This window comes from Clostridium sp. UBA5712, from assembly GCF_002419845.1.
Lineage (GTDB): Bacteria > Bacillota > Clostridia > Clostridiales > Clostridiaceae > Clostridium_J > Clostridium_J sulfidigenes.
The window spans coordinates 57,672-115,342 of the sequence record NZ_DIGW01000010.1 but is presented as its reverse complement, the minus strand read 5'-3'; the positions used below and the strand labels follow the sequence as shown (position 1 = coordinate 115,342).

General features: G+C 28.9%; 55 protein-coding genes and 2 riboswitches. Of the genes, 41 read left to right on the top strand and 14 right to left on the bottom strand.

The features are described from left to right. The first annotated feature begins 295 nt into the window (after positions 1-295). The 6 genes from B3B03_RS04575 to B3B03_RS04550 all read left to right on the top strand — a co-directional run bounded on the left by B3B03_RS04575 (position 296) and on the right by B3B03_RS04550 (position 6,235). Positions 296-2,023: an ABC transporter substrate-binding protein gene (locus B3B03_RS04575; RefSeq protein ID WP_346847535.1), complete on the top strand. Its 1,728-nt coding sequence runs from the start codon at positions 296-298 to the stop codon at positions 2,021-2,023. A gap of 77 nt (positions 2,024-2,100) precedes the next feature. Beyond that, positions 2,101-3,084, top strand: a complete 984-nt coding sequence (locus B3B03_RS04570) for an ABC transporter permease (protein ID WP_346876575.1) — start codon at positions 2,101-2,103, stop codon at positions 3,082-3,084. A 14-nt stretch (positions 3,085-3,098) separates the two neighbouring features. Then, positions 3,099-4,016, top strand: a complete 918-nt coding sequence (gene opp4C, locus B3B03_RS04565; protein WP_150844738.1) for an oligopeptide ABC transporter permease — start codon at positions 3,099-3,101, stop codon at positions 4,014-4,016. A 9-nt stretch (positions 4,017-4,025) separates the two neighbouring features. Beyond that, positions 4,026-5,048 (top strand): oligopeptide/dipeptide ABC transporter ATP-binding protein, encoded by a 1,023-nt coding sequence (locus B3B03_RS04560; RefSeq protein WP_150844737.1) that lies wholly within the window; start codon positions 4,026-4,028, stop codon positions 5,046-5,048. Continuing rightward, the gene (locus tag B3B03_RS04555) at positions 5,026-6,015 is read left to right on the top strand and encodes a dipeptide ABC transporter ATP-binding protein (protein WP_346847533.1); all 990 of its coding nucleotides are present in this window, start codon (positions 5,026-5,028) and stop codon (positions 6,013-6,015) included. Before B3B03_RS04560 ends, B3B03_RS04555 begins: the two co-directional genes overlap by 23 nt. A 28-nt stretch (positions 6,016-6,043) precedes the next feature. Continuing rightward, positions 6,044-6,235, top strand: coding sequence for a hypothetical protein (locus B3B03_RS04550; RefSeq protein ID WP_035133786.1), 192 nt, complete (start codon positions 6,044-6,046; stop codon positions 6,233-6,235). Positions 6,236-6,371: 136 nt separating this feature from the next. Here the strand turns inward: B3B03_RS04550 and B3B03_RS04545 are convergent, their stop codons facing one another. Beyond that, positions 6,372-7,145, bottom strand: coding sequence for an ECF transporter S component (locus B3B03_RS04545; RefSeq protein WP_346847532.1), 774 nt, complete (start codon positions 7,143-7,145; stop codon positions 6,372-6,374). A gap of 204 nt (positions 7,146-7,349) precedes the next feature. Here B3B03_RS04545 and B3B03_RS04540 point away from each other — a divergent pair, with 204 nt between their 5' ends. Next, positions 7,350-8,738 carry a PLP-dependent aminotransferase family protein gene (locus B3B03_RS04540; RefSeq protein WP_346847531.1) on the top strand — a complete coding sequence of 463 codons (1,389 nt, stop codon included), beginning with the start codon at positions 7,350-7,352 and terminating at the stop codon, positions 8,736-8,738. Between the two features lie 118 nt (positions 8,739-8,856). Continuing rightward, positions 8,857-9,711: a DegV family protein gene (locus B3B03_RS04535; protein ID WP_346876574.1), complete on the top strand. Its 855-nt coding sequence runs from the start codon at positions 8,857-8,859 to the stop codon at positions 9,709-9,711. Positions 9,712-9,897: 186 nt separating this feature from the next. On the opposite strand, the gene B3B03_RS04530 is transcribed toward B3B03_RS04535, so the two are convergent. Next, complete coding sequence (locus tag B3B03_RS04530; protein WP_346876573.1) at positions 9,898-10,824, bottom strand: hypothetical protein; 927 nt, start codon at positions 10,822-10,824, stop codon at positions 9,898-9,900. Positions 10,825-11,021: 197 nt separating this feature from the next. Between B3B03_RS04530 and B3B03_RS04525 the strand changes: the two genes are divergently transcribed. Together B3B03_RS04525 and B3B03_RS04520 are read left to right on the top strand one after the other, a co-directional pair. Then, entirely contained in the window at positions 11,022-11,165 is a 144-nt protein-coding gene (locus tag B3B03_RS04525) for a hypothetical protein (protein WP_156964350.1), read from the top strand. Between the two features lie 131 nt (positions 11,166-11,296). Beyond that, a riboswitch (THF riboswitch) is annotated at positions 11,297-11,392 on the top strand. A gap of 57 nt (positions 11,393-11,449) precedes the next feature. After that, positions 11,450-12,016: a folate family ECF transporter S component gene (locus B3B03_RS04520; RefSeq protein ID WP_035133778.1), complete on the top strand. Its 567-nt coding sequence runs from the start codon at positions 11,450-11,452 to the stop codon at positions 12,014-12,016. Between the two features lie 150 nt (positions 12,017-12,166). Here B3B03_RS04520 and B3B03_RS04515 read toward each other — a convergent pair whose 3' ends face one another. Both B3B03_RS04515 and B3B03_RS04510 read right to left on the bottom strand, forming a co-directional pair. Continuing rightward, entirely contained in the window at positions 12,167-13,594 is a 1,428-nt protein-coding gene (locus B3B03_RS04515; protein ID WP_346876708.1) for an alanine/glycine:cation symporter family protein, read from the bottom strand. 305 nt (positions 13,595-13,899) lie between these two features. Further along, positions 13,900-14,322, bottom strand: coding sequence for a hypothetical protein (locus B3B03_RS04510; RefSeq protein WP_346876572.1), 423 nt, complete (start codon positions 14,320-14,322; stop codon positions 13,900-13,902). Positions 14,323-14,783: 461 nt separating this feature from the next. Here B3B03_RS04510 and B3B03_RS04505 point away from each other — a divergent pair, with 461 nt between their 5' ends. The 7 genes from B3B03_RS04505 (at position 14,784) to B3B03_RS04475 (ending at position 24,610) form a co-directional block, all read left to right on the top strand. After that, the gene (locus B3B03_RS04505; RefSeq protein ID WP_346847527.1) at positions 14,784-15,728 is read left to right on the top strand and encodes an ABC transporter ATP-binding protein; all 945 of its coding nucleotides are present in this window, start codon (positions 14,784-14,786) and stop codon (positions 15,726-15,728) included. 25 nt (positions 15,729-15,753) lie between these two features. Then, positions 15,754-17,421, top strand: a complete 1,668-nt coding sequence (locus B3B03_RS04500) for an ABC transporter permease subunit (RefSeq protein WP_346847526.1) — start codon at positions 15,754-15,756, stop codon at positions 17,419-17,421. Between the two features lie 167 nt (positions 17,422-17,588). Next, positions 17,589-17,765, top strand: a riboswitch (cobalamin riboswitch). A gap of 684 nt (positions 17,766-18,449) precedes the next feature. After that, positions 18,450-19,505 (top strand): HD-GYP domain-containing protein, encoded by a 1,056-nt coding sequence (locus B3B03_RS04495; RefSeq protein ID WP_346876571.1) that lies wholly within the window; start codon positions 18,450-18,452, stop codon positions 19,503-19,505. Between the two features lie 14 nt (positions 19,506-19,519). Further along, positions 19,520-20,818 (top strand): hypothetical protein, encoded by a 1,299-nt coding sequence (locus B3B03_RS04490; protein ID WP_346876570.1) that lies wholly within the window; start codon positions 19,520-19,522, stop codon positions 20,816-20,818. 292 nt (positions 20,819-21,110) lie between these two features. Continuing rightward, complete coding sequence (locus tag B3B03_RS04485; RefSeq protein WP_346847523.1) at positions 21,111-22,091, top strand: cation transporter; 981 nt, start codon at positions 21,111-21,113, stop codon at positions 22,089-22,091. Between the two features lie 240 nt (positions 22,092-22,331). Continuing rightward, the gene (locus tag B3B03_RS04480) at positions 22,332-23,039 is read left to right on the top strand and encodes an ABC transporter ATP-binding protein (RefSeq protein ID WP_346847522.1); all 708 of its coding nucleotides are present in this window, start codon (positions 22,332-22,334) and stop codon (positions 23,037-23,039) included. Beyond that, positions 23,039-24,610: a putative ABC exporter domain-containing protein gene (locus B3B03_RS04475; RefSeq protein WP_346847521.1), complete on the top strand. Its 1,572-nt coding sequence runs from the start codon at positions 23,039-23,041 to the stop codon at positions 24,608-24,610. The genes B3B03_RS04480 and B3B03_RS04475 overlap by 1 nt, the downstream gene beginning before the upstream one ends. 177 nt (positions 24,611-24,787) lie before the next feature. On the opposite strand, the gene B3B03_RS04470 is transcribed toward B3B03_RS04475, so the two are convergent. After that, entirely contained in the window at positions 24,788-25,771 is a 984-nt protein-coding gene (locus B3B03_RS04470; RefSeq protein ID WP_346876569.1) for a HAMP domain-containing sensor histidine kinase, read from the bottom strand. A 13-nt stretch (positions 25,772-25,784) separates the two neighbouring features. Between B3B03_RS04470 and B3B03_RS04465 the strand changes: the two genes are divergently transcribed. The 4 genes from B3B03_RS04465 to B3B03_RS04450 all read left to right on the top strand — a co-directional run bounded on the left by B3B03_RS04465 (position 25,785) and on the right by B3B03_RS04450 (position 28,616). Continuing rightward, the gene (locus B3B03_RS04465) at positions 25,785-25,982 is read left to right on the top strand and encodes a hypothetical protein (protein ID WP_346847519.1); all 198 of its coding nucleotides are present in this window, start codon (positions 25,785-25,787) and stop codon (positions 25,980-25,982) included. Between the two features lie 947 nt (positions 25,983-26,929). Continuing rightward, positions 26,930-27,331, top strand: a complete 402-nt coding sequence (locus tag B3B03_RS04460) for a DUF4430 domain-containing protein (RefSeq protein WP_346876568.1) — start codon at positions 26,930-26,932, stop codon at positions 27,329-27,331. 1 nt (position 27,332) lies between these two features. Next, a complete protein-coding gene (locus B3B03_RS04455; protein ID WP_346847517.1) occupies positions 27,333-27,848 on the top strand; it encodes a hypothetical protein in 516 nt (171 codons plus the stop codon). A 216-nt stretch (positions 27,849-28,064) separates the two neighbouring features. Beyond that, positions 28,065-28,616 (top strand): GNAT family protein, encoded by a 552-nt coding sequence (locus B3B03_RS04450; protein WP_346847516.1) that lies wholly within the window; start codon positions 28,065-28,067, stop codon positions 28,614-28,616. 82 nt (positions 28,617-28,698) lie between these two features. On the opposite strand, the gene B3B03_RS04445 is transcribed toward B3B03_RS04450, so the two are convergent. Beyond that, the gene (locus tag B3B03_RS04445; RefSeq protein WP_346876567.1) at positions 28,699-29,625 is read right to left on the bottom strand and encodes a DMT family transporter; all 927 of its coding nucleotides are present in this window, start codon (positions 29,623-29,625) and stop codon (positions 28,699-28,701) included. A 473-nt stretch (positions 29,626-30,098) separates the two neighbouring features. Between B3B03_RS04445 and B3B03_RS04440 the strand changes: the two genes are divergently transcribed. From B3B03_RS04440 to B3B03_RS04420, 5 genes are all read left to right on the top strand, one after another. Then, positions 30,099-31,052, top strand: a complete 954-nt coding sequence (locus B3B03_RS04440; protein ID WP_346876566.1) for an ABC transporter permease — start codon at positions 30,099-30,101, stop codon at positions 31,050-31,052. Continuing rightward, positions 31,042-32,001 (top strand): iron chelate uptake ABC transporter family permease subunit, encoded by a 960-nt coding sequence (locus B3B03_RS04435; RefSeq protein ID WP_346876565.1) that lies wholly within the window; start codon positions 31,042-31,044, stop codon positions 31,999-32,001. Before B3B03_RS04440 ends, B3B03_RS04435 begins: the two co-directional genes overlap by 11 nt. Further along, complete coding sequence (locus B3B03_RS04430; RefSeq protein ID WP_346847512.1) at positions 32,002-32,757, top strand: ABC transporter ATP-binding protein; 756 nt, start codon at positions 32,002-32,004, stop codon at positions 32,755-32,757. 290 nt (positions 32,758-33,047) lie between these two features. Then, the gene (locus tag B3B03_RS04425; protein ID WP_346847511.1) at positions 33,048-34,004 is read left to right on the top strand and encodes a siderophore ABC transporter substrate-binding protein; all 957 of its coding nucleotides are present in this window, start codon (positions 33,048-33,050) and stop codon (positions 34,002-34,004) included. Positions 34,005-34,183: 179 nt separating this feature from the next. Then, positions 34,184-35,329: a LysM peptidoglycan-binding domain-containing protein gene (locus B3B03_RS04420; protein WP_346847510.1), complete on the top strand. Its 1,146-nt coding sequence runs from the start codon at positions 34,184-34,186 to the stop codon at positions 35,327-35,329. Positions 35,330-35,446: 117 nt separating this feature from the next. Here the strand turns inward: B3B03_RS04420 and B3B03_RS04415 are convergent, their stop codons facing one another. The 3 genes from B3B03_RS04415 to B3B03_RS04405 form a co-directional block, all read right to left on the bottom strand. Then, positions 35,447-37,018 (bottom strand): glycine betaine ABC transporter substrate-binding protein, encoded by a 1,572-nt coding sequence (locus B3B03_RS04415; protein WP_346847509.1) that lies wholly within the window; start codon positions 37,016-37,018, stop codon positions 35,447-35,449. A gap of 4 nt (positions 37,019-37,022) precedes the next feature. Further along, the gene (locus B3B03_RS04410; protein ID WP_346847508.1) at positions 37,023-38,147 is read right to left on the bottom strand and encodes an ABC transporter ATP-binding protein; all 1,125 of its coding nucleotides are present in this window, start codon (positions 38,145-38,147) and stop codon (positions 37,023-37,025) included. Between the two features lie 182 nt (positions 38,148-38,329). After that, positions 38,330-38,956, bottom strand: coding sequence for a TrkA C-terminal domain-containing protein (locus B3B03_RS04405; RefSeq protein ID WP_035129977.1), 627 nt, complete (start codon positions 38,954-38,956; stop codon positions 38,330-38,332). 657 nt (positions 38,957-39,613) lie between these two features. On the opposite strand from B3B03_RS04405, the gene B3B03_RS04400 reads away from it, so the two are divergent. From B3B03_RS04400 to B3B03_RS04385, 4 genes are all read left to right on the top strand, one after another. Then, complete coding sequence (locus B3B03_RS04400) at positions 39,614-39,988, top strand: YbaN family protein (RefSeq protein WP_035129974.1); 375 nt, start codon at positions 39,614-39,616, stop codon at positions 39,986-39,988. Between the two features lie 472 nt (positions 39,989-40,460). Beyond that, on the top strand, positions 40,461-42,107 hold the full coding sequence (gene metG, locus B3B03_RS04395; RefSeq protein ID WP_346847507.1) for a methionine--tRNA ligase: 1,647 nt from the start codon (positions 40,461-40,463) through the stop codon (positions 42,105-42,107). A 144-nt stretch (positions 42,108-42,251) separates the two neighbouring features. Next, positions 42,252-42,578 carry a hypothetical protein gene (locus B3B03_RS04390; protein ID WP_346847506.1) on the top strand — a complete coding sequence of 109 codons (327 nt, stop codon included), beginning with the start codon at positions 42,252-42,254 and terminating at the stop codon, positions 42,576-42,578. Between the two features lie 35 nt (positions 42,579-42,613). Beyond that, positions 42,614-43,255 carry an HAD family hydrolase gene (locus B3B03_RS04385; RefSeq protein ID WP_346876564.1) on the top strand — a complete coding sequence of 214 codons (642 nt, stop codon included), beginning with the start codon at positions 42,614-42,616 and terminating at the stop codon, positions 43,253-43,255. Between the two features lie 66 nt (positions 43,256-43,321). Here the strand turns inward: B3B03_RS04385 and B3B03_RS04380 are convergent, their stop codons facing one another. Continuing rightward, complete coding sequence (locus tag B3B03_RS04380; RefSeq protein ID WP_346847504.1) at positions 43,322-43,576, bottom strand: hypothetical protein; 255 nt, start codon at positions 43,574-43,576, stop codon at positions 43,322-43,324. 141 nt (positions 43,577-43,717) lie between these two features. Here B3B03_RS04380 and B3B03_RS04375 point away from each other — a divergent pair, with 141 nt between their 5' ends. Further along, on the top strand, positions 43,718-44,308 hold the full coding sequence (locus tag B3B03_RS04375) for an MgtC/SapB family protein (RefSeq protein WP_346847503.1): 591 nt from the start codon (positions 43,718-43,720) through the stop codon (positions 44,306-44,308). A 30-nt stretch (positions 44,309-44,338) separates the two neighbouring features. Here B3B03_RS04375 and B3B03_RS04370 read toward each other — a convergent pair whose 3' ends face one another. Further along, positions 44,339-45,442, bottom strand: a complete 1,104-nt coding sequence (locus B3B03_RS04370) for a hypothetical protein (protein WP_346876563.1) — start codon at positions 45,440-45,442, stop codon at positions 44,339-44,341. A 326-nt stretch (positions 45,443-45,768) separates the two neighbouring features. Between B3B03_RS04370 and B3B03_RS04365 the strand changes: the two genes are divergently transcribed. The 5 genes from B3B03_RS04365 (at position 45,769) to B3B03_RS04345 (ending at position 48,757) form a co-directional block, all read left to right on the top strand. Then, positions 45,769-46,272, top strand: a complete 504-nt coding sequence (locus B3B03_RS04365) for a MogA/MoaB family molybdenum cofactor biosynthesis protein (RefSeq protein WP_346847501.1) — start codon at positions 45,769-45,771, stop codon at positions 46,270-46,272. A gap of 23 nt (positions 46,273-46,295) precedes the next feature. Next, on the top strand, positions 46,296-47,306 hold the full coding sequence (gene moaA, locus B3B03_RS04360; RefSeq protein WP_346847500.1) for a GTP 3',8-cyclase MoaA: 1,011 nt from the start codon (positions 46,296-46,298) through the stop codon (positions 47,304-47,306). Positions 47,307-47,327: 21 nt separating this feature from the next. Next, positions 47,328-47,807 (top strand): cyclic pyranopterin monophosphate synthase MoaC, encoded by a 480-nt coding sequence (moaC, locus tag B3B03_RS04355; RefSeq protein WP_346847807.1) that lies wholly within the window; start codon positions 47,328-47,330, stop codon positions 47,805-47,807. A gap of 18 nt (positions 47,808-47,825) precedes the next feature. Continuing rightward, positions 47,826-48,272, top strand: coding sequence for an MOSC domain-containing protein (locus tag B3B03_RS04350; RefSeq protein ID WP_346847499.1), 447 nt, complete (start codon positions 47,826-47,828; stop codon positions 48,270-48,272). A gap of 134 nt (positions 48,273-48,406) precedes the next feature. Next, positions 48,407-48,757, top strand: a complete 351-nt coding sequence (locus B3B03_RS04345) for a zinc ribbon domain-containing protein YjdM (RefSeq protein WP_346876562.1) — start codon at positions 48,407-48,409, stop codon at positions 48,755-48,757. Between the two features lie 145 nt (positions 48,758-48,902). Here B3B03_RS04345 and B3B03_RS04340 read toward each other — a convergent pair whose 3' ends face one another. Continuing rightward, positions 48,903-49,349: an Lrp/AsnC family transcriptional regulator gene (locus B3B03_RS04340; protein ID WP_346876561.1), complete on the bottom strand. Its 447-nt coding sequence runs from the start codon at positions 49,347-49,349 to the stop codon at positions 48,903-48,905. A 137-nt stretch (positions 49,350-49,486) separates the two neighbouring features. Between B3B03_RS04340 and B3B03_RS04335 the strand changes: the two genes are divergently transcribed. From B3B03_RS04335 to B3B03_RS04325, 3 genes are all read left to right on the top strand, one after another. Beyond that, positions 49,487-49,909: a carboxymuconolactone decarboxylase family protein gene (locus B3B03_RS04335; RefSeq protein ID WP_346847497.1), complete on the top strand. Its 423-nt coding sequence runs from the start codon at positions 49,487-49,489 to the stop codon at positions 49,907-49,909. 313 nt (positions 49,910-50,222) lie between these two features. After that, positions 50,223-52,427, top strand: a complete 2,205-nt coding sequence (locus B3B03_RS04330) for a type IA DNA topoisomerase (protein WP_346876560.1) — start codon at positions 50,223-50,225, stop codon at positions 52,425-52,427. Positions 52,428-52,662: 235 nt separating this feature from the next. Further along, positions 52,663-53,532 (top strand): cation diffusion facilitator family transporter, encoded by an 870-nt coding sequence (locus tag B3B03_RS04325; RefSeq protein WP_346876559.1) that lies wholly within the window; start codon positions 52,663-52,665, stop codon positions 53,530-53,532. Positions 53,533-53,671: 139 nt separating this feature from the next. On the opposite strand, the gene B3B03_RS04320 is transcribed toward B3B03_RS04325, so the two are convergent. Both B3B03_RS04320 and rbr read right to left on the bottom strand, forming a co-directional pair. Next, a complete protein-coding gene (locus tag B3B03_RS04320) occupies positions 53,672-53,830 on the bottom strand; it encodes a DUF1540 domain-containing protein (RefSeq protein WP_346847494.1) in 159 nt (52 codons plus the stop codon). A gap of 100 nt (positions 53,831-53,930) precedes the next feature. Then, a complete protein-coding gene (rbr, locus tag B3B03_RS04315) occupies positions 53,931-54,539 on the bottom strand; it encodes a rubrerythrin (RefSeq protein ID WP_346876558.1) in 609 nt (202 codons plus the stop codon). Positions 54,540-54,911: 372 nt separating this feature from the next. On the opposite strand from rbr, the gene nrdD reads away from it, so the two are divergent. Together nrdD and nrdG are read left to right on the top strand one after the other, a co-directional pair. Then, positions 54,912-57,155, top strand: a complete 2,244-nt coding sequence (gene nrdD / locus B3B03_RS04310; RefSeq protein WP_346847492.1) for an anaerobic ribonucleoside-triphosphate reductase — start codon at positions 54,912-54,914, stop codon at positions 57,153-57,155. A 14-nt stretch (positions 57,156-57,169) separates the two neighbouring features. After that, positions 57,170-57,664, top strand: a complete 495-nt coding sequence (nrdG, locus tag B3B03_RS04305; protein ID WP_346847491.1) for an anaerobic ribonucleoside-triphosphate reductase activating protein — start codon at positions 57,170-57,172, stop codon at positions 57,662-57,664. Positions 57,665-57,671 lie beyond the last annotated feature (7 nt).

Sequence of the window (57,671 nt, the reverse complement as noted above, 5' to 3'; positions counted from 1 at the left end):
AAACAATATAAAGAAAATTCTGAAAATTTCCAAAAAAGTATTTACAAAAGTAAAAAATATATGTATTATTATGATAATGAATTTACAAAACTGTAATATATATATTTAAAAGCAATAAATATACAATATATGAAATTAAATACATGAAATAAAAATGCAATGATAAGCCTAATTAAAAGCTAAATTAAATCTAAAATTGTATTAACTATGGGGATAGGAATTTATACAAGTATATATTTTTAAAATATATCTTTGTATTTATTTATAACTTAATTATTTTAAGGGGGAATAGATTTTGAAGAAAAGAAAATTAATGGCCTTGATGTTGTCAAGTATTTTAGCTTTTTCATTAGTTGGATGTGGTGATAAAGAGAAAAAAGAAGACACATCAAAGGATACACCAAAAACTGAAGAAGCAGAGAAGAAAATTGGGGGTACTTTAGTTGCTGGAATAACAGAGGCATCTGGTAACTTTAACCCAGGATATTATTCATCTGCCTATGATGCTACTATAATTGACATGATATTTGATTCACTTATTACAATGGATGTTAATGGAGATTATCAACCATCAGCAGCTGAAAGTTGGGAATTTTCAGACGATGCCAAGGAAATAACCTTCAAATTGAAGAAGGATATGACTTTCTCTGATGGTGAAAAGGTAACAGCAGATGACGTTGTTTTCACTTATCAATTTTTATCAGACAAATCTTATACTGGTAGATATGGATCTGTTGTTAAGGATTTAGCTGGATATAACGAATATTCAAAGGGTAAGACTGAAGAGTTCAAAGGGGTAGTTGCATTAGATGAATATACAGTTAAATTTAGTTTTGCTGAGCCACTAAGAACAAATCTTGCTAACTGTAATATGGCAATCATGCCAGAACATTATTATGGTGCAAATTGGAAGGTTGGAGATACATCATCTATAGAAGCTATAACAACAAAACCAATTGGTTCAGGTCCTTATACTTTAGAAAAATTCCAGGAAAAAGAATTTGTATCTCTAAAGAGAAATCCAAACTATTATGGTGAAGGATATTTTATTGAAAATATAGTATGTAAATTTGTTGATCAAACTACTGATATAGTTGAATTGACATCTCAAGAGGTAGATTTACTTCCAGGAGTTATTGAGCCAGAGAAAATAAATGAAGCTAAGTCTAAGGATTTCATGACTTTCAATAGTTATGATAGAAGTGGATATGGTTACACTAAATTTAACTGTGAATCAGGTCCAACAGCAGATAAAAAAGTACGTCAAGCATTATATTATGGTTTTAACATTAAAGAATTTGTAAATAGCTATTATAAAGACGAAGCAACTGGAGATGTACTTGCATCAGTTCAATACCATCCATTCTCTCAAGTTTCTTGGGGTATTGATGATAAATTGGTTAGTGAAATGACTGAGTATGATTTTGATTTAGATAAAGCTAAGTCTTTATTAGATGAAGCAGGCTGGAAGGTTGGTTCAAGTGGATATCGTGAAAAGGATGGAAAGGTTATGGAGCTTAATGTAGCTGCCATGCCAGAACATGATATTTTAAATACTCTTATTCCAATGTGGCAAAGAGACTGGGGCGAAGGTTTAAAAATTAAACTTAATATAGCATATCTTGAGTTTAATACATTATTAGATTACGTTATCTATAACTCTGATGAAAACGTAGATAAATGGAGTATATACTTCATGGCAACATCTATAACTACACCAGACCCACATAGTTTATATTCTGAAATCCACTCAGATTATATTGGTACTGGTAAAGATAATACAGCTAGATATAGTAATCCAGAAGTGGATAAATTGTTAGATGAAGCTAAGAGTATTGTAGATAAGGAAGAAGCAAAACCTTATTATAATAAAATAGCTAAAATCCTTAATGAGGATGCACCTATAGTTCCTGTATATGCAAATACTTATTTTGACATGTATAACAAGAAAATAAAAGGCCTAGAAACAAGCCCATTCTGTGATTGGGTAAAAGCATTAAAACATGCTTATATAGAAGAATAATTTTAAATTTCATATAGGCTATTGGCGCCCTGTATAAAATTGCAGGGCGTTATTAAAATAAGTTTAGGGGTGATGAAATGTTAAAGTTTTTAGGCAAAAGATTACTCAATTTAATCCCAGTTATGCTAATAATAACAATAATATTATTTATATTATTACAACTAATGCCTGGAGATCCAGTTAGTGCATATTTAGGACAAGGTTCTAAGACTACTCCAGAGCAGCAACAAATGATTAGAGAGCAATTAGGATTAGATAAAGGACCTGTTATACAATATTTTAATTGGTTGGGAAGAACTTTAAAAGGAGATTTTGGTTCTTCATTAAAATTTAGAAAACCTGTAAGTGATGTTATAGGAGATTACATTTGGAATACATTTATATTAAATATAGTATCTATGGTATTGGCCTTTGCAATTGCAATTCCAGTAGGAATAAAATCTGCAGTAAAGAAATATGGAGTATTTGATAATTTTTGGACTGTGTTTTCTTTAGTTGGAGTAGGAATGCCTTCATTTTTCTTTGCACTACTTATGATTTTCTTTATAGCAGTACCGAGTAATGGAGCAATACCACTTAATGGTATGAGAACTCCAGTAATGGCAGCTGTTGGTTATGATAGCTTCATGGCTGAAGTAATAGACGTAGCTAAACATATGATTTTACCAGTAATAATTTTAACTATTTTAAGTCTGGCTGGACTTATAAGATACGTTAGAAATAGTGTTATTGAAGTAATTAATCAAGATTATATTAGAACAGCACGTTCTAAAGGATTAAAAGAGAAGGTAGTTATTTATCGTCATGCCTTTAGAAATGCATTAATACCAATAGTAACTCTTGTAGGAATGTATATTCCATCTCTCTTTGGAGGAGCAATATTATTAGAAACAGTACTTCTTTGGCCAGGAATTGGAAATATACTATATACATCAGTTATGGGTAGAGATATTTGGGTTGTAATGGCAGCTAATACATTCTATGCAGTCCTAATGGTTTTAGGAAATCTGGTATCAGATATGTCCTATGCATTGGTAGATCCTAGAGTAAAAGTAGAATAGGAGGTTAGTTTATTATGTTAGAAGTAAAAAAGGCTAAGGCTGAAAAAAAGAAACAAGACCTTCAAGCTATGGGACCATGGAGGGTTGCATGGGAGCGATTTAGAAAGAATAAAATAGCTCTTGCAGGTGGTATAGTATTTGGGATTATAGTTTTACTAGTAATATTAGTTCCTATAATATCACCTTATAATTTAAATGAGTTTGAACTTGTTAATAAAGTTAAACCACCATCAGCAAAGCATTGGCTTGGAACTGATGAACAGGGTAGAGATGTACTTATGAGAGTATTTTATGGTGGAAGGATATCTATGTTTATTGGAGTTGTCACTGCAGGTATAACCGTACTCATTGGTGCTACTATAGGTGGAATTGCAGGATACTATGGTGGATGGGTAGATAACATTCTTATGCGTTTTACAGAAGTAGTTAGCTCACTTCCATTTATGCCATTAATGATATCCTTGTCCTTTGCATTGATGTGGAGGGTAAGTAGTACCCAAAAGATGTATGTGGTTATGTTTATTCTAGCCATAATATCTTGGCCAGGTCTTGCTAGAATGGTTAGGGGACAAATTTTATCTCTTAGAGAACAAGATTTTATAGTAGCTACAAAGGCATTAGGTATATCTAATAGATCTAAGATAGTAAGACATCTTTTACCTAATACCCTTGCATATATCATAGTTAATGCTACTCTTGGAATGGCAGGTGCAATTTTAACAGAGGCAGGACTTTCTTTCCTAGGATTAGGAGTAATTCCACCAACACCAACTTGGGGAAATATGATTGAAAGAGCTAGAGACTCATTTATATTTACGAATAATCCATGGCTTTGGATACCGCCTGGAATTTTAATCATATTAACCGTTGTTAGTATAAATCTTCTTGGTGAGGGCTTAAGAGATGCCTTTGATCCAAAAGAGATAAGGTAGGTGTGATATATGGAAAACTTATTAGAAGTAAGAGATTTAAAAACATATTTTTATACAGATAATGGTATTGTAAAAGCTGTAGATGGAGTTTCCTTTGATGTAGAACCAGGAAAAACTCTTGGTATAGTTGGAGAATCTGGTTGTGGTAAAAGTATAACATCAATGTCTATTTTAAAGCTTATAGATAAACCAGGTAAGATTGTAGATGGGACTATTAAATTTGATAGTAAAGATATAGTACCCATGGAGGATAAGGATATAAGAAAAGTTAGGGGAAATGATATATCTATGATATTCCAGGAGCCTATGACTTCTTTAAATCCTGTATTTAGAATAGAAGATCAGATAATGGAAGCAGTAATGCTTCACCAAGGGTTAGATAAAAAGGAAGCAAGGAAAATTGCTATTGATATGCTCGCCTTTGTTGGAATACCAAGGCCAGAGCAAGTGGCAAGAGATTATCCACATCAATTAAGTGGTGGAATGCGTCAAAGAGTTATGATAGCTATGGCTCTTGCATGTAGGCCCAAATTACTAATTGCTGATGAGCCTACTACTGCTCTTGATGTAACAATACAAGCTCAGATACTAACACTAATGAATGATTTAAAGGAAAAAACCAATACAGCTATAATGCTAATTACCCATGATTTAGGAGTAATAGCTCAAATGGCAGATCATGTAATTGTTATGTATTCTGGAAAAGTAGTTGAATCAGCTCCAATTAAAGAACTTTTTGATAATCCAAAGCATCCTTATACTAAGGGACTTTTAGCATCAATACCAAGTCTAGATCAAGATAAGGAAAGACTATACTCTATAGATGGAGTAGTACCAAATCCATTTCACCTTCCTGAGGGATGTTATTTTGAACCAAGATGTGAATTTGCAAAGGCTGAATGTAAATGCAAGATGCCTGCTATAACTAATATTTCAGATGAACATCAGGTAAGATGCTTCCTATATAATGAAGCAATAGATGAGAAACATCATAAAGAGGAGGGAATCCATGATGGAAAAGGAAAGAAATAAGATTATTGAAATAAGAAATCTTAAAAAATATTTCCCGGTTAAGGGTAAATCTGCCACTGGAGAGAAACTCTGTGTAAAAGCTGTGGACAATGTTTCCTTTGAAATATATGAAGGGGAAACTTTAGGGTTAGTTGGAGAATCAGGATGTGGAAAATCTACATTAGGTAGAACATTAATAAAGCTCTATGAACCAACTGGAGGAGAAATTCTATATAGAGATCAAAATATTGTAAAATATAATGAAAAAAAGATGAAACCTTTAAGACAGGATATGCAAATTATATTTCAAGATCCATATAGTTCTTTAAATCCAAGACTGAATGTACATTCAATTGTTAGTGAAGCTTTAGTAGAGCATAAGCTATATAAGAAAGGTGAAGAACTTAATAAAAGAGTATTAGAAATAGTTGAACAGTGTGGACTTTCTCCATACCATATATATAGATATCCTCACCAGTTTTCTGGTGGACAAAGACAACGTATAGGAATAGCAAGAGCCTTAGCATTACAACCCAAATTTGTAGTATGTGATGAACCAGTATCAGCTCTTGACGTTTCTATTCAATCACAGATACTTAATCTTATGATGGATTTACAAGAAAAAATGGGATTGGCATATTTATTTATATCCCATGACCTAAGTGTAGTAAAGCATATTAGCGATAGAGTTGGGGTAATGTATCTAGGTTCTATAGTAGAGTTAGCAGATAAGGAAGATTTATATAATAATCCAATACATCCATACACAAGAGCGTTACTAGCAGCTATACCTGTAGCAAATCCAGAGTATAAAAGTGATATGAGTATAATAAAAGGTGAAATTCCAAGTAATGTTAACCTACCTAAGGGTTGTAAATTTAATACTAGATGCCCTTTTGCTAAGGAGATATGTAAGGAACAGGTACCAGAAACTAGAGAAATAGAAAAGGGACACTTCTGTGCTTGTCATTTTGCAGGAGAGATATAGTAAAGGACATAAAAGGAGATGATATGCTATGAAGATGAAAGAGGCATATAAAGTAGTATTTAAGAAAAGAGAAGTAAATCCCGAGATGATTGGTAAAGTAGAGCTAGAGAAAAATGATTTACTAGCCCTAGTTTTAGCAACAGCATCGGTGATTGTCCCAGTTTTATTGATTGTATTTGCAGTAATTGCACTTATAATATTTATCATGTTTTATAGGTAGTATGAATAATCCCCATCTACTCTATAATATAGTCAAGGCTTAGTATAGGCCTTGACTTTTTTTGTTATTTATATAACAAAAAAGAACCCTGATAATCAAATACCAGAGTCCATATGTGAAATTATTGGTTAGCAAATTACAAATTAACTTTTTTATTTGATAGTGATTTAGATAATGGAACATATAGGGCAACAGCTACAAAGATTGAGAAGGATCCATTTATAAGTGTTGCAGGTAAACTCACAGCAGAACTTAATATTGCCGGTAGGAATCCACTTCCAACAAGAAGTAATTTAAATACTCCAAATAAAAACTCACCAACTAAATTAAAGGCTATACCAGCTACAGCACCTAATACTGCATATTGAATTTCAATAGATAATTTTTTTGCAAAAGTACATACCAAAGCTAAGCCTAACCCAAGAATAAGAGAAAAAATATATAATACTGGATTAATTACTAGTTTTTTCTCGATACCTGTTACTACAATTTCATTGCCTAAAGAAGTAGCAGTAAAGAATAGCACTATACCAATTAGGATTAAAATTCCAGAAGCAATGCTTATCCACTTTATAGGTGACTTTGCATTTTTATTTTTCCCTCTTGCAGCAACACATCCTACAATTGCTCCAATACCAAATTTCAAAATCACAGTTTTAGGAACGCTTGATGCATAACCATTCATTAAGTCAAATAAGCCCATACCTATAGAGCCAGAAAGACCACCAATGGTACCAGTGAACAATAATGCTGATAATATAACAAACATATTTCCCATATGCAAGAATGGATTTCCTACAGGAGAGGGAATAGGTATCTTAAAAAATAATGCCACGTAGCATAAAGCAGCAAAAAGTCCAATTAGAACCATGGTACGAGTAGAAATTTTAGAGTGTGTTTTAGTTTCCATTAATATACCTCCATACTATTGATTTAAATTATTATAAATAAGTTGCATAATAACAAATTTAGAAAATAAGTAATGTGAAGTTATTATCTTCTTTTAGAATTAATTGAATATTTTGGTGTCTTTATATATAATATACATTGGGTTTGTCATTGTTGAAATACACAAAATACATAATTTTAATAGGGACAGTTGGAGGAGAAGTTTATGAATGAAGTTAAAAGAGATATAATTAATCCAAAGGATTCACCAAATACACCATTATATATTCAGCTATATAATCATTATAGAAACCTGATTTCCTCAGGAACTCTAAAGGCTGAAAGTAAGCTTCCGTCTATACGTAGATGTGCAAAAGAGCGAATGATAAGTCGGACAACGGTTGAAGCTGCTTATTTGCAGTTAGTAGCTGAAGGGTATGTTACATCTCGGCCTGGAAGTGGCTTTTTTGTAAGTGAATTAAATTATAAAGATATCCAAAGGGTAGAAAAATTACAACATAATAAATACATAATACAAAGCCAACCATTATATGACTTTGCTACCTATGCAGTAGATTATAAGAGTTTTGATTTCGATTTGTGGAGTAGATACATAAAAAGTGCACTTCGTAATGAAGAAAGGCTTTTATCCTATGGTGATCCACAAGGAGAATATGATTTAAGAGTAGCGTTATCCAAGTACGTAGCTGATAGAAGGGGAGTGATTTGTACTCCGGAGCAGATAGTAGTTGGAGCAGGTGTGCAAAGTTTATTACAAATATTGTGTTCATTAACAGGAGTTAGATCGCCTATATCTTTTACAGGAGCTAGTTTTGAACAGGGACAGGCTGTATTTGAAGATAGAGGGTTTAAAATTTTAACCTATAAGAATATTAATAGAGATTTATCTAAATTTAAGGAGGATAAAATTAAAATGATTTATACATCACCTTCTCATATAACGCCTTGGGGTGATGTAATGCCAATACAAATTAGATTAGCATTATTAGCCTTTGCACAAAGAGAAGATTGTTTAATAATTGAAGATGATTATGATAGTGAGTTCAGATATTATACTCGTCCAGTACCGTCTTTACAAGGGTTAGATGGAGGAGATAAGGTAGTATATATGGGAACGTTTTCACGATTATTAATGCCGTCCTTAAGAATTAGTTTTATGGTACTATCTAAAGAATTAACAGAAGTATATGAAAGAAGAGGGCGAGTATACAATCAAACAGCATCAAAAACTGAACAAATTGCTTTAAGTAAATTTATTAGTGATGGTCATCTTGGAAGACAAATTAGGAAAGCTAGAAAGTTGTATATGGCTAAAAGTCAACAACTCTGTATAGCAATAAATAATGTATTTGAAGAGAAAGCAACAGCTATACCAGGTTCAGGGGGATTTTTAGTACAACTAGAAGTAAAAAGTAGCTTATCTTCAAAAGAACTAGCAAAACGAGGTGCAGATGTAGGTGTCTTACTACGTACCTTTGAAGCAGAAGAAGAGAATGATTATCCTAGATTATTGCTATCTTGCTCGGGAGTTGCTGAAGAAAATTTTCAAGACGCTTTAAGACTATTAAAAAAAGAATTCTTCAAGAAAAAATAGCCATAAATTACATGATAATTATGCTCATAATTTTTTGAGTTTTTGTTGTATTGAGAAGTAATAGATGATATAATCCGAATACACTTTTATTATTAAAGTGTATTCAGGAGGGTATATCATGAAAAATAATATAACAATAGTATGTGATAGTTCTGTAGATTTAACTGCAGAATTTATGAGAGAGAGAAGTATAGAATTTCTATCACTGTTAGTTGATTTAAATGGACATGTATATAAGGATAAGGTAGATTTATCAAATAAAGAATTTTATGAAGCTATAAAGCATAAAGAAACTACAGTTAAAACTTCACAAGTTACTCCTTATGAGTTTCAAGAATTTTTTAAGAAAGAATTAGAATGTGGGAATAAGGTTATTTGTCTTACTTGTTCTGGCAAATTATCTGGTACAAATAGCTCAGCCAATATAGCAAAGATGCATTTAGAAGAGGGGAGTGAAAATATTTTTGTTGTAGATACACTTGTAGCATCTGGGGGCTTTGGATATTTAGTTACTGTAGCAGCAGACATGAGAGATAAAGGATATACGGTAGATAAAATTTTAGATGAAATAAATGACTTAGTAGGAAGATTAGAAACTTTAATTGTAATGGAAACTGTAGACATGTTAAAACGGGGAGGAAGAATATCTACAGGAAAAGCTATAGTAAGTCATGTTCTTGGAATTAAGCCAATTATAACAGTGAAAGATGGGGCTCTTGAACCTTGTGGAAAGGCAAGAGGTATAAATAAGGCTTTAAAACATGCAATAGATATAATGAAAACTAGAGAGATAGATCCTCAATATGATATAGTTGTTTCTCATGCAAATGATTTAGAAGCTGCAAATCAAACAGTTAAGTTAATAGAAGCTGAACTAGGCATAAATAAAATACTTATCAATGAAATTGGTACAGCAGTTGGTACACATTCAGGGGCAGGTGCAATAGCTATATTTTATATAAAGAATAAATAACAAAAAAATCTCATGGGTATAAACTCATGAGATTTTATTTTAGTGAAGTTTATACAATTAGTGCCTATAGCGTGAAATACTATTATATTTATCATAAGGCATGATAATTTTTAAGGACTAAAAGTCTAAGAAATTTAATAATGCCATCAAAACATTAAGAACTCTACTTATAGTAATATGACGCTTTTACATGCAAATACTTAATGGAATGATTTCGAGAGCAGGCCCATTTATATTAGTTATAAATTCCCCAGGAATTAAAAACCCATTATTGTTTAAGAAGTGAAAATATGGAATGAAAGAATTGAGAAGTTTTGTATAGTAGGAATCTAAGCCTGTTTTTCTAAGCATTCCAATGCTTTCAGAAGGAGTGTAAGCCACCTTGGATACTTTACCAAGTATACAACAATCACAAGAGGCATCATCATATATATAAGAATGTTTCGATGTATATGTGGAATTTATAGGTAAAACACAGTTAATTCCTAAGCAGTTAATTATTATATCAAAAGTAGCTCCTTTATTTAATTCTTTCTGTATGGTTTTTAGTAATTCACATATCATTGTATAGGTTAATGGGCCGATATGTTTAGTATCAAATAGATTATCCAAATGTGAAGTTCCATAATTGTTTAATATAAATATGCAGTTATCTATGCAGTTAGAAATAGTATTAACTTCTAAACATCCTGTTAAATCTACGTAATCTCCAGAATAAATATTATTAATTGAAGGGCTTGAATTATTAATATATTTTATAACCCCCAAGGTATTCATTTTATTTCTTAAATTATTGTAATAGCTAAAAGAAGCATATACTCTTTTTAGAGTTACATCATTTCTATCAAAATTTCTACCCTCTAAATATCTAAAAATATCACCATAATTGTAACAGCTATTGCCTATGACTGTATTATCATCCTTATCACCTTTGGTGTTTTTATAGTCATTGGAGCATTGGCTTTTATTATTATGTTGATATCTTCCTGTAACAGTGTTATCGCTAATTTGCTTGATGGTTATACTTTCAAAATATCCATCAATTAGTATTGAGGATAGATTTTGAATTTCATCTTGATTTAGATATACTGGTGTATATAATTCAGCTGGCATTTTATATCTATCCTATTATTGATATATAGTTAATATATTATAAATTCATATTAATGTGAATATTAGAGAGGAAAATGTATGTTAAATAAATTCCATTAGAATTATCGATGGAACTTAGATTAATTATAGAAAATGTTAATTAAAGTACACATATTTCTTATACAAATGCTAATACTATCTGAACAGGAGGTGATATTATGCAATCATTCAATGAATATAAATTTGCAAATGTAACAGATGAAGAAAGAAGAAGGTTAACTGATCTTGAACAAAGTATGTCAAAGGATGAAAATAGTAAAATAGTTTTAATAGCCTATGAGAACAAAAGTGCCGAGAGTTAATCTCGGCTTTATTTAGGTTCAGTAATTAAATCTATATCTATATATTTGTGTGGATAATATTTGTATATTTGTATATATAATTTAAAAAAATATGTGAAAAAAAATTTAAGTATGATATACTATGATTATGAGGCAGATTAGAAGTTCGTGCGTTAAGTGCTGGGTGAACAGGGAATTGTCACCAGACGAAAAGGAAACTTGCGGTACTTACTTCGATTCCCACTGCTACATATTAATAGGAATTCTCCTTTTTTATGTAGCTATTATAAAAAGGAGGTTTTTTTATGATTTTTTCAGAAAAAAAAGATGACATGCTGAGTTTATTAAAGGAGTCCTCAGCACATTTAAAAAAGACTTCATCATTAACTGGACTAGCATTAATTGCAGCCATTAACATTATTCTTGGATCATTATCTATTCAATTAAGCCCTATTCTTAAGATTGGATTTTCCTTTATTGCAGTAGGAATAAGTGCTTTGTTTTATGGACCTGTTGCCACTGGATTTGTAGGAGTAGTTACAGATGTAATTAAGTATATGATACGCCCTAATGGTCCGTTTTTCATTGGATTTACTTTCAATGAATTCCTAGGTGGTTTTATAACAGGTTTAATATTATATAAAAAGCCTGTAAGTATAAAGCGAATTTTTATTACTAGATTAGTAATAATGATTGTAATAAACCTAGTACTTACACCAATATGGTTATCCATTATGTATGGAAAAGGAATATTTGTAGCTTACTCAGTACGTATAGTTAAAAGTCTTATTCTGTTACCTATAGAAACTATAGTTTTATATAGTGTATTAAAAACAGCTGAAAAGACAAGAAGAGTTCCAAGTTTTAAATAACATATAGAAATGTACCTTGATATTCTTTTAAATTCCCTTAAAAGAATATCAAGGTTTTAATTTTTTATAATTAAAGTACATATTAATTGTTAGATTTAAACCAAAAGACCCAATTAACTATTAAACAGTTAATTGAATCTTAAATTTATATTAACCTATTTCTTCGTCAGCTATATCATTGTTATCATTCCAAGCCTCAGTATTTTTAAGCCCTGGAATTGTTGATGACTTAAAAATAGGGTCTTTGCCAGCTTTTTTCTGACGAGAATAGTCATCAAGAGCAGCAAATGCATATTTTCCAAGGAATAATATAGCTATTAGATTTATAACTGCCATGAAAGCCATGAATAAATCTGCTAGATTCCATACCAAGTCTATAGAAGCTTGGGAACCAATAAATACAGTAAGAACGACAAAGGATCTAAATATATTAAGTATCCCTTTATTATTACTTATGAACTCAATGTTAGTTTGTCCGTAGTAATAGTTACCTACTATAGAGCTAAAAGCAAATAAGAAAGTACATATAGCCAAGAAATAAGTTCCAATAACGACTCCAATTTGTGAACTAAGTGCACTTTGAGTAAGTTCAATACCCGTTAAAGTAGTGCCTGAATAATTACCGGAAATTAACACAATGAAGGCTGTACATGAACAGATTACTATTGTATCAGTAAAAACACCTAGGGTTTGAGTAAGGCCTTGCTTTACAGGGTGAGAAACTGTTGCTGTAGCTGCTGCATTAGGTGCGCTACCCATACCGGCTTCATTAGAGAACAGTCCTCTTTTAATACCTTGCATTATTGTGAATCCAATGCTACCAGCTGCAAATTGTTCTATACCAAAAGCGTTTTCAAATATTAATACAAATATACTAGGAATAGTTTTGAAGTTAAGGACTATAACTATAATTGCAACTAAAATATAAGCAGTTGCAAAGATTGGAACTATAACCTCTGAAACCTTGGCAATTCTCTTAACCCCACCAAAGATTACTAGGGCCGTTAAAACTGATAAAAGTATACCCATTATTACAGGATTAATACCAAAGGCATTTGTAAATGCTAAAGTTGTTGTATTAGATTGAGCTGCATTAAATACTAGTCCAAAGCATAAAGTAGTTAAGATGGCAAAAATTGTACCAAGCCAGCGCTTACCTAGCCCTCTTTCAATGTAGTAGGCAGGTCCCCCTAAAAAGTTTCCATCCTTGTCTTTAGTTTTATAAATTTGAGCAAGGGTACTTTCTACAAAGCTTGAAGCACCTCCAATTAAAGCAATAAGCCACATCCAAAATACTGCACCAGGACCACCAGCTGCCACAGCCATGGCAACACCTGCAATATTACCAGTACCAACCCTAGAAGCTGTACTTATACAAAAGGCTTGGAAGGATGAAACTCCATCTTTATTATCTTGATCATTAGGCATTAAAAGTCTAAACATTTCTTTGAAAAATCTAAATTGAACAAACTTTGTTCTAAATGAGAAGTAGATTCCTACTCCAATAAGTAAAACAATAAGTACGTAAGACCACATAAAGGTGTTAACAGTGTTAACCTTGTCAGTTAAAAAATTCATAAAATTAATTAATACATCTTTTGTAGAAATTAAAAAATCCATAACTCATCTCCTTATCTAATTTTTTTATTTAATTATAAAAGTTTATGAAAAATTACAATAATTCTTAAAATACAAGAATTATAGGAAATAAAATTCCCGAATAATTTATCGTATTATTTATATATTATATGGAACTACAAAGAAAATCAATAATATTTGTTGAAAATTAAATTTAATTAAAGATAAATGTAAAAAAGTTAAATGTTAAGAAAAAACTACCAGTACATAATTCATACTGATAGTCTGTGGAATTGTATTAGGTTTTAGCTTTTCATTTTAAACTCATAGAAACATCGCTTACAAGTAACAGTAATTTTCCCTTTACCTCTAGGTAATCTAAGCTTTTGTCCACACTTTGGACATTTAACTATTTTATAATTTTTCTTTTCATTAAACCATCTTTTGAAATTACTAAAAATAGGAGCACAATCACCAAAATGGAACACAGGTAGGTTGCTAGGAATTGCTTTATTAAATTTACTTAAAAGTCTATTGGCATACATACAAAACTTTCTATGTTCTTGCTCACGTTTTTCAACATTTCTTGAGAAAACTCTGTATAATGCATAAAACAAAATAACTCCCGCTAAAAGACGAGTAATAGAAAATAAATTTAATATAGATGATACTAGAATAAGAAATAATGAAAATAAGTCAATTCCATAGGATTCGTTGAAAAAATTCATTTGATCACCTCTTAATATATTATAACTAATTGTTATTGAAACATTAAAATATCAAAATATGTTTTAAATATATAATTTCTACATATCTCTTGTACTATATTATAGTACAAGAGGACAACTTATTTAAAGTGATTTATGAGGAAATAATTTTAATATTTTATGAAATAGGATTTTTAAAAGGTTAAATATTTATTATATCTATGATATAGATTTGAAGATTAGTCAATTAAAGTATGGAACTTGGTTAAAATATCATGGATGAAAGAGTAAAGCTTTTAAAATAATTATTTGGATGTTATTTATAAATGTTACTTATATCAGAATTTAATTCTTAAGAAATTATTACTTTTGATAGAAAAATTAAAGTGATTATTACATCTTTCTTACAATTAGAGGAAACTTATTTTCAAAGTATTAAAGGTATTGTATGCTAACATCATCAAAGATTATGAGGTGAGGAAATGTCTAAAGTTCTAGAATTAAAAAATGTTACTAAAATTATGGGTAATCGTAAAATAGTTGACAATGTCAGTTTTGAAATAAACTCAGGAGAAATATTTGGATTTTTAGGACCAAATGGTGCAGGTAAAACTACTACTATTAAGATGATTACAGGACTTTTAAAAATTGATGAAGGAGATATTTTAATTAGCAATAATGATGTAAAGAAAAATTTTGAAAAAGCTCTTTCTCAAGTAGGGGGGATTATTGAAAATCCAGAGATGTATGGATATCTTACAGGACGTACAAATTTAGAGATATATGGTAGAATGCATGGTAATATTTCTAAAGAACGTATTAATGAAGTTATAAAATTAGTGAAACTTGAAAATCGTATTAATGATAAAGTGAAAAAATATTCTCTTGGAATGCGTCAAAGACTTGGTGTTGCTCAAGCATTATTACACAATCCTAAGCTTTTAATTTTAGATGAACCTACTAATGGATTAGACCCAATGGGAATTAAAGAGTTACGTGATACCCTAAGACATTTGGCAGAAAAAGAGGGACTAGCAGTTTTAGTGTCAAGTCACTTACTTAGTGAAATGGAGCTTATGTGTGATCGAGTTGGAATAATAGATAATGGAAAAATTATAGATATTAAAACATTAAAAGATATTAAAAAGCAAAATATCGAAAGCTTGATAACCTATGAATTAGAAGTAAGTAATTATAGTTTAGCGAGGAAAATTATAGAGAATGATTATAGCAAAATATCTGAAGAGATTACTGTAGACTTCAAAGAAAATAAAATATTAATTTCTTGTTCTCGTGATGAAATTGCCAATGTTAATAAAGCTTTAATTATGGAGAATATATTAGTTTACACTATTAAGCCTATTAATAACACTCTTGAAGATGAATTTATGAAGGTAACAACAGGATCAAAAATGCAAATAGTGTAATATAGTAGAAAAGGAGCAGAGTTTAATGAGTAAAGTATGTGGACTAATAAAAAATGAATTGATAAAACAATATAAAAAAACTAGTGTTAAAGTAATAGTGATTTTAATACTTTTAGCTAGCATAATGTTACCAGTAGCTTTAAAATTTTTACAGAATAGAGATGAGTCAAAGTGGTATATAAATAGCTATAATCAAGACATTCAATGGCAACAAACAGAAATAACTAATATTGATTCAAGTAAGAAAAATAAAGACATTCAGAAGAAAATTTTTGAAGAAAACATTAAAAAATCACAAACGCTAATAGATAGTAATGTTTCTTGGGATGATTGGAGAAATGAAGTAGCTGGAGAGGCTTCTAATAAATCAAAAGAGGCTATTATTCTATCAGGAATTTCAGAAGGGTTAGCAGGTGAAGAATTATTTTTTAATATACATGAATTTGATGTAAATATGTTTAATGAATATTTAGGAATGAGCAAGGATGAACTTCAAAAGATAATAACTTCTAAAAATAAAGAAAGTAAGGAATTATATGATTCTGTTATAAAAAATGATTACTTAGTTTACTTAGATAAGAATATTAAATCTTCTAAGGAGGAAATTAAAAATTTAAAGTCAACTATTAAAACATCAGAAGATGAAGTGAAGAAAAATCCTAATAATAAAAATTTTGTTACATCTCTAGAGAATTCTAAAATTCAGCTTGATGCTTTGGAGAAAAGACTTAAGGCAACCGAATATAGATATAATAATAAAATTCCTTATGACAATAAGAATTGGAAAAACAACACTATTAGGGATATTTCCTATAAGATTGATGAAAATGGTGAAAGACTGCTTAGTGAAACTGAATTTACACAATACAATAGCGAGAAAATAGCAAAAGGATATACTTATGAGGAGTACAAAAAAGACTATGAAAAGAAAACAAAGTCTATAGAACAGGCTATAGTTCTTGATTGGTATAGTCTTGAAAATAATATACCACAAGTTAAATTTGATAATGATATTAGAAATTCTGTAGATAGAACTTATTTAATGTATGTTAGTGTTGCCATTATACTATGCATAATAATTGGAGGAGGTATAGTTTCTTCAGAGTATTCTACAGGGACTGTTAGATTGCTTATGATTAGACCAGTATCTAGATGGAAAATTTTATTTTCTAAATTAGTATCAGTATTTATAATTGGGTATGGGGTACTGTTAACTACAGTTATATTAAATATTATATCAAGTGGAATTGTAAATGGTTTTGGAGGACTTGCTACAAAAGTAATTTCTTTCAGTGGAGAAAGTATAGTTCAGCAAAGCTTTGTAATTTCAATTATACCTAAGCTTTTATTCTCAAGCATTAGCTTAATATTTATAATAGCTTTAGTATTTGCAATATCAACTATTATAAAAAATACAGCTTTAGCAGTTGGTCTTACTACTGTAGCATATTTAGGTAGCTCAGTTGCTACAATGATTATGGCAAGCTTAGGTATGAGATGGGTAGGTAAAACTATATTACCCTATATGAATTTATCAACTTTCATTACAAATTCCCAATATGTTGAAATGTTTAAAAGTGAATATAGTATAGTTTTAAGTTCAACTATGGGGGCAATTCAATTGATTGTGTTTGCTACAATATTAATTATAGCTTCATTCTTAGTGTTCCAAAAGAGAGATGTAATGAATTAATTTATATAATGAAATTATAAGTGAAAATATTTCTATATTTATTTAAAAAAGTGGGGTTGACAATATTAATCTAGTTAAGTAGAATAATAATTGTAAGGGGAATGGAAAGTTAATTTTATAAAATAACTACAACTTACATTTTAAACTTATTAGATTAAAAATAAATTTAATATATAGAGTCCGATAGGTGTACTAAGTACTTAATAGGGAATTTGGTGAAAATCCAAAGCTATCCCAGTAACTGTAAGTGAGGACGACTTAGCAAAAGCCACTAATTTGTTTTGGGAAGGTGCTAAGAAGTATGATTCACAAGCCAGGAGACCTGCCATGGGATTATGAAATTTGATACTTTCTGAGGAAGAGTTAAAAGATTTATCCAGTGATGGTTTAGGTAAAATATAGTATTTATGTTTATAGGTTTAAACTATAAATTAAATTGCAAAAGCTTTCACTTATTTAAATTTAGTATATTCCAAGATAGGTATCAATGATATCTATCTTTTTTTATTGTATTTATATGGCTAGGAGAATCTACAAGGAAGTGGATTGTAGAATATATAAGCTATTTTACAGTTTAAATAAACTATGAAGCTACAAAGGCGTGGCTTTCTCCTATAAAAAATATACAAATAAAGTAACTATATTTTAATTGTTACTTTAGTTATTAACTTAAAGTTTTCAACCCAAAACTTTAGTCAATATAAATGTAAATTTTCTACTTATGTCCCTCTTAGTGGTTTGGATAAAACCAACTAATTTCACACAGGGATGTAACCACTATAATTTGTCGTGGTTACATCCTATAACCCTATAATTGGATAAATATATGATTAAATATAAAAGAAATTAAGACTATATCGAAAATTTATGATATAGTCTTAATTTTTTCTACCAACATTGGTTTATCAAGTTATTTTCATAATATACAGTATATGTATAAATAATCAAATTAAAGTATCATATAATTTATAGATATGATATGATAAAGTAATAAAATACAGATAATTATGTTTATGGAGAGGGATTATATGAAATTAACATTGCTTAAGGATTTGCAGGGAAATGAAATACTTGCTAAGGACATTATTACAGGCTCGGGTAAGACTTTGTTAAAAAAAGGTATTATAATTACTGATCAAGTAAAAAATAGTATTGAACAGCAAGGGATTTTTTTTCTGTATGTACAAGACGATGACTTAAAAGACATAAAAGATGATAGTAAACTTATAAATTTAAAAAAGAATATACTTCAAACCATACCTAATATGTTTAGTGACTTAATAAATTATGATAATAAATCTTTAAGTAAATCTCTAACTATGGTTGATGATTTAGTTGAATATATACAGAGTGAAAACTACATAAATCTAAATTTATATGAAGTAAAATTATATGATGATTATACATACATACACTCTGTGGATACTAGTATTATGGCAATTTTTCTAGGAGTAAATATGAATTTTTCGAAATCAAGATTACGTGATTTAGCCATATCATCTCTATTTCATGATATAGGAAAAACGAAAATATCTAGTAGAATCATAAATAAACCAGATAAATTAACTGAAGATGAGTTCAAGCAAATTAAGATGCACCCATTATACGGTAGAGATATACTACTTGGTAATCCTATAATAAATGAAGAGATAATAGGTGGAGTAATAGAACATCATGAAAAGTATAATGGTACAGGTTATCCTTATGGATTAAAAGATAATGAAATATCACAATTTGCAAAAATCATTTCTATATGTGATGTGTTTACGGCCATAACATCAGATAGATGCTATAGAAAAAAATTTGACCCTAGAGAAGCTTATGAATTAATTTTAGCAGAGACATATACAAGTTTTGATCCTGAAATAATTAAGTTGTTTAAAGATACATTTGCAGTTTATCCATTAGGATGTCCTGTATATCTATCAAATAATTTATTTGGGTATGTGGTAAGTCAAAATAATGGGTTCCCAGATAGACCAGTAGTAAGAATTGTGAAAGATGAATACAATAATAAAATTAGTCCTTATGAGATTGATTTAAAGAATATTATAAATTTAACAATCATAAGCACTATAGTGTAGTATTTGTAAAGTAAATGGTATCTAAGGAGATGATTATCATAAATAGTGATGTAGGTGAAAGCTATATGGGAAATATTAAGGTTTTAAAAAATTTATATAAAGAAATATGGTGGAGTATGCCTACATGTGTAGATATTCCCTTAGAAGCTAATGGATATATTAAGAAGAAGAAAAATGAGAAAAAGTTTGAGAAATTTATTGATGAATTTATTAAAATTATTGAAAGGTTTCCTTTGGAAGAAGAGAATAGAGAATTATGGAAGAAAAATAGTAACTCTTATCTTGAAAATATGATATTGGGAGAAGAATTATTTAAGCTAGGAACCATAGATAAAAAAATGAAGGATCAGTTTTTTGCAAACACTAAGGTATTTATAAATCAGTGTAAGATCTTTGATAAAGAAATGAATTATGAAGATATTGGTCAAGCTATGAGAAATGTGTGGATTGTTAGTCTTCTTCAAAAGATGAAGGTTATGAATATATCATTTACCATGGCTACTTTTGGATATAGCATGCTATATCCATATACTGACAATTATTTAGATAATTTAGATATATCAATAGAAGAAAAGAAAGAATTTAATAACAGGTTTTATAAAAGACTATGTGGTGAAGAGATAGAGGGGAGAAATTCTCATGAAAAGCAAGTGTTTAAGTTAGTTGAATATATAGAATCTGTTTTTAATAGAAATGATTATCCAAAAGTTTTTCAAGGTCTATTATTAATTCATGAAGGGCAAGTAAAAAGCCTAATTCAGCAAGAAGGTATAAGTAACCCCTATGAAAGGGATATGCTAGATATATCTATTGAAAAGGGCGGAGCATCTGTTATTGTGGATGGTTATCTTATAAATGGAAGCTTAAACAAAGAAGAGGAGATTTTTACCTATGGGTATGGATTTCTGCTTCAATTATGCGATGATTTGCAAGATGTAAGGATAGATTATGAGAATAAACATATGACTATAATGTCTCAACTAGCAGGAAAATATCATCTAGATAATATTGTTAATAAACTTATTAATCTAACTATCCATGTATTAGATGATGCAACGTGTTTTAAAGGGGAAAATATTGAAGATTTGAAAAAATTAATAAAAGATAATTGTATTTTAATGATAATCTTTGCTATTGTTATGAACAAAAATTATTTTTCAAAGGAGTATGTAAAAGAAATTTCTAAATACTTGCCTTTTACTATATCATATATTGAAAATATTAAGGGGAATTTACGAAGAAAGTTTGAAAATATTAAAAAATCTTATCATGGCATTTCATTAGAAGATATAATTTACTACTTAATTCAATAAAGGATTTATAAAAGGTTAAATTTAATTTATTTTAATTTAATTACGTAATTTATAAAATTTTTTAGTTGATATAACATTTAAAAAATGGTATGATTAAAACGTTGTACAGGTTATAATATAATAATTTATATATTAAGGGAGTAGTTAGCAGGAAGTATTAAATGACTTCATGGGATTAGGTCAACATACTGGATATTTAATATTCTGGTTTAATCTTAAAAGACGAGACTTATATTCTGATATTAGAATATAAGTCTCTTTTATTTTGTTAAAATACATAGGAGGAATGAAAATGATATACGCTTTATATGGAATTTTTGCTGCATTTGTAATTGGTTTTTCAATTAAATTGTCTTATTATGTAGACGAGCTTGATAAAAAAACAAATTTATCAGGAGCTTTTATTGGAGGTGTTATGTTAGCAGCAGTAACTTCACTTCCAGAGTTATTTACAAGTATTTCATCTACTATATTTTTGAATGAGGTACAATTGGTTTCAGGTAATATTCTTGGTAGTAATGTGTTTAACTTAACTATTTTAGCAGTATTAGTTTTAGTAGGAGTTAAGAGATTCAAAAGCTCTGTAGTAACATCAAGCCATAGGAATACACTGAAACTTTTAATGGTGATTTATGTAATAGTGTTTGTTGCTAATTATATTGGAAGAGAATTTTCATTTTTTAGTGTAAGCATATTCTCTATAGCAATTATGCTATTATATATCTTTGGTGTTAAGGCTATGTCAGGGGATGAATCTCCAGAAGATAGTGGAGAAAGTAATTGCAATCTTACAGTAAAGCAAATATATGTGAGGTTTACACTATTAAGTATAGGATTAATTGTGTTTAGTATAGGTATTACTATAGTAACAGATATGATTGCAAAGGAGTTAAACCTAGGGGTTACCTTGGCGGGGGCATTGTTCCTTGGAGTTGCAACTTCTCTTCCAGAATTAACATCTTCTATATCTTTAGCTAAAAAAGGTAATTTTAATGCTATGATTGGAAACATTGTAGGAAGTAATTTATTTAATTTTTGCATATTGTTTTTAGCTGATATACTATATATAAAAGGATCTATTTATCAACCATCGAACCAAGGATACTTATTAATAATATTTGGATTTATATGTACTGTAGTTGCTTATGGTATGTTAAAGATAAAAAAAGAACAAGCAAAGGAGATACATAAGGTATCAAGTTCGTTACCTTATGTATTAGCGAGTATGGCAATAGTGGCTAGTTATGTAACATATTTAACAATGTCAATATAAAATAATAGGTTTTAGAAGCTCTGCTTTTAAAACCTATTATTTTATTACTGAAATTTTCAACAAAGCCACTTTATTAGTTGTATTAGAATGAATTGTTAACATTTTATCATCTATACTTGTAATTACAATGGTTATTGTATAAAATGTTAATATTAGTAATTAAACTCAAGTGCAAATGTGGGTAACTATATTTAGTAAAAAATCTAGTATTAAGTTAAACTTTAAGGGATGGTGATTTCGGTGTTAGTTATAAATAATGTCACGAAGAAATATGGAAAATTTGTTGCTAATGATAATATAAGTTTTCAAGTGGGCGATGGAGAGATAGCAGTACTTTTAGGGCCTAATGGTGCTGGAAAATCTACTATTATTAAATGTATATGCGGACTATTAAGATTTCAAGGAAATATATCCATAGAAGGTTTTGATAATAAATCCATAGAAGCTAAAAGAATAATTGGATATATACCAGAAGTACCTGTACTATATGATATGTTAACAGTGGAAGAGCATTTAGAATTTATTGCACGAGGTTATAATCTTACTGACTGGAGAGAATATGCTGAAAAACTGTTAAGGATATTTGAACTAGATGACAAAAAACAAAAGTTTGGGAAAGAACTTTCTAAAGGAATGCAGCAAAAGGTAAGTATTTGTTGTGCATTACTTCCAAAACCTAAGGTTATAATTTTTGATGAACCTTTAGTAGGTCTTGATCCCCATGGAATTAAAGCATTGAAAGAATTAATAATGGAATTAAAAAATCAAGGTGCAGCAATGATAATAAGTACTCATATGATTGATAGTGTGAAAGAGTTCTGGGATGTAGCACATATCATGATGAATGGAAAGATTGCGGCAACAAGGGTAAAAAAAGATGCTGAAAAATCTAATGAAGGATTAGAAGAATTATTCTTTCATATCACTGAAGGAAAGGGTGATCAGTAGTGAAAGGAATAATTTATCTATGGAGAACAACCTTAAAAAATCGAATAAAGGATTTAAAGAATCATCCTGGTAAATTAATAGGATATATAATTTTGATAGCTTTAATGGTTTTTGTTTTTATAACCTCAGCTAAAACTTCTAATAATGTTGATGTAAATAACTTAAGTCCAATTGCGGAGCTAGGAGCAATAATATATGCACTATTTATGTTTTTATTTACAACTCAAATTATCCAAGGATTATCATCAGGAGCTACATTTTTTAAAATGTCTGATGTAAACTTACTCTTTGTTTCTCCCATATCATCTAAAAAAGTACTTATATATGGACTTATAAGACAGTTAGGTACATCTTTATTTATATCCATCTTTATACTATTTCAAGCTGGTGTACTTAAACAGAGGTATGGAGTAAATCCGCTAGGTGTAATAGTAATATTCCTAGGATATTTTATGTTAGTTTTCATAAGTAGTATCATATCTATGGCTATTTATTCAATTACTAGCGGAGATGACGGTAAAAAGAAAGCAGTAAAGATTTTAATTTATCTCCTAGTATTACCTTTAATAATTTCTATTCTATTTAATATAAAAGAAGGTGGAAGAGGTATAGGAGCTATAGTTAATGGGATAAATGTAAGTTATCTAGAATTTATTCCTTTTGTAGGGTGGATAAAAGGAGTAATTTATGGTATTTTGATAGGCGAAACCTCTAATGCGTTAATGTATATTTTAGCAACACTTATAGGCGTAGTATTAACTATAGTTATTCTTATGAAAAGTAAAAATGAATATTATGAAGACGTACTTCAAGCTACAGAAACTATGCATAAACGTGTGGAAGATGCAAAAGAAGGCCGAATAGTAGAAGTTAAAGATACTAAGAAGATAAAATTAAAAAATGTTGGAATAAATAAAGGAAGAGGAGCTTCTGTATTCTTTTTTAAGCATATGTTAGAAAATAGGAGAGCAGGAAAATTCTTTTTAGACAATACTACTTTAATTCAAATAGTAGTTGTGGTCATATTTACATTAACAATGAAGGACATAGGAAGTATAATGGCTACCTTTGCTATGGCCACATATATTCAATTATTTATGACTTTTGCAGGGCGCTGGGTTAGAGAACTAAAAATGCATTATGTATATTTAATTCCTGAAAGTCCACTTAAAAAACTTCTATATATAGTTTCTGAAAACTTAATAAAGTGTTTTGTAGATGGGATTATACTATTTGTTATTGCGGGAATCATATTAGGTTCTTCACCTATAGAAATATTAGTATGTATAATATCAAGATTGGGATTTGGAATGTTATTTATAGCAGGAGATGTATTGTCTCAAAAAATATTCAAACAAGTTACAGGGAAAGGCTTATTAATGTTTTTAACAATACTTGCATTGATAATAATTGCACTACCAGGAATTATAGGTTCTGTAATTGTAGCAATTATCTTTGATATAGGAACAATTTCAATAATAATTACATTTGCATGGAATATGTTCATATCTTTTATAATTATATGGCTATGTAAGAATATATTAAATAACATAGAACAGAATTTAGTATAGTAATAGATGTATTACTTATTTATTTTAATATGATTTTAATAGAAATAAAATAGTCTTAAATAGCTGATTATATTAGTTATTTAAGACTATTTTAAAATAAAAAATACTTTAGTAGAAAAAAAGTATTTTAATTATAATTAATAGTATTTTATTAAGAAAATTTAAAGGCAAAGAGTTTTATTGATATATATCAGAAAACTCAATTTGAATTCGTTCTATTTTGTTATTGTAGGATCTAATTGAAGGAGGCGCTGAATCTTTTGAATGGTCAGATTTTACTATTTTATTAGGGAAATATAAAGTGAACTTACTACCTTCACCAACCTTGCTTTCTAAAGTTATATCTCCATCATGTAGAACCATAAGAGATTTTACAAGGGATAAGCCTATGCCGGTACCTTCAGAATTATTCGTACTAGATTTATCAATTTGTACAAATCTATCAAATATTTTTCTTTTCATAGAATCATCTATACCAATACCTGTATCTTTAATGGAAATAATAGTATTATTATCATCTTCAGAGATATCAATAAAAATTGTTCCGCCTGGATTAGTAAACTTTACTGCATTAGATAAGAGATTTAAAATAATTCTTTCTAATTTATCCTCATCTATAGCAGTAATTTTTTCTTCCATAGCAGTATCAAAAATAATGTTTATTTCTTTAGATTTAATGAAATCTACAACTGAGTCTACGATATTTTCTACAGAATAAACTATATTAATATTTTCAAGATTAACTTTAAAAGTAGAAGCTTCAATTTTAGTTAAATCAAGAAGATTATTAATAAGTCGTATAAGTCTAAAAGAATTTTGTTTTATACAGTTAGTATATTTCTCTGCATTGCTTAAGTCTAGATTTGGATTTTTTAATTGCTGAGACAGAAGTTGATCGGCACTATATATAACATTGATAGGGGTTTTAAGTTCATGAGATACATCTGCAAAGAAGTTTGTACGCTCTTTCTCATGAGACATAAGTTTATTGTTAGTTTTTTTCAAATCAGACATAGTATCAAGTAATTTTTTATTACTTAAATAACTCTCTTTCATATGTCTAAATTTAATTATAGAAAAGCAAAATCCTAATATTAAATACAAACCTATATCAAATAAATTTTTCCATGCAGTGCTACTATAATTTAAAGTATTCATCATATTAAATATATAAATGGATGATGAAGGGATAAGTACTAATAAAGATTTTTTAAAATCTATTAAGAAAAATAGATTTATTACAAAAATCAAAATCAAAAAAAAAGTGATACTTCCATTAACTTCAAGAAGAGAAATACAAGAATATAAAGATAAGTACGTACCACCAAAAAGAAAAATATTAAATAATAAGTTATATATAAAAGTTGTTTGATATTTTATAGGAATTAAATTATAAACTAATAACCAAACAACTAAAAATATAGTTATAATGGCATAGAGATAGATATTGTTAATCACTATAGGAATTTCATCAATTATATTAATTATAAATAACAATGTACTTGAAATAAGTGTAAGTATAGATAAGTTATAACTAAAGTATAAATTTTCACTTAATAAATATGTTTTTAAATCAGAATAGTTATTTAGTTTAATTTTCATTTTCCTTACCTCACTAGCATAAAATTCAATAGAATAAAATAAAAATTATATACCTCAACATTATAATGTGTTAATAAATTACAATTTATAATTTATGATAAACATATCCGCGGATAAAAAATGGATAAATGGGTACATTGCAATTAAAAATTTTTTAAATATTTTAATTATAAAGTATACTCATAATTTATAATTAATGTTCATACCACACATATCCATAACTAATATAGCATATATGTTAGTAAATATAAAAAAAGTTAGTATATACAAGTAAATTTGTTTTAATAAAAAATATGTTGGTTTTTATTGAAATTTATCATTTTTATTTAAATTAAGACAAGAATAAATACATATATAACTAATACTTCTTTTTTATGAAAAAATTATGAAGAAAATTATAAAAACATAAAATATATTTCATGAATATTAACTTTGTGTTAATAATTTTAAACATAAAGTTAAATAAAGAAAAATTTATAGGTGTAAATTCAGTATATCGAATTAATATATAGATATTAGTATAAGGATTAAGAAGAGTAATAAATAATTATTTGGTTGATAGTATGTTATATGATTTAATTAGAATACATTGATTTTATAAAATATATATGATAGCATGTAAATGGAGTTGCTACATAAAATATATTATTAGTAGTCAGTAAAATCTCTCTTTCTCTACTGAAAGGGAGTTTATTTTGTTTCTTAGGAGGTAAAGATATGAAAAAAAATATGAAATCAATAATAATTTCTTTAATAGTTATAATTATTGCAATTGGTGGATTTTTTATCTACAAAAATTTTAATGCAAAGCAAAGAGTTGAAGGAGATAAAACTATAGAAGTTACAGTTATAAGTAAAAAGGATAATTATGAAAAAACTTATACACATTCAACTAATGCAGAAACTCTAGGAAAAGCACTAGATGAAATGAAGATAATTGTAGCTGATACATCTCAAGCTACTAGATTTATAACTGGAGTAGATGGACTAAATGCAGATGCTAACAAGCAAGAGTGGTGGAATTTAAAAATAAATGGAAAAGATTCCCAAACTGGTATAGATGATACTGCTATAAAAGATGGTGATAAGATAGAACTTATACTTACAATAGGTTGGTAATATGTATAAAACTAAAGATTTGATAATATTGGCATTACTTGGAGCGCTAATGCTTGTGTTACAAGTTATGATGAGTGGAATACCTAATATAGAACCAGTATCTTTTTTACTGGTAATATATACTTTAGTATTAGGCAGAAGAGCATTAGTAGTTGTAGTGGTATTTAACTTTTTACTAGGTCTTGTTAGTGGAATGGGAACTTGGTGGTTTGGATACTGGATTGTTTGGCCTATGCTAGTACTAGTAGTGCTGTTATTTAGAAAAATAATTAAAGAAAATTTTTTAGGTTGGAGTATAATATCCGGTGTGTTTGGAATGTTATTTGGAGCACTGTATTCAATACCATATATCTTTACAGTCTCTAAAACCTTTGCTTTAACTTATTGGATAAATGGAATACCCTATGATTTAATTCATATGGTAGGTAATTATTTTATTATGTTAATGCTTGGAAAAAGGGTATATAATTTATTGAAGAATTTAGTAGCAAAATATAATTTAGGCACTAAATTTTGAAGATAGATAGGTTTTAAAATATAAAAAGAACTTTGAAATTTCAAAGTTCTTTTTTATTTTTTAAGGAGTGGATTGGGGAATTAAGCCAATAAATAAAGTAATTAAAATGTATTTATGTTATATTTATCATATAGTGTCATTGCCATAACATATAATTTATATAAAATATAAACTAAAAGGCTAAGGAATAAATTGTAGAATCTAAGAGGTGGGAATATGAAGTTGCTAGAAACAGAAAGATTGATTTTGAGAAGTTGGAAAATAGCGGATTTAGATGATTTTTATGAGTATTCTAAAAATCCTAATGTTGGTCCTATGGCAGGATGGAAACCCCATAAGAATAAAGAAATATCTAAAGGTATACTTCAGTCATTTATAAAGAATAATGAGGTATGGGCAATTGTATATAAGAAAAATAATAGGGTAATTGGTTCAATTGGTAATCATAGAGATGTGAAAAGAAATTTATTAAAGGCAAGAATGATAGGATATGTACTTTCAGAAGAATATTGGGGAAAAGGAATTATGACTGAAGCAGTAAATAGGGTAATAAAATATTTGTTCGAAGAAATAAAATGTGAAGTAGTATCTTGTTATCATTATCACGGAAATCAAAAATCTAAAAGGGTTATAGAAAAGTGTGGATTTAAATATGATGGAACATTAAGAATGGCTAGCGAAACTTATGATGGAAGAATATATGATGATCTATGCTATTCCATAACTAAAATGGAGTATTGTGATGAATATAAAAATAAATATTTATAGGTAAAGTATAATAATTATAGATTGAATATATTTAAAATATAGACTCCATGAATAATTAGTTCGTAGAGTCTATTAATTTTAGTTAACTATTTTTAACCTTAGGTTTATTTACTATATATATTCCAACACATACAAATACAAGTGCCAACAGATTTTTCCAATGCCAAATAGATTCTTTTAAAAATATAGCAGAAAGAAAAACACCAAACACAGGTGTTAAAAAATTGTATATAGAAATTTTACCAACATTATTATGCTTTAATAAGATAGTCCATATTGTAAAAGCCACTGAAGAAAGAAGTGAGAGATATAAAAGTAATAACATAGCTTCAGTAGAAGGTATAGAGGTTCGTGCACCTCCAAGTGCGCCTACAATTACAAGTAAAACCCCTCCAAAGAGTAGTTGCCATCCTGTGACTATCATGCTATCTTCTCTCTTAGCTGCTTCTTTACTTATAAGAGATCCAATTGCAAAGGAAGCAGCAGCAAGAATAATAAATCCTTCACCAGTAAAGGTAAAACCACTTCCAACTTTACCACCTAAGTTAATTATAACTACTCCCATAAATCCAACAATACATCCTAAAATCTTTTGGAAATTTAATCTATCATCTGAATATATAAAATGAGCAAGAATTACAGCCATAAAGGTTGCGGTACCGTTTAATATGGACCCCTTAACACCGGTAGTATGAGAAAGTCCTATGTAGAAAAATAAATATTCTAAAGTAGTTTGAATAAACCCAAGTAGTGCAATATGACTTAAGGTCTCTTTTTTAGGAAAAGGAAATTTTTTTTGAATTATCCAAGTTAATAAAATTACTAGAAGACCTGATAAAGCAAATCGATTGCCTGCAAAGAGAAGTTTACTAAAAATATCATTTTCGCCTATAGAAAATAAAGAGTAGCCAATCTTTATAGATGGATAGGCACTTCCCCAAAGTAAGGTACATAGTAAAGCTAACAATAAAATCACACCATTTTTTTGAAAAACATCTTTTTTACTCATAATTTAAATAATCCCCTCTGTACATTTAAAACTTAAATAATTACAAATTAACTTATGTTTATTGTGAATATAGTTTTAAAATTCTAATTATCTCAATTAGAATTTTACTATTATATGCAACAAATGTAAATGAACATTATTATTTGTTGTTTTTGACAATAAAATTTATCTTATCTAAAATGTAAAAACGAAATTTCAATATAAAAGTTCAATACAAATATATAAGGAAAATACAGAAAAATGGAGAATGGAGAATTTTGAGTAATTTAATCAAGTGTATTTAAGTCTTAAGAAGTTGAAAATGATTATCAATTAAGCTATTATGAAGTAGTGATAAGTATTATCAATTAAAATTATATTTCAATTAATAATGTAATTTTATTGTTACATCAAGTATATATAAGTGTTTAAGAATATCACATAATTTAATACATAAAGATATTTAGGATACGTAATAAAGTTTTGGAGGAAATATGAAAAAGAAATATTTAATTCCTTTATTCATAATACTGTGTATGTCTTCAATATTTATAGGGGTTCAAAATATAAGTATTACAGATATAATGCAATGGAACCAGGGTAAGATGAATATAATAATTTTAACTAGATTGCCGCGGCTTATTAGTATAGTGGTAGCTGGAGTAGGAATGAGCGTTGGTGGAGTTATAATGCAGCAAATTAGTAATAACAAATTTGTTTCTCCAAGTACAGCAGCTACCGTAGACTCAGCAAAGCTTGGGGTACTAGTTTCTATGCTACTATTTTCATCAGCAACTTTGATGCAAAAGATGATAACAGCATTTATATTTGCCCTTTTGGGAACCTTTGTATTTATGAAAATACTTAAAAGCATAAAAATGAAAAATGTTGTATTCATACCTCTAGTGGGAATAATGGTAGGAAATGTTATAGGGTCTATGACAGATTTCTTTGCTTATAAAAACAATTTAGTTCAAAGTATGGGAACTTTTCTCCAAGGAGATTTTTCCATGATTATAAAGGGAAATTATGAGCTCCTCTATTTGACTATACCATTATTAATATTAGCACTTTTGTATGCTAATAAATTTACTATTATAGGAATGGGGGAGGATATCTCATCAAATTTAGGGATTAACTATAATAAGGTTGCCAATATTGGAGTTATAATTGTTGCATTGATTTCAGCTTTAGTAGTAATAACTGTTGGGAATATACCTTTTATAGGATTAATAGTTCCGAATATAGTATCTATATTTAAAGGGGACAATCTTAGTAAGAATATTTGGGATACAGCTTTGTTTGGGGCAATATTTGTACTAGCATGTGACATTATAGGTAGACTTGTAATTCATCCCTATGAAGTACCTATAAGTCTTACTGTAGGAGTTACAGGAAGTATTATATTCCTTTACCTGATATTTAGGAGGAATAGAAATGAAGGATAATATAGATAAAAAAAAGTTATATATACTTGGAATAGTTGCATTATTCGTTATTGGCTTATTTTTGTTTGAAGGATTAAATGGTATAAACTGGGATTATAACCTATCAAAGAGAATACCTAAGGTTATAGCTATAGCAGTTACTGGAGGGTCAATAGCCTTTTCTTCTATGATATTTCAGACAGTAACAAATAATAGAATCCTAACGCCAAGCATACTTGGACTTGATTCCTTATATATGTTTGTACAAACCATATCCGTGTTTTTATTCGGAGCATCAAGTATATTTATGATAAACAGAAATGTGAATTTTATGGTTTCAGTTACAATAATGTTAGTTGGAACTTTAGTTCTTTATAAAATATTATTTAAGAAAGATGGAAATAGTAATATATTCTTTTTGCTATTGGTGGGAACAGTATTGGGAACCTTGTTTAAAAGTATGACATCTTTTATGCAAGTAATAATTGATCCAAATGAATTTGAAACATTACAAAGTAAAATGTTTGCTAGCTTTGCTAATGTTAATACGGATATATTGTTAATATCAGTAATAGCCTTACTAATCATTTTTGTATTATTTTATGATGATGTAAAAAAATTAGATGTTATGCTTTTGGGAAGAGATCAAGCTATAAACTTAGGAATAGATTTTAATAGATTTTCTAAAAAAATATTAATAGTTGTAGCAGTATTAGTATCAATATCTACAGCTTTAGTTGGACAAATAACCTTCCTTGGATTATTGGTGGTTAATCTATCTTACCAGTTTCTTAATACATATAAACATAGTTATCAAATAACGGGAAGTATATTGATAAGTATAATTGCTTTAATAGCTGGACAGTTCATAGTGGAAAGAATATTAAACTTTGGAAGTACAGTAAGTATAATAATTAATTTTATTGGTGGAATTTACTTTATATATCTTTTAATGAAGGAGGGAAAATAAATGATAGAAGTTAGAGGTATAGTTAAAAAGTATGGAGATAATCCAGTAGTAGACAATGTATCTTTAAACATAGAAAAAGGTAAGATTACTTCTTTCATAGGACCTAATGGAGCAGGAAAGAGTACTTTACTATCAATGATATCTCGTATTATGAAGAAAGATGAAGGCGAAGTTATTATAGATGGTAGGGAGTTAGAAAAATGGGACACTAAGGGACTAGCTAAAAAAATAGCTATACTTAAACAATCTAACAATATAAATGTAAGATTAACTATAAAGGAAATAGTTAGCTTTGGACGTTACCCTCACTGCGAAGGTAGACTGACAAAGGAAGACACAAAGTATGTAGATGAAGCCATAGAATATATGCAACTTAAGGATATTGAAGATAGATATTTAGATGAGCTTAGCGGTGGACAAAGACAAAGAGCATATATTGCTATGGTAATAGCTCAAAATACAGAGTATGTACTATTAGATGAACCATTAAATAACTTAGATATGAAACATTCAGTACAGATGATGAAAGTATTAAGAGGGCTAGTGGATGATCTTGGAAAAACTGTAGTGATAGTTATGCACGACATAAATTTTGCATCAGTTTACTCAGATAAAATAGTTATTCTTAAAGATGGAAAGATAGTTAAAGATGATATAACTGATGCCATAATATCAAAAGATGTTTTAGAAGACGTATATGAAATAGATTTTCACATAAAGAATATAAACGGAAACAACATCTGCGTATATTTCTAAGAGAGACCCCAAATCTATGATTTGGTTGGTCGAACTTAAGTGACCATTTTAATCTATGATTTAATTATGGAAACTTACTCATTTGAGTGTAACGAAAAGGAGTAAGTTTCAAATAGTAAGGTGACAAGGAGTATCCTTACGAGCAAAGCGAGAAAAAGAAATCTATGATTTCTATAACAATAAAATATAATTTATTCTTAAATTCAAAATTAAAGAAATTTATTATAAATAAATATTAAGATATAAGGAAAATATTAATTGGATATAGATGAAAGGAATAGGTGAAACAAATGAATAAGAAAAAAATTAATATAATAGTAGGAGTTGCAATAGTTGCTTTAATTGGTGTGTTTGCAGCTACAAAACTTGGTAACAAAGATAATGAAGGGGAAAAAGGTGAAACTATAAAAATAATCCATACTGCTGGAGAAACTGAGGTACCTAAGAATCCAGAAAAAGTAGTAGTATTAGACTATGCATCTTTAGATATTATGGATTCATTAGATATAAAAGGATTAGTAGGATTACCAAAGAAAAACCTGCCAACTTATCTTTCAGAATATAAGGAAGAAAAATATACAGATTTAGGTGGATTAAAAGAATTTAGTCTAGAAGTAATCAATGAGATCAAACCGAATTTAATAATAATTGAAGGTAGACAAGCTGATTATTATGAGGAACTTTCTGCTATAGCTCCAACAATACAATTAGGAACAGATACTACAAAGTATTTAGAGTCATTAGAGTCAAATGTAAACATAATAGGACAAATATTTGGGAAAGAAGATGCAGCAACATCTAAATTAAAAGAACTTAATAAAAGAGTTGAAGAAGTAGGCAAAAAAATAAAAGAGCAAGGGTTTAATGCTTTAGCTACTATAATTACAGATGGTTCTATGAGTGTATACGGAGCAGGATCAAGATTTTCAATTATATTTGAAAAGTTCGGCTTTGTTCCAACAGATGAGAATATAGAAGTATCAAAGCATGGTCAAAATATAACTTATGAGTACTTATTAGCTAAAAATCCAAACTATCTTTTTGTAGTTGATAAGTCAGCAGGAACAAGTGGATCAGAAGATTATTCAGCAGCTAAGGAAGTAATAGAGAATGAATTAGTAAAAACTACAGACACATATAAAAATGGAAATATAGTTTATCTAAATGCTCAAGCTTGGTATGTGGGTGGAGCTGGACTTCAAGCAGCTGATTTAATTATAGAGGATATGGAAGGTATCACAAAATAATAATTAGTAAAATAGAAAATAGCTATTTGACATTCTAAAAGTCAAATAGCTATTTTTATAATGTGTTTAGTTGTTATAATACTGTCATCATATTAAAGTTAGTTATATAATGTAAAAATTATAATAGAGAGTAGAATAAATTAATAAAGAGCATATTTATATAGAGAGGAGGTGTTTCTATGGAAAGTAGAAATAGTAGTAATTATAAGGGGATTGATATAAGTAGTTGGCAAGGAAATGTAAATTTTAAAAAAGTAAAAGACAGTGGGATAGAAATAGTTTATATTAAAGCAACGGAAGGTATAAGCTATGTTAATAATTATTTTTCTTCATCCTATAAAAATGCTAAAGAGCAGGGTTTGAAGGTTGGATTTTATCACTTCTTTCTAGGAGGAATAGATCCTAAAGCTCAAGCTAGGCATTTTGTAAATACCATTGGAAATAGAGAATTTGATTGTAGACTAGCTATAGATATAGAACAGACTAATGGTTTAAATAAGACATCTTTAACAAGTGCAGCAATAATATTTTTAGAAGAGGTTAAGAGACTAACTAGTAAAGGTATCGTAGTTTATACCTATACTAATTTTGCAAGAACTAGTTTAGATAGTAGGTTAGGAATATATCCTTTATGGATTGCTGAATATGGGGTAAGCAAACCTGCTAGTAATCCAATATGGAATCAATGGGTTGGTTTTCAATTTTCAAGTACTGGACAAGTCCCCGGTGTAAGTGGAAATTGTGACCTAAATGAGTTCAATGAGGGAATATTATTAAATGGACAAAGTATACCAGAAAGTCCAAGTACAGATGATAATAGTAAAAATGATAAATACTATACAGTACAATCAGGGGATACTTTAAGTGGAATAGCAGAAAAATATAATACAACCTATCAAGTATTGGCATCTATTAATGGTATATCGAATCCTAATTTAATATATCCAGGACAAAAAATAATATTGCCAACAGGTAGTTCTTCAACAGGAGGTAATACCGGTAATTCATCCTATTATATTGTAAAATCAGGAGATACTTTGAGCGGTATAGCACAAGAATATGGAACTACAACTAAAGTTCTAGCTAGTATTAATAATATATCAAATCCTAATTTAATATATCCAGGACAAAAAATAGTATTACCATCAGGTAGTTCTTCATCTAAAGGTAATGCTAGTAGTTCATCCTATTATACTGTAAAATCGGGGGATACTTTAAGTGAGATAGCACAGCGGTTTGATACTACTACTTCAACTCTTGTTAAGCTTAATAATATATCAAATCCAAATTTAATATACCCAGGACAAGTGATAAAAATAAAGTAAAACAACCTTAATGAGAAAAAGAGACTGTTGCAGAGTGATTTTTAATCTATTCTGCACAGTCTCTTGTATTTGAAATTTAATCTATAACTTATTAGTTGTAATAAAAAGTTATTATATTTATATTAAACCTTGTTTTTCTAAAAATTCTCGGGATACATCATTAGGTTCCATCTGTAGTTCATCAACTTTATAATTAAGTTCCATCATGATGTCATCATTAAGGATAGTTGATAATTGTTCCAATAGAGGAATTATTTCTGGATACTCTTTAAGAGTTTCACCTCTAACTATAGGCATAGCATAATAGGGTGGGAAAAAGTTCTTATCATCTTTTAATGTCTTTAATTTAAATTTCTTTAGCAATCCATCTGTTGCGAAGGCATCTACCACATCTATCTCTTTGCTGATTAAAGCAGTGTATCGTGGAGAACCATCAAGGCCTATAGAATCTTTAAATGAAAAATTGTATTTTTTGCTTAGTCCAGGAAGACCATCATCCCTGTTTAAGAATTCTAAGGTAGTTCCAGACTTTAGGTTAGTAGCAATGAGTGAAAGATCACTAATACTTTCTAAATTATATTTTTCAGCTGTTTCTTGTTCAACAGCTAAGGTATAAGTATTATTAAACTCCATTTGTTTTAAAACTTCAATATTGTATTTTTCTTTGAAATCATTTTTTACAGTAGCATATACTTTTTCCATATCACTTATAGGAGGATTGCCTAAGGTATCTCCATAAGCTGTCCCACTATATTCAATATATAAATCTATGTCATCAGATTTTAAAGCAGAAAAACATACTTGAGTACCACCAAGATTTATTTTACGATTTACTGAAATATCAGTATTTTCTTCAATTAAATCTGAAACCATGTGGCCTAATATCATTTGTTCACTAAAATCTTTACTCCCTACAGTAATTACTTTTGAGTTAGTATTAACATTAGTAATTGCAGAAAATATAAATATTAGAATAATAAAAATACTTGAGATTGCTAATATTCCTTTTTGCATTTTACGAGTTTTCATGAAATCTTTTTTTGTATTAGACTTAACCTTTTGTAAACTGATTGGAGTTGTTAGTTTTTCAACAATACTAGCTAGAAAATCTACAGCTAAAGCTAGTATACATGCTGGGATTGCACCAGCTAGTATTTGATTATTATTCACAGTTCTTATTCCAGAGAATACAAGGTAACCTAATCCACCGGCACCTATAAAGGCAGCAATGGTCATTAAGCCAACAGCAGTAACAGAAGAAATTCGAACTCCAGCCATTATAACAGGGAGAGCTAATGGAATTTGAATTTTTGTTAGAATTTGAAATTTTGTCAATCCTATTCCTTTTGCGGCTTCAATTGTCTGTGGGTTAATATTAGAAATCCCAGTATAAGTATTTTTGATTATAGGCAACAAGGAATATAGAATTACTGTTGTAACTGCAGGGAGAGTTCCTATACCTAAAAATGGTATGGAAAATCCTAATAAAGCCATACTAGGTATAGCTTGAATAATATTTGCTGCTCCAAGAATTGGTTTATTTAACTTCTTGACATAGGAAATTAGAATTCCTAGGGGAACACCTATTAAAATTGCTAGGCCAACTGAAATTGAAGTAAGTCTGATATGCTCAATCAATAATGATATAATTTGTGTTTTATTTTGTAAAATGTATTCTAAAATATTCATATTACTACGCCTCCTCTTCTATATATTGTTGACTAAGCGTTGTAACAAGACTACTTTCAGTAATTAATCCAATAAGACTGCTACTATCATTTAAAACAGGAACTGTTGAAATATTATTCTCATTTACAATTTTTAAAATATCAATTATAGTATCATTTGGAGAAACATAAATATAATTATTGTTAAGAATAGAACTGATTTGAATTGATTTATCATCAATTGATCGCATTTGTTTTGCCTTTACTATTCCTTGCAGTTTTTTTGATTTGTTATCAACAACCATTAAGCTATCAACTTTGTACGAACGCATCTTTTCTATACATTTAAATATTGATAGGTCCTTAGAGCAAGTTATAGGATTTTCTATCATAATATCTTCAGCTTTAATAAAGTCAGGAGAGGTCCAGATTCTTTTTTTACCAACAAATTGTGAGACAAAATCATTAACGGGGTTTTTTAATATATTTTCAGGTGTATCGTATTGAATAATTTTGCCTTTATCCATGATACACATCTTATCTGATATTTTTATAGCTTCATCCATATCGTGGGTTACAAATATAATAGTTTTCTTTAGTTTTGATTGTAAATTCACAAGTTCATCTTGCAAACTTGAACGTGTAATTGGATCAAGAGCTGAAAATGGCTCGTCCATTAATATTATATCTGGATTAGTGGCAAAGGCTCTTGCGACACCTACTCTTTGTTGTTGCCCTCCACTTAGTTCTACAGGGTATCGATTAAGAAATTTATCACAATCAAGACCAACCATATCCATTAAATTATATGTTTGTTGTGTAATGTCTTCAGGATTTTTATTTTGAACTTTTGGTATTAGTTCAATATTTTCTCTTATGGTCATATGAGGAAATAAACCTGTTTGCTGGATAACATAACCCATATTTCTTCTAAGATCTATTACATTTTTAGTGCTAATATCTTCATTGTTAATATATATTTTACCAGAAGTTGGTGTTATGAGACCATTTATCATTTTTAGTGTAGTTGTCTTTCCACAACCACTTTCACCTATAATAGCTACTAATTTACCTTTTTCAATCTCAAAAGAGACATCAGAAAGAACAGTAGTATTTTTAAATTTTTTTGAAATATTCTCGAATTTTATCAATGTAAATCCTCCTTTGTAAAGTAACAACCTAATTATAAATGAAAGTTGTTACTTTGTCAAATTCAAAAAAAATAAACTATCGCAAAAATATATTAATCTTAGTTCATATACTAGCAAAGATTAATATATTATTTTCTGATAGTTTAATTAATTCATATTAAGTTTATTACATACAATTTAAATTAGGGATATAAATATTTTTTTACACGCTCAATGCAATTTTCATCTCCAACAAAATAAAATATATCATTTTCTTGAAAAACTGCGTATGGTCCTGGTGACATAAGTAAAGAGTCGTTTCTTCTGATTGCTATTATTGTTGCTGAAGTATTATGCCAAAAGTTTATATCAGATGCAGATTTATTAATATAAGGTGTAGCAGATGTTATTTCTACTTGAAATGGTGTAAATGGATTTACAGAGCGTAATCTATCAGTTTTATCTATTAAATCAGAAAGACATCCGTATAAAAATTTTATTTCTTTTTTTTGTCTGTCAACACTATCAATAATATCTTGCTTTAGATTACTTATAGTATTAATATCATCATGTTGTTTAACGAATTTTATAGCATTTTCGTAGGACTTTATAGTAACTCCACTACCTTTTGAAGTATCTACAATATTTAAGTCTGATAATACACAAATAGCACGCCTTGCAGTTTCAGATGAGACACCATATTGACTTGCAAGAGAAGATCTTGCATAAATCTTATCACCAACTTTATAATGACCATCAACAATTTTGGCTGCAACATCGGCTGCTATTTGTTGATATCTAGGACTTGTTATTTTAAATTTATTTTCCATAATAATTCTCCTATAACTATATTAATAACAAAATTAAATATATCATATTTAATTTTAAATTAGTATATATTAGTACAAATAAAATTAGCATTCCACTTTATTGTAATGAATTGACATAGAATATAATAGTGATATACTTTAATTAATACCACTTATAAACGTTTACAGTTTGTAGGAAATAAGCTACTTTTAAAAGTAATAACATTTTAAAGAATATGTTAAAATTAATTTAAATATTTTTAGAGATGATATTATATAGAGTATACCCTAATATATTGGAATAAAGGACTAAAATTAAGAAAAAATTAAAATTTTGTAGAAAAATATATTTTGAAATTTTAGTATTTTGTATTATAATAATATTATAGAACAAATTTTTTATGCTATATATTAACAATTTAATATATATAATTAGTTTCATTTAAAATTTCCCTATAATTTTAAAAGAACTAGACATTAAACAAGACACAGACAGAAAAAGTCTACCATATAGATGGTAGGCTTTTTCTGTTTTTGTCTTGTTTACTAAAGATAAAGATTTAAATTATTAAAATAGAAAAAAATAATTGATAAAATATATTGAAATTAATTGTTGGTTATTATAATGTATACATATTAAAATGATTATCTCTATAAGGATTTAGGAAGGGAGTTACTATGAATAAGTGTAAAAAGTTTATATGCGTATCTGTAGGGTTGATATGTTTTACACTTGGAGCGATAGGGATTATATTACCTATACTCCCTACAACACCATTTTTGCTGTTAGCCTCTTTTTTCTTTGTAAAAGGGTCTGAGAGATTTGATATTTGGTTCAAGAACACAAAGATATATAAAAAACACCTAGATAGTTTTGTAAAGGAAAAAGCAATGACTTTAAAACAAAAGATGACTATATTGTTATTTGCTGATTTTATGATGGCATTTCCACTTATAATTTTAGATAGTTTAGTTATAAAATGCATTATTGTTTTGATGATAATAATTAAATATTACTATTTTCTATTTGTAATAAAAACTATTAATAATTAATAGTTTTAAACTTCAATTGACAAGTTGGTAAATATATATATAATTATAAGTATAATAGCTAAATGCAAAGAAAAGGAAAGTAACTTTAAGAATACTTATACAGAGAGCTTTCATTGGTGAGAAGAAGCAATGGATATTAAAGAGAAAATGGCCTTGGAGCAGTGCACCGAGATTTAATATTAAGGCTGCAACGGGTTCACCCGTAATAGTGATAGAGTATAACTATAAACAGGATTTTTATGAGAAATTTTATCTATGTACTAGTCGTGGAATAAATTTCATGTAAGCAAATTTAATTATAACGTACTTGAAGAGATTTATATTGTGAAATGTAAATGAAGTAGGATGGTAACACGAAGTTTTAACTCTCGTTCCTAAGATTAATTTCTTAGGAACGAGAGTTTTTAGTTTTACTCCAAATTTATAATTTGGAGAAGTGAAAAATTAAATAGTATAAGAGGAGGAGAGTAGAATGAATATTTTAATTGGAGGAGCATGGCCTTATGCCAATGGTTCGTTGCACATAGGACATATTGCAGCATTATTGCCTGGAGACGTTATAGCTAGATATTATAGAGCAAAAGGGGATGATGTATTATATATTTCAGGAAGTGATTGTCACGGAACACCTATTTCTATTAGAGCAAAAAAAGAGGGTGTATTATCAGAAGTTATAGCTAATAGATATCATGAGGAATTTAAGTATTGTTTTGATAAGTTAAATTTCAGCTATGATTGTTATTCAAGAACTGATGATAATCAGCATAAAGAAGAAGTAAGAAGGATAATTATAAGTCTATATGAAAAAGGCTTAATATATGAAAAAAAAGTAAGTCAAGTTTATTGTGAGGAGTGCAAACAATTTTTACCTGATAGATATGTAGAGGGAGTATGTCCGCATTGCAATAGTATTGCAAGAGGTGATCAATGTGAAAATTGTTCAACCCTTCTAGATCCTTTAGAGTTAAAGGATAGACTGTGTAAATTATGTGGTAGTAAGCCAGTAGTAAAATCCACTAAACAATTATACTTTGCATTATCTACTTTTGAAAAAGGACTTAGAAAGCATTTAGAAAGGTCTAGAAAAAACTGGAGAATAAATGCAGTAAATAGTACAGAAAGATACTTAAATGAAGGTTTGAAAGATAGAGCTATTTCTAGGGATTTAGATATAGGAATAGATATACCAATTAAAGGATTTGAAGATAAGAAAGTATATGTATGGATTGATGCGGTATTGGGATATTTAACTGTAAGTGAGAAGTGGGGAAAAGAAAATAATAAAAATTGTAGTGATTATTGGAATAGTAGCAGTATTTCATATTATATTCATGGAAAAGATAATATACCATTTCATACAATCATACTTCCAGCATTATTAAGAGGAACAGGACCAGAAAGAAATCCAGATAAGGTTATTTCTAGTGAATATGTGACTTTAGAAGGAAAGAAAATATCAACAAGTAATAACTGGGCAATTTGGGTACCAGATATAGTAGATAGATATAATAGTGACTTAATAAGATATTTCTTTATTGCAAATGGACCTGAAAGAAGAGATGCTGATTTTACTTGGAGGGAGTTCATAAATAAAAATAATGGTGAATTATTGGGAGCTTATGGAAACCTAGTTAATAGAACTTTGGTATTTGTTAAGAAGAATTTTAATAGCAAGGTACCAAAAGGAAAAGTTGAAGAGTCAATTAAAAGCACTATAGAAGAATTATATAAAAATATTGGGGAAAATATAGAAGAAGGAAATTTAAAATCTGGCATAGAAAGAATATTTACATTTATACGAAGTATAAATAAATATTTTGATGAAGAAATGCCATGGATTACCATAAAACAAGATAATAAACAGTGTGAAAATACTATTTATAATTGTTTATATGCTATTGTAAACCTAGCAAACCTTCTAAATCCATTTTTGCCAGAGTCCTCAGAAAAGATTAAAAGTTGGTTTTATTGCGAAGAAAATAGGTGGAAAGAGATTCAATTAAATTCAGGAGTAAATATAAGTAATTTTCATGTTTTATTTGAAAGATTAGATAAGAGTATTATTGATGAAGAATTAAGTAAATTAGAACTACATGGCAAAGATATCAAATCCACTTAGTGTCCATTAACAAAATATTTTAGAATATTATGATATAATTTATATGTTAGTGTATTATTAAAATTTTTGATAACTTCTTTTGTAAGAATGGTAACTTATAATTTGCTATAGTTTTACATTTAAAAGTTGGGAAGTGAGTATAAAATGGTGGGTAAATATAAAGTAGTAACTTTATGCGGAAGTACAAAGTTTAAAGAGGATTTTATAAAAGTTCAAAAGGAGTTAACTCTTCAGGGGATAATTGTAATATCAGTAGGATTATTCGGCCACGCAGATGGTGAATTTGGAACTATAATTACAGATGAAATTAAAATCATGCTTGATGATATTCATAAAAGAAAAATTGATATGGCAGATGAAATCTTTGTTATAAATAAGAATGGGTATATAGGCTCTAGCACCAGAAGTGAAATTAAATATGCGAAGGAACATGGCAAAAAAATAGTTTATTTGGAGCCTAATTATGAATAATTACTAATGAAAATAAGATATTTAGGAGTGAGTTTATGATATTAGAGACAGTAGATAGCATTATATTTGATTTAGACGGAACTATGTGGGATTCATTAGATGCGATTGTAGAAATATGGAATGAAGCTATAAAGGATTTTAGTGATATAGATGCAATAATTACAAAGGAAAAATTAAAATCAGTAGTAGGGGTACCAGTTATAGATTTAGTTAAGATCCTTCTTCCAGATTTGAAGGAAGAAAGAGCAATTGAATTTATGAATTATTGCTGTAAGAAAGAAAATGAATATTTACCGCTTCATGGAGGAATCCTTTTTCAAGGACTAGAAGAAACCTTAAAGAAGCTTTCACAAAAATATAAGCTATTTATAGTTAGTAACTGTCACCACGGTTATATAGAAGCTTTTTTTCATGCTCATAACATGAAAAAATATTTTATAGATTTTGAACATCCAGGAAGAACGGGACTTACAAAGGGTGAGAATATAAAACTCATAATTAATAGAAATAATTTAAAGAATCCTATGTATGTTGGTGATACACAAGGGGATAGAAATGCAGCTAGGTTAGCAGGAATACCTTTTGTGTATGCATCTTATGGATTTGGGAATGTGGAAGATTATGATTATAAAATAGATAGGTTTCCAGAATTAGTAGACATGTATTTTAGACAATAAAAAAATATATAATCCCAATGAAAATATATAATTTTTTCATGGGGATTAGTTTTTAATATTATTATTCTAATTAGTTGAATTTTTATTTATATTTAAGCAAACAATAACTCCAATGGACATACAAATAAGTATGAGTAAAGATGATATTTCAGTAGATATAATATCAGATGTGCTTATTAAAGTTAATAATTTTGATTGAATATTTACGTCAAATCCTAAAAGCATAGAAATAGATGAGACGATGGTAACTATTAGAGATAATACAGATAATCCACAGATTATTCCGGTAATTATACGAATTAAATTTTCTTTTCTTTTCATATAACTGTTATTTAGATAAGTTTAAAGTATTATCTAAAATCCTCCTTGCCTTTAAGTTGTAAAATAATTATAACATTTTTTTAAACAATATTAAACCTATGAATATAATATAAGTAATTATACTATGATGGGGAGGGAATTATGGATTATATAGTAGTGTTAGAAAGGCTTATAGTAGGCGTTATAGTAGGGGGACTTGTTGGATATGAAAGGGAATTTAAAAATAGTCCAGCAGGGTTTAGAACTCATATATTAGTATGCTTAGGAGCTACAATTATTTCTTTAATAACAGAGTATGATATACAAAAAATCATGGTTATTGCTCAAAATCCTATGTATGCTGAAGTTATAAAAGTCGATATAGCTAGATTAGGAGCTCAGGTTATAAGTGGTGTTGGATTTTTAGGAGCTGGTACTATTTTAAGAGAGAAAGGATCTGTAAGGGGATTAACTACTGCCGCAACTCTTTGGATTGTGGCATGCTTAGGTTTAGCGGTAGGAAGAGGACTCTATGCACTATCCTTAACAGCAGCCGTAATCATATTTATAATACTAAGCTTATTTAAAAAAGCTGATAGAGTTATACAAAAAGATACAAAGTGGAGAATAAGGTTTAGGAAAAAAGAAAAAGAAGATGAGGTTGATGAAGATTATAATATTACTGAAGGAAAAAATAGTGAGGATGTTATAACTTTATACGAGAAAGTAAATGAGCCAATAAGTAGAGAGTAGTCTCTACTTATTGGCTTTATAATATCAGTATTAACCACCATAAATAGTATTCCACCAGCTTTCATCTGGTTTACCACCAGACATAAGTCCCTCTGCAACCCAAGTATTACTTTTGTTACTATAAAATATATATAGCCACCTGACGGTTACACCTTTATCGAAGGCTGAATTTCCTGGTTCTTTAACGTTTATTTCTAGTTCGTAATAAGCTTTATTATTTCTTACTTCAGCATTAAGTATTTTTACATAGTCAATATCTATTTCATCCCATATTTTTTGACCTTCTTCTAAAGTATCACTATTAGAAGAATTAACTGTATAATTGTAAATGAAGGAATATTCTTTGTTTATCATAGCATTCATATATGAATTACAAAATTCTTCAGCGGAGCTAATATCATGATTTATAGAAGTAGAATCATTAGTTTGTAGTGAATGAGAATCTAAATTTTGTGGATTATAATATTTTTTATTTGGTAATATTTCTGTCAATGGAGTAAAAATAGAAACAAGCCATTTTTTATTTTTATTTATTAGCTTAATTTTTCCTTCTAGAGTTTGCTTTTCCTTGTATCCATCATTATATATTATATTAATATCAGCATTATATTTGTAGTAAGCTTCGGTATCATTATCACTAGAGATTTTATCAAGAATAATGTTAGATATGGTAGTGGTGTATTCATAGTCCTTAGCCATTTTTATAGAAGATAAGGGAAATCTATTTAAAATAAGTTCATCACCTAATTGAGAAGTAATAGAATCACCTATATTTTTTAAACAAACTTCTCTAATTTTAGTTTCATCTTCAGGAGAAAGTGTAACAATACCTGTCTCCCCATTAGAAGGAGCACGTCCTTCAAGAGAGCTTTCAAAAAGCTTAGAAAGTTGATCTGTTAAAGTGTAGTCTGAAATATTATAGTAATTTTCTATAAAAGATTCAGCAACGGTTTTATCAGGAGAAGGATTTACTCTTTCGCAAGCAATTAGGGAAAATATAACGATACTAAAGAAAAGTATAATACATAACAAGGAGATACCATTAAGTTTGTTCTTCATATCAAAAATATTTTTAAATCTTTTTTTCGTGTTATCTACACCTCCATTAAAATTGGTTGAAAAAGTATTAACCATTATTATCACTTCTACAAATGTAGTATATAATTATATTCTACATTTGTAGAAGGTTTATATCAAGAAATAAATGTAATAACATATAAAATTTACAATTAAGTTTATGTATTAAAAGGTATGTTATAGAAAATAAATATCGGGAAACTAATTATTTTTATAATGTGCAATTTGAAAAAATTGAATATATTTACATAAAATATAATAAATATGATATAATTGATATTAATAAAAACTGAGGAGATAGTCAGGATATAATTTTGCGTTTAATATAAAAATTATATTTATTTAAATATTTGAATTAACAATAACTTTATGGAGGTTATAGTATGAAAAAAACTGCAATTTTAACTATAAGTGATAAAGGTTCTGAAGGACAGCGTATAGATGAGACAGGGCAAGTGTTAAGGGAGTATTTAGAAAAAAATAAATATATAGTCCATTATTATAAAATTATACCTGATGAAGTTGTAGATATAAAAAAAGAACTTATATATATATGTGATGAATTAAATATACCATTGGTAATTACTAATGGAGGAACTGGATTTTCAAAGAGGGATGTAACTCCAGAAGCAACTTTACAAGTTATAGAAAAGTATGTACCTGGGATTGGAGAATTTATGAGAATGAAGTCTATGGAAATTACACCAAGAGCGATGCTGTCTAGAGGAATTGTAGGTATTAGAAAGAATTCTTTAATTATAAATCTACCAGGAAGTCCTAGAGGTGCTAAAGAAAATATAGAATTCATTTTTCCATATTTAGATCATGGACTAAAGATTTTATCTGGAGAAACTTCAGAATGTGCTAGGAGTGAAGTTGATTTATAGGGAGTATAAAGGGAGGAGTATTTATGGAAGATTCCCATGGACGTAACATAAATTATTTAAGAGTTTCTCTTACGGATATGTGCAATTTAAGATGTATGTATTGCATGCCAGAAGGAAAGTGTAATCAAAATTATGTTAGTTCGAAAATGTCTATAGAAGAAATAGATTTAATTATTAGAATATTTGCTGAATGTGGTGTTGAGAAAGTTAGATTTACTGGTGGAGAACCGTTGATTGTAAAGGATATTTCTAAGATTATATATAATGCATCCCAAGTTAAAGGAATTAAAGATATATCTTTAACTACTAATGGCATATTTTTGAAGGATAAAATAGATGAATTAAAGAAGGCAGGGTTAAATAGAGTAAATGTTAGTATGGATACATTAAAGGAAGACAAGTATGAAGGAATAACAGGACGATCATATCTTAAAAAAGTTAAAGAAGGTATAGAAGTATGTTTAGATAAGGGCATTACTCCGGTGAAAATTAATGTGGTGCTTATGAAAGGTATAAACTTAGACGAGGTTGATGAGTTTATTAAAATTGCAGAGAAAATGCCTATAGATGTGAGGTTTATAGAATTAATGCCTATAGGAGCAGGTACAGAGTTATTTAAAAATCATTTTATACCCTATAAGGATATAGTAGAGTCACATCCTAATCTTATACCTGAAGATCATAGAGTATCTTCAACGGCAGAACTTTATAAAAGTAGTAAGGGAAAAGGGAGAATTGGATTTATTAGTCCTATAAGTTGTAATTTTTGTAGTGAGTGTAATAGAGTTAGATTAACTGCTGAAGGTGGAATTAAGTCTTGTTTGCATGGTGAAGAGGAAATTAATATTCTATCAGATGTACGAGATTTATTTAAAAAATATAATTTATCATACTGCGATTTACGAGAGAGTAGAGAATATAGTATTCTTAAGAAAAAGATTTTAGGAGCTATGTATAATAAGCCATTAGGACATAGACTATCTATGGAAGGAAAAAGTAGAAGCAATAAGCAAATGTTTCAAATAGGAGGATAACTTATGATTAAAGATGTTCAAATAGATGAAGGATTCACTCATATAAATGAGCAAGGAAGAGCTAGAATGGTAGATGTTAGTGAAAAGAAAAAGACAGATAGAGAGGCAATAGCCTGCGGTTCTATTTATATGAAGAAATCTACTTTAGAAAAGATAGACAAAGGGGAAATTATAAAGGGAGATGTACTTTCCGTAGCTCAAGTGGGTGGGATAATGGGAGCAAAGAAAACTTCAGATATAATTCCCATGTGTCATTCTATCATGATGTCAGGGTGTGATATTACCTTTCACCTAGATCATGATAAAAGTAAGGTAGATATAATAGCTACAACTAAAACAATAGGGGAAACCGGTATAGAAATGGAAGCTTTAACAGCGGTATCCATAGCAGCATTAACTATATATGATATGTGTAAGTCAGTAGATAAATCAATGGTTATAAGTGATATTAGGCTACTTCGAAAGATTGGTGGAAAATCTGGAGAGATTAATTATTTTTAAAGATAGGAGAAGATGGATATGGCAAAGGTTATTAGTATAAATATAAGTACTGAGAAAGGGGTTATAAAAACACCTATAAAAAGAGGTTTCTTTAAGATCGACTTCGGATTAGAAGGAGATGCTCATGGTGGTAATTGGCATAGACAAGTTAGCTTGTTAGGAGATGAAAGCATAGATAAGCTTAGAGGAAAAATAAATAAAGAATTAGTCCCAGGAATATTTGCAGAAAATATAACAACACAAGGAATAACTTTATATGAACTACCCATAGGAACAAAGCTTTCCATTGGAGAAGTTATTATGGAGGTGACACAGATTGGAAAAGAATGTCATAAGGACTGTGAAATAATGAAGACCACAGGGGAGTGTGTTATGCCTAGAGAAGGGATTTTTGCTCAAGTATTAGAAGAAGGATGGATAGAACCTGGTGATGAGATTTCTGTAATTAAGTACTGGAAAGCTTGAGTTAAATTATAAATAGAATTTGTCAATACAGGAAGACTATGATAGTATATAAGAACATAAGAAGCTGTATATATTATTTTATAAAGTGAATCTTATGTATCAGAACTATAGTAACGAATGGAGGAAATGAAGTTATGGGTAATTTACCTAATTGTCCAAAATGTAATTCAGAATACACTTACGAAGATGGAAGTATTTTTGTTTGCCCAGAATGTGCTCACGAGTGGGGAGTACAAGCTAAAAATGAAAATAATGAAGATATTAATGTTATAAAAGATGCAAATGGAAATGTGTTACAAGATGGTGATTCTGTAACAATAATTAAAGATCTTAAAGTAAAAGGTGCTTCATCATCAATAAAAATAGGAACGAAAGTAAAAAATATACGTTTAGTTCCTGATGCATCTGATGGCCATAACATTGATTGTAAAATTGATGGTTTTGGAGCTATGAGTTTAAAATCCGAATTCGTTAAAAAAATATAAGCTATAATTAACTCTACAAAAGGAAACTTCCATGAATTATATGTAGTTCATGGAGGCTTTCTTTTTTTATTTTAATTTAAACACTAAGGTAACAGGATTATGATCAGAGTATTTTAACATGGGAACTATGGACAGAATAAAAAACTTATATTAAAAACTTATTTATAGAATTCTCTATGACTACTTCTGAGAATGCAATATAAGTACTAGTTGTTGCATATGGAGATACTTCATTAATAAATTCTTCAATGTCACTTAAATCTTTAACTGAAAGTTTAACAAGAAAACAACCATCCCCAGCAATTCTATAACACCATTCACTGCGATTGTAGTCTTTAATAAAATTTTTGAATCGCTCATATTCACCATTTTTCATGGTGATTTTTATTATACAATCAATGGATAGACCAAGATTCTTTTTATTTATAGTAATAGTATAGCCTTCTATTATTCTGTTATCTTCAAGTCTTTTTACTCTCTCTGTAACAGAGGATGGGGATAGGTTAATTCGCTTTGACAACTCTCTTATGGATAATCTACTATTTTTTTCTAATTCGGATAGAATCATTACATCAATTTCGTCAAATTTCATTTGAAATATTTTCTCCTTTTTAATATTTTGTATGATATATATATAGGTTTTATTATATGTCATATGAAATACAAAATTCAATTTTATTTATATATAATATTAATAAAATTAGATTTGATTAATAAAGGAGAGATATTATGACAAAAATAAATTTTTCAAATGAGGGGATAACATCCTTTGAACAACTACTTGGATATAACAGTGAGATAATGAAAGGTTGGAGTAATTTAGAAATAAGTTTTTTAAAATCTAAAACTTTTGGTTATGAATTAAAAGAAGAAGTAAGACGTACTCTTGCTTTTAACAATGGATGTAAATATTGTATGGCAAAGGGAAAGCCTTCTGAAGATATAGAGGATAAAAATATAAGAATGGCAACGAAAATTGCAGATATGATTTCAAAGAATATAGTTTTAACAGAGGAGACTTTTAAAAGTTTAAGAGAACTATTCAGTGAAAAAGAAATCTCAGAGCTTTTTGCACTAATTTGCTTTTTTACAGCATCGCAAAGGTTCGGAGCTTTACTTGATTTGGAACCTAGCTGTGCAATATATATTTAGAAGGGCTAGTTCAAGATAAGTTAGCCGATAAGTATTGACAAAGGAGCTATTTAACATTATAAATAGCTCCATATTTATCTATGAAAATATTTATATGTTTTTATATATAAAATCCTCATATTATCACTTCTGATAAATCATAATCTACTACCTTAGGGTCTAGTCAAAAAAGTTTATATTGTAAAATAAATGTCTAGTTTTAATAAAGTTTTATTTTATTGTATAATTAAGTGGAAAGTTTTAAGAATTAAAAATAACTATAAATATAAGTAAATTTATTTAAGTAAGAGAAAATAAGTAAGGTGTGAGAGAAGTGGCTAAGGTTATTATTGCGGAAAAACCATCCGTGGCAAAGAATATTGCAGAAGCTTTAAATATAAAAACTAGAAAAGATGGATACTTTGAGGGTGAGAATTATTTAGTTACATGGGCGTTTGGTCACTTATTACAACTATATGATGCTAAAGATTATGATGAAAGCATGAAGGGATGGGAGTTTTCTAAATTTCCATTTATACCTAAGGAGTTTAAATATAAGATAAAAAGTGATTCACTTAATAGAAATATTACTGATAAGGGAGCTGAGAAACAGCTTAGCATTATTAAATCACTTATAGATAGAGAGAATGTAGATGGAATAATATCCGCCACAGACTTTGATAGAGAGGGTCAGGTTATAGCAGATGAATTATTTATATATTTCAATGAAGAAAAGCCTGTATATAGGCTTCTTCTAAATGAGTGGACTCCAGATGAAGTAAAAAAGGGTATGGAAGCTTTAAAGCCTAATAAAGAAATGAAGTCCTTACAAGATGCTGGAATAGGAAGGCAATGGGCAGATTGGGTTATTGGGATAAATCTTACATCTGTGGCAACTTTGAGATATAAATTTGAAGATGTTAAAATGCTAAACATAGGAAGAGTGTTATTACCAACTCTAAAGATAATCTATGATAGGGACATGGAAATTGAAAACTTTGTAGCTACTACTTATTATAAGTTATCGGCTACCTTTAAGACTAAGGCTAATGAGGAGTACGAAGGTCTATATTATGAAAATGATTCAGAAAAATTCGAAGAGAAGTCTTATTTAAGTAATATAGGAAAATTACTACAAGGACAAAGAGCGGAGATAGTTGATAAGCAAACAGAGAAGAAAAGGGAATATCCACCGTATCTATTTAACTTATCAAATCTTCAAGGACATATTACTAGTAAATTTAAAGGATGGACTTCCGATAAGGTTTTAAAGGTTGCCCAGTCTCTTTATGAAAAAAAGTTTATTACTTATCCTAGAACTGCCAGTATTGTCCTAGAAGAAAGCTTAGAGGATAGAACAAGGAAGGTTTTGGAGAATCTTAAAAAGGGTCTACCATACGAAAATCAAATAAAATTTGCAAAAACTAAAAGGGTTTTTGATAATTCTAAGGTGGAGAGTCATAGTGCTATAGTTCCAACTTATATAAAACCAAGCGGCCTTAGTGCTGATGAAGCAATTGTTTATAATGCAGTGAAAAATAGATTTATAATGCAATTTATGCCTATTGCTGAATTTGAGGAAACAAAAATTACGGCTAAGGTTTATGAGGAAAATATTAAAGGCATATTTGTTTCCAAGGGTAAAGTTCAAATTGTTGAAGGCTGGCGTGTGGTAGAAAAGATAGAAACTAAGGATACTATACTTCCTTTAGTTATGGAAAAGGAAGTAGTGGATATTGTAGGAAATAAAGTTAACACCGTAACAAAGAAGCCACCTAAAAATCATACAGAAAAGACTTTGCTAAGGGTTATGGAAACCTGTGGTAAGAGTTTAGGAAAAGAAGAAAATAATGATGATGATGATGAAAACTCTTCAGAAGATAATTTAGAGGAAACTTCGGAAGAATTAATGAAGTCCATATTGAGCGGTTTTAGTATAGGAACACCAGCTACTAGAGCTGAAACTATTAAAAAACTTAAAGATATAGGATATATTACTACTAAAGGAAAAAACCTAACTTGTACAGAGTTAGGTAGGACAATGGTAGAGATGTTTCCTGTAAGGGATTTGTTTGACTTAGAATACACCGGTAGGCTAGAAAAAACCCTATCGGATATAGAAAAAGAAACTGTAGAAAAAGACACCTTTATTAAGCATATTTGTGATTTTACTAGTAAATCTGTGGAAATTATAAAAAAGGATACATCAATGTTATCTAAAATAAAGATAGAGCTTTCTCCTGGGACGGTTAGTGTAGGTAATTGTCCTATATGCGGAAATCCAGTAGTGGAAGGAGAAAAAAGCTTTGGGTGTAGTAACTGGAAAAATGGTTGTAAATTCACTATTTGGAAGAATGATAAATACATTGAATCCTATGGCAAGAAAGTTACAAAAGAAATGGTAGAAATACTTCTTAAAAATGGTAAAGTAGGATTTAGAAATTTGAGAAGCAAGAAAGGAAATACCTTTGCTGCTTATTTTAGATATGAAAAAAATGAAGAAACAGGTTATTTAAGTTGGAAGATGGAATTTATTTAAAAAGATAAACAAAAATTATATTTAAACTACAGATAATTAAAGTAGATTCATTATCAATTGATAATACATTATACAAGAAACTTATTGAGAAAACTCACAAATTAAGGGTAACTGAGTATTATAATAATATACTTTATCTGGTGTATGGCCATATTATTGTTGATTTCCGATATTAAGGAAAAAGATAATAGTGGTTCAACATTAGACTAAAGTCAATTGATAATGGAGGAAATTTATGGATGAAAGAACAAGTATAGGTGTAGGAGTTAGTAAAAATACAATCTTAGTTAATGCCATTTTAGGAACAATTAAAGTATTGGTAGGTATTATGTCTAGTAGTAATGCGATGATTGCAGATGGTATCCATTCTTTTTCTGATGTGATTAGTACTATAGGAGTAATAATAGGACTAAAGCTTTCCAATAAACCTGATGATAAATGCCATCCTTATGGACATGAAAGAATTGAAAGTATTTCTTCTTTGTTTTTATCTATAATGCTTTTTGTGGTTGCTATATCTATAGGATATTCTGGTATTAAAAATATTGTTTTAGGAGAAATAAAGAATCCAGGAATCCTTGCTATTTGGGCTGCTATATTGTCTATTATCGTTAAAGAGTGGATGTATTTTTATACAATAAAATATGCTAACAAAATAAATAGTTCTGCTCTCAGAGCAGATGCTTGGCATCATAGATCAGATTCTTTTTCTTCAGTGGGAGCTTTAATTGGAATAATTGGAGCTAGAATGGGATGGCCAATTTTAGATTCAGTAGTTGCCATAGTTATTTGTGTTGTAATTATAAAAGTAGCCTGTGATGTATTAAAGCAAAGTGTAAATCAATTAATAGATACTTCTGCAGATGAAGAAATTATAAGTGATATCAATGAAAAACTTCAGACTATTGAGGGCGTAAGACATATTGACAGTATAAAAACGAGACAACATGCTAATAGAGTATATGTAGATGTAGAAGTGTCTGTAGATTCAAAACTTACAGTAGAAGAAGGACATGACATAGCAATAAACATACACCATGGTGTCGAAAAAAATAATAATATTAAGCATTGTATGGTTCATATTAATCCTTATAAGTATAATTAATATGAACATTAAATTAAAACGATGGATTATATTTGACCTAAATAATTTTTTGACTTAAATAAGAGTAAAAATACTATATGCAATATAATTTTATATTGCATATAGTATTTTTTAGTAAGGGGTTACGTTTAATTATATTCTATTTAAGTTCAAAAGATTGGCAGTCTGTACATTCAACTACTGTAGGATTTTGTTCATGAGTTCCTACTTTAATTTGATTTAATGTACAGTAGTTTTCGTTACGATTATTGTACTTGCAGTTGTTGATTGTACATTTAATAGATTCATTTTTTTCCATTTAAATTCACTCCTTAAAAAGTTTTTGTATTAACTACAAAGTTAGTATGGCTTTTATATTTGTTATTATTCCTTGTAATGTTTATTAAAAATATAAAAATTTATTTTGTAGTGTAATTAGAACCAAATTGAGAACGGCAGAATTCTATGAAATAGCCTTGAGGATGTAGACAAACAGGACAAGCTTTAGGAGCTTCCTTCCCTTCATATATATATCCACAATTAGTACAAAACCATTGAATTGATTCATCACGTCTAAATAAAGTCTCTTCTTCTAATTGCTTAGCAAAATAATTAAATCTATCTCCATGAATTTTTTCTACAGAAGCTATGTTGATAAATAATGTAGAAATAGCATTAAACCCTTCTTCTTTAGCAATTTTAGAAAAATTACTATAAACATCATCGTATTCTTCATACTCATTGTGATGAGCAGCTTTTAACAATTTTAGAGTTGAATCATATAAGTCTACAGGATATGCACCATTTCCTATTTCTATATTATTTCCAGCTTCTTCTTTTAATTTTTGATAGAATTGATTAGCGTGAGCCATTTCTTGGTTTGCAGTATAATTAAATACTTGCTCAACTATGTAAAGTCCCTCTTTTTTTGCAAAGCTTGCAGCAATAGTATATCTATTTCTTGCTTGACTTTCACCAGCAAAGGATCTCATTAAATTAATGCGAGTTTCACTATCTTTAAAATTCATTTTTATTACCTCCAAATTTTTAAATCTTATTACTAAGTTTCCAAAAGTAGAGTAATTTTATTCATAACTTTTAAAAGTAAGTTAAAGCAAGAGTTAAATTGATACGAGAACATTATCAGAGTTAGCTTATATAAGTTGAAATAGTATGTACTTAGAATCTGATAAAGATAAAGAGAGTATGAAGTAGAATTAAATGTTAATACAGTAGGTATATGTACATTACTTCAATTTATAGACATTGATTTAAAATAGAGTGAAAGATATAATAAATCTATCTGTGGTTTTATATTTTCATAGCCCATGAAAATATGAAAAATTTACTGCTAAGGGACAAAAGTAGTAATTAAAAATTTCAGGGAAGGTAGGAATAATATGAAATTAAGTATTATTAAAAGGGATTCAAGAGTTAAAGACTTTGATATGGAGAGAATACATATAGCCATTAAAAAGGCTTATGAAGAAGTCCATGGAAATGACTTTGTGTTTAAAGAACATTGGAGTGACTTAGAAATTAACATAGAAAAAACTATTATAGAGTTAGGAAAAGAAGAGCTGTTTATTGAAGAAATTCAAGACATAGTAGTTAAGGCTTTAAATAATAAAGATAAAACTGTATCAAAGGCCTATGAAGATTATCGTGAAAAGCGTAGAATTGCAAGAGATACTAATGGTGATACATATAAAAAATTAGATAAGGTACTTCAATGCTCTGATATTATGAACTCCAATGCTAATGTGGACGAGCATAGTTTTGGTGGTCGTAAATTTGAAAGTGCAAATGTAATATTAAAAAGGTATACCCTAGATAAGGTAATAAAGCCTGAAATAGCAAGGGCACATATTGAAAATAGATTATACATACATGACTTAGATAGTTATGCTACGGGAATGCATAATTGTAGTTTCCCAGATATAAAGAAACTGGTTAACAATGGATTTATTACTAGAAATGGGGATGTAAGAGGAGCTAATGGACTATCTACAGCATTTCAATTAGTAGCAGTAATATTCCAAATACAAAGCCAAGAACAATTTGGAGGTACAGGAAGTTGCCATATAGATTATGATTTAGAAGAGCAGGTAGATATATCTTTCAAAAAGCATTTTTCTGATGCACTTTTTTACTTTGAAGATAAAGAATTAAGCTGGAAAGAGTTAGATTCTGAGATATGCGTAGAAAATAAAGAAGAGCTAAAGAAGAAATATCCTAAGCTAACAGCTTTTGCATTAAGAGAGTTAGATAGAGAGGGTATGCAATCAGCTCAAGGCTTATACCATAATCTGAATACACTAGAATCAAGACCAGGTTCCCAAGTACCATTTACATCTATAAATTTAGGAAGAAGAACTACAGTTGCTGGTAGGATGCTTACTAGATGGCTTATGCTTGCTAGTATAGATGGAATAGGAAAACATCATAAAACAAGTATATTCCCAATAGCAATCTTCCAATATAAAAAAGGGGTTAATGATACAGAAGAAACTCCAAATTATGACTTAAAGAAGTTAGCTATAGAATCTATGTCTAAAAGAATATATCCTAACTGGGTAAACTGTGATTGGAGTAAGAATGTAGAAGATTTAAGTAATCCGGATACAGCTATGGCAACTATGGGATGTAGAACCTTAGTTGGATTTGATAGACATGGTATGGGATATTCAAAGGTAGGAAGAGGAAATGTTACTCCAGTAACAATTAACTTGGTAAAAATAGGTATAAAACATGGGATATGTTTAGGAGAAAGAGAAGAAGCTAATCTTGAAGGTTTTTGGAATGAATTAAATGAGCTTTTAGAACTTTCAGCTACAGCCTTAGTAGATAGATTTAAATATATATGTTCACAAAGTGCTAAATCAGCCCCTTTCATGTATAGAAATAAAAGTATGTTAGGTGGAGAATATGACTCAGACACTTGTATTTATGATGTAATGAAACATGGAAGCCAAGCTATAGGATATGCAGGTATTGCAGAAATGTGTCAAGCTCTCTTTGGAAAAGATCATGGTGATGATAAGGATGTTCATAAGTTTGCATTATCGGTGGTAGAAAGAATTTCAAGGTTTGCAGAGGAAGCTTCAGAAAGATACAATTTAAACTTTGGTTGTTATGCAGCGCCAATTGAGTCTACTTGTGGAACTATAATAACAGGAAATAGAGAAATTAAAGGTTTAAGGGATGAATTTGGAATTATAAAAAATGTAACGGACAGGGAGTGGATAACTAATTCACATCACATACCAGTTTGGAAAAATATAGATGTATTTACTAAGTTACAACTTGAGGCTCCATTTACTAAGTACCCTACTTCAGGATGTATAACTTATGTAGAGTTAGATAGTTCAGTAGTAGAAAATCCAAAAGCAATAGAGCAAATCATAGATTATGCCTTTAGCTTAGACATTCCGTATTTAGCTTTCAATTTCCCTATAGATACTTGCTTAAAGTGTGGCTATCAAGGAGAATTTAATGATAGATGTCCAATTTGCCATAGCGAGGAAATAGAACAACTTAGAAGAGTTACAGGATATTTAACTACAGATTATCGCAACTTTAATAAAGCTAAGCAAGCTGAAGTTAAAGAAAGATTTAAACATAGTACTATAACTAAGCTATAGGAAGGAAAATAAAATTGATTGATACTATAAGATTAATAGGATATAATCCTTGTTCTTTAAATGAGGGAGTAGGTCTTAGGGAAGTATGCTATATAGCGGAATGCACTCATAAGTGTCCAGGATGCCAGAATGAAAAGTATTGGTATGAAGAGGGCGATTTATATAAAATAGATGAGGTTGTAGATAAGCTTACTAAAAATCCAATTACAGATATAACTATAAGTGGTGGAGATGGGCTAACTGTTCAGTATGAAAATACTCTAGAATTACTTAAGAGGTTAAAAGAAAAATGTAATAAAAATATATGGTTATATACAGGATATACTTGGGAGCAGTTATTTTCATTGAATAAAGCTGAAGTTTTAAAATATATAGATGTAATTGTAGATGGAAGATTTGAAATAAGCGAAAGGGATGTAACTCTAAAATTTCGAGGAAGTAGCTCACAAAGAATTATAGATGTTAAAGAAAGCCTTAGGGAAAATAATGTTAAAGAATTTAAGTTGTAAAAATTAA

What these genes read in the sequence shown, in the direction of transcription:
- B3B03_RS04555 (WP_346847533.1), top strand. Translation starts at nt 5,026, where the DNA reads ATGATGGAAAAGGAAAGAAATAAGATTATTGAAATAAGAAATCTTAAA.
- B3B03_RS04515 (WP_346876708.1), bottom strand. Translation starts at nt 13,594, where the DNA reads ATGAATTTTTTAACTGACAAGGTTAACACTGTTAACACCTTTATGTGG.
- B3B03_RS04385 (WP_346876564.1), top strand. Translation starts at nt 42,614, where the DNA reads ATGATATTAGAGACAGTAGATAGCATTATATTTGATTTAGACGGAACT.
- B3B03_RS04415 (WP_346847509.1), bottom strand. Translation starts at nt 37,018, where the DNA reads ATGAATATTTTAGAATACATTTTACAAAATAAAACACAAATTATATCA.
- nrdD (WP_346847492.1), top strand. Translation starts at nt 54,912, where the DNA reads ATGAAATTAAGTATTATTAAAAGGGATTCAAGAGTTAAAGACTTTGAT.
- B3B03_RS04340 (WP_346876561.1), bottom strand. Translation starts at nt 49,349, where the DNA reads ATGAAATTTGACGAAATTGATGTAATGATTCTATCCGAATTAGAAAAA.
- B3B03_RS04490 (WP_346876570.1), top strand. Translation starts at nt 19,520, where the DNA reads ATGGTATCTAAGGAGATGATTATCATAAATAGTGATGTAGGTGAAAGC.
- B3B03_RS04525 (WP_156964350.1), top strand. Translation starts at nt 11,022, where the DNA reads ATGCAATCATTCAATGAATATAAATTTGCAAATGTAACAGATGAAGAA.
- B3B03_RS04500 (WP_346847526.1), top strand. Translation starts at nt 15,754, where the DNA reads ATGAGTAAAGTATGTGGACTAATAAAAAATGAATTGATAAAACAATAT.
- rbr (WP_346876558.1), bottom strand. Translation starts at nt 54,539, where the DNA reads ATGAATTTTAAAGATAGTGAAACTCGCATTAATTTAATGAGATCCTTT.
- B3B03_RS04405 (WP_035129977.1), bottom strand. Translation starts at nt 38,956, where the DNA reads ATGGAAAATAAATTTAAAATAACAAGTCCTAGATATCAACAAATAGCA.
- B3B03_RS04535 (WP_346876574.1), top strand. Translation starts at nt 8,857, where the DNA reads ATGAAAAATAATATAACAATAGTATGTGATAGTTCTGTAGATTTAACT.
- moaA (WP_346847500.1), top strand. Translation starts at nt 46,296, where the DNA reads ATGGAAGATTCCCATGGACGTAACATAAATTATTTAAGAGTTTCTCTT.
- B3B03_RS04345 (WP_346876562.1), top strand. Translation starts at nt 48,407, where the DNA reads ATGGGTAATTTACCTAATTGTCCAAAATGTAATTCAGAATACACTTAC.
- B3B03_RS04520 (WP_035133778.1), top strand. Translation starts at nt 11,450, where the DNA reads ATGATTTTTTCAGAAAAAAAAGATGACATGCTGAGTTTATTAAAGGAG.
- opp4C (WP_150844738.1), top strand. Translation starts at nt 3,099, where the DNA reads ATGTTAGAAGTAAAAAAGGCTAAGGCTGAAAAAAAGAAACAAGACCTT.
- B3B03_RS04465 (WP_346847519.1), top strand. Translation starts at nt 25,785, where the DNA reads ATGGATGATGAAGGGATAAGTACTAATAAAGATTTTTTAAAATCTATT.
- B3B03_RS04445 (WP_346876567.1), bottom strand. Translation starts at nt 29,625, where the DNA reads ATGAGTAAAAAAGATGTTTTTCAAAAAAATGGTGTGATTTTATTGTTA.
- B3B03_RS04365 (WP_346847501.1), top strand. Translation starts at nt 45,769, where the DNA reads ATGAAAAAAACTGCAATTTTAACTATAAGTGATAAAGGTTCTGAAGGA.
- B3B03_RS04375 (WP_346847503.1), top strand. Translation starts at nt 43,718, where the DNA reads ATGGATTATATAGTAGTGTTAGAAAGGCTTATAGTAGGCGTTATAGTA.
- B3B03_RS04370 (WP_346876563.1), bottom strand. Translation starts at nt 45,442, where the DNA reads ATGGTTAATACTTTTTCAACCAATTTTAATGGAGGTGTAGATAACACG.
- B3B03_RS04435 (WP_346876565.1), top strand. Translation starts at nt 31,042, where the DNA reads ATGAAGGATAATATAGATAAAAAAAAGTTATATATACTTGGAATAGTT.
- metG (WP_346847507.1), top strand. Translation starts at nt 40,461, where the DNA reads ATGAATATTTTAATTGGAGGAGCATGGCCTTATGCCAATGGTTCGTTG.
- B3B03_RS04390 (WP_346847506.1), top strand. Translation starts at nt 42,252, where the DNA reads ATGGTGGGTAAATATAAAGTAGTAACTTTATGCGGAAGTACAAAGTTT.
- B3B03_RS04440 (WP_346876566.1), top strand. Translation starts at nt 30,099, where the DNA reads ATGAAAAAGAAATATTTAATTCCTTTATTCATAATACTGTGTATGTCT.
- B3B03_RS04320 (WP_346847494.1), bottom strand. Translation starts at nt 53,830, where the DNA reads ATGGAAAAAAATGAATCTATTAAATGTACAATCAACAACTGCAAGTAC.
- B3B03_RS04505 (WP_346847527.1), top strand. Translation starts at nt 14,784, where the DNA reads ATGTCTAAAGTTCTAGAATTAAAAAATGTTACTAAAATTATGGGTAAT.
- B3B03_RS04560 (WP_150844737.1), top strand. Translation starts at nt 4,026, where the DNA reads ATGGAAAACTTATTAGAAGTAAGAGATTTAAAAACATATTTTTATACA.
- B3B03_RS04550 (WP_035133786.1), top strand. Translation starts at nt 6,044, where the DNA reads ATGAAGATGAAAGAGGCATATAAAGTAGTATTTAAGAAAAGAGAAGTA.
- B3B03_RS04350 (WP_346847499.1), top strand. Translation starts at nt 47,826, where the DNA reads ATGGCAAAGGTTATTAGTATAAATATAAGTACTGAGAAAGGGGTTATA.
- B3B03_RS04510 (WP_346876572.1), bottom strand. Translation starts at nt 14,322, where the DNA reads ATGAATTTTTTCAACGAATCCTATGGAATTGACTTATTTTCATTATTT.
- B3B03_RS04430 (WP_346847512.1), top strand. Translation starts at nt 32,002, where the DNA reads ATGATAGAAGTTAGAGGTATAGTTAAAAAGTATGGAGATAATCCAGTA.
- B3B03_RS04545 (WP_346847532.1), bottom strand. Translation starts at nt 7,145, where the DNA reads ATGGAAACTAAAACACACTCTAAAATTTCTACTCGTACCATGGTTCTA.
- B3B03_RS04460 (WP_346876568.1), top strand. Translation starts at nt 26,930, where the DNA reads ATGAAAAAAAATATGAAATCAATAATAATTTCTTTAATAGTTATAATT.
- B3B03_RS04455 (WP_346847517.1), top strand. Translation starts at nt 27,333, where the DNA reads ATGTATAAAACTAAAGATTTGATAATATTGGCATTACTTGGAGCGCTA.
- B3B03_RS04540 (WP_346847531.1), top strand. Translation starts at nt 7,350, where the DNA reads ATGAATGAAGTTAAAAGAGATATAATTAATCCAAAGGATTCACCAAAT.
- B3B03_RS04425 (WP_346847511.1), top strand. Translation starts at nt 33,048, where the DNA reads ATGAATAAGAAAAAAATTAATATAATAGTAGGAGTTGCAATAGTTGCT.
- B3B03_RS04420 (WP_346847510.1), top strand. Translation starts at nt 34,184, where the DNA reads ATGGAAAGTAGAAATAGTAGTAATTATAAGGGGATTGATATAAGTAGT.
- B3B03_RS04530 (WP_346876573.1), bottom strand. Translation starts at nt 10,824, where the DNA reads ATGCCAGCTGAATTATATACACCAGTATATCTAAATCAAGATGAAATT.
- B3B03_RS04325 (WP_346876559.1), top strand. Translation starts at nt 52,663, where the DNA reads ATGGATGAAAGAACAAGTATAGGTGTAGGAGTTAGTAAAAATACAATC.
- B3B03_RS04450 (WP_346847516.1), top strand. Translation starts at nt 28,065, where the DNA reads ATGAAGTTGCTAGAAACAGAAAGATTGATTTTGAGAAGTTGGAAAATA.
- B3B03_RS04400 (WP_035129974.1), top strand. Translation starts at nt 39,614, where the DNA reads ATGAATAAGTGTAAAAAGTTTATATGCGTATCTGTAGGGTTGATATGT.
- B3B03_RS04470 (WP_346876569.1), bottom strand. Translation starts at nt 25,771, where the DNA reads ATGATGAATACTTTAAATTATAGTAGCACTGCATGGAAAAATTTATTT.
- B3B03_RS04495 (WP_346876571.1), top strand. Translation starts at nt 18,450, where the DNA reads ATGAAATTAACATTGCTTAAGGATTTGCAGGGAAATGAAATACTTGCT.
- B3B03_RS04335 (WP_346847497.1), top strand. Translation starts at nt 49,487, where the DNA reads ATGACAAAAATAAATTTTTCAAATGAGGGGATAACATCCTTTGAACAA.
- B3B03_RS04380 (WP_346847504.1), bottom strand. Translation starts at nt 43,576, where the DNA reads ATGAAAAGAAAAGAAAATTTAATTCGTATAATTACCGGAATAATCTGT.
- B3B03_RS04570 (WP_346876575.1), top strand. Translation starts at nt 2,101, where the DNA reads ATGTTAAAGTTTTTAGGCAAAAGATTACTCAATTTAATCCCAGTTATG.
- B3B03_RS04485 (WP_346847523.1), top strand. Translation starts at nt 21,111, where the DNA reads ATGATATACGCTTTATATGGAATTTTTGCTGCATTTGTAATTGGTTTT.